The 56,512-nt window shown below is 72.8% G+C and carries 50 protein-coding genes; 28 read left to right on the forward strand and 22 right to left on the reverse strand.

Annotation, left to right across the window (positions count from 1 at the left end; translation table 11 throughout):
• Positions 1–111: 111 nt before the first annotated feature.
• Positions 112–468, reverse strand: a complete 357-nt coding sequence (locus ABT296_RS27285; protein ID WP_351931293.1) for a HesB/IscA family protein — start codon at positions 466–468, stop codon at positions 112–114.
• Positions 469–792: 324 nt separating this feature from the next.
• On the opposite strand from ABT296_RS27285, the gene nadA reads away from it, so the two are divergent.
• Positions 793–1,977, forward strand: a complete 1,185-nt coding sequence (nadA, locus tag ABT296_RS27290) for a quinolinate synthase NadA (RefSeq protein ID WP_351931294.1) — start codon at positions 793–795, stop codon at positions 1,975–1,977.
• A gap of 24 nt (positions 1,978–2,001) precedes the next feature.
• Here nadA and ABT296_RS27295 read toward each other — a convergent pair whose 3' ends face one another.
• The 6 genes from ABT296_RS27295 to ABT296_RS27320 all read right to left on the reverse strand — a co-directional run bounded on the left by ABT296_RS27295 (position 2,002) and on the right by ABT296_RS27320 (position 10,858).
• Entirely contained in the window at positions 2,002–4,212 is a 2,211-nt protein-coding gene (locus tag ABT296_RS27295; protein ID WP_351931295.1) for a protein kinase domain-containing protein, read from the reverse strand.
• Positions 4,213–4,304: 92 nt separating this feature from the next.
• Positions 4,305–7,421 (reverse strand): efflux RND transporter permease subunit, encoded by a 3,117-nt coding sequence (locus ABT296_RS27300; protein WP_351931296.1) that lies wholly within the window; start codon positions 7,419–7,421, stop codon positions 4,305–4,307.
• A gap of 165 nt (positions 7,422–7,586) precedes the next feature.
• Positions 7,587–8,270 (reverse strand): response regulator, encoded by a 684-nt coding sequence (locus tag ABT296_RS27305; RefSeq protein ID WP_351931297.1) that lies wholly within the window; start codon positions 8,268–8,270, stop codon positions 7,587–7,589.
• Entirely contained in the window at positions 8,267–9,496 is a 1,230-nt protein-coding gene (locus ABT296_RS27310) for a sensor histidine kinase (protein ID WP_351931298.1), read from the reverse strand. Before ABT296_RS27310 ends, ABT296_RS27305 begins: the two co-directional genes overlap by 4 nt.
• Before the next feature lie 290 nt (positions 9,497–9,786).
• Positions 9,787–10,065 (reverse strand): PspA-associated protein PspAA, encoded by a 279-nt coding sequence (pspAA, locus tag ABT296_RS27315; protein WP_351931299.1) that lies wholly within the window; start codon positions 10,063–10,065, stop codon positions 9,787–9,789.
• A 22-nt stretch (positions 10,066–10,087) separates the two neighbouring features.
• Positions 10,088–10,858 (reverse strand): PspA/IM30 family protein, encoded by a 771-nt coding sequence (locus ABT296_RS27320; protein ID WP_351931378.1) that lies wholly within the window; start codon positions 10,856–10,858, stop codon positions 10,088–10,090.
• Between the two features lie 275 nt (positions 10,859–11,133).
• On the opposite strand from ABT296_RS27320, the gene ABT296_RS27325 reads away from it, so the two are divergent.
• Positions 11,134–11,763 carry a DUF3043 domain-containing protein gene (locus tag ABT296_RS27325; RefSeq protein ID WP_351931379.1) on the forward strand — a complete coding sequence of 210 codons (630 nt, stop codon included), beginning with the start codon at positions 11,134–11,136 and terminating at the stop codon, positions 11,761–11,763.
• Between the two features lie 83 nt (positions 11,764–11,846).
• Entirely contained in the window at positions 11,847–12,587 is a 741-nt protein-coding gene (locus ABT296_RS27330) for a class I SAM-dependent methyltransferase (RefSeq protein WP_351931300.1), read from the forward strand.
• 95 nt (positions 12,588–12,682) lie between these two features.
• Here the strand turns inward: ABT296_RS27330 and ABT296_RS27335 are convergent, their stop codons facing one another.
• A complete protein-coding gene (locus tag ABT296_RS27335; protein WP_351931301.1) occupies positions 12,683–12,892 on the reverse strand; it encodes a hypothetical protein in 210 nt (69 codons plus the stop codon).
• A 145-nt stretch (positions 12,893–13,037) separates the two neighbouring features.
• On the opposite strand from ABT296_RS27335, the gene ABT296_RS27340 reads away from it, so the two are divergent.
• Positions 13,038–14,240, forward strand: a complete 1,203-nt coding sequence (locus ABT296_RS27340) for a bifunctional adenosylcobinamide kinase/adenosylcobinamide-phosphate guanylyltransferase (protein WP_351931302.1) — start codon at positions 13,038–13,040, stop codon at positions 14,238–14,240.
• A gap of 9 nt (positions 14,241–14,249) precedes the next feature.
• On the opposite strand, the gene ABT296_RS27345 is transcribed toward ABT296_RS27340, so the two are convergent.
• Positions 14,250–15,266, reverse strand: coding sequence for a class I SAM-dependent methyltransferase (locus ABT296_RS27345; RefSeq protein WP_351931303.1), 1,017 nt, complete (start codon positions 15,264–15,266; stop codon positions 14,250–14,252).
• A 167-nt stretch (positions 15,267–15,433) separates the two neighbouring features.
• Between ABT296_RS27345 and cobT the strand changes: the two genes are divergently transcribed.
• Positions 15,434–16,534: a nicotinate-nucleotide--dimethylbenzimidazole phosphoribosyltransferase gene (gene cobT / locus ABT296_RS27350; protein ID WP_351931304.1), complete on the forward strand. Its 1,101-nt coding sequence runs from the start codon at positions 15,434–15,436 to the stop codon at positions 16,532–16,534.
• Between the two features lie 532 nt (positions 16,535–17,066).
• Here cobT and ABT296_RS27355 read toward each other — a convergent pair.
• A complete protein-coding gene (locus ABT296_RS27355; protein WP_351931305.1) occupies positions 17,067–17,828 on the reverse strand; it encodes a hypothetical protein in 762 nt (253 codons plus the stop codon).
• A 68-nt stretch (positions 17,829–17,896) separates the two neighbouring features.
• Here ABT296_RS27355 and ABT296_RS27360 point away from each other — a divergent pair, with 68 nt between their 5' ends.
• Positions 17,897–18,682, forward strand: a complete 786-nt coding sequence (locus ABT296_RS27360; protein WP_351931306.1) for an adenosylcobinamide-GDP ribazoletransferase — start codon at positions 17,897–17,899, stop codon at positions 18,680–18,682.
• On the opposite strand, the gene ABT296_RS27365 is transcribed toward ABT296_RS27360, so the two are convergent.
• The 4 genes from ABT296_RS27365 to ABT296_RS27380 all read right to left on the reverse strand — a co-directional run bounded on the left by ABT296_RS27365 (position 18,679) and on the right by ABT296_RS27380 (position 24,500).
• Complete coding sequence (locus tag ABT296_RS27365; protein ID WP_351931307.1) at positions 18,679–19,323, reverse strand: spherulation-specific family 4 protein; 645 nt, start codon at positions 19,321–19,323, stop codon at positions 18,679–18,681. The two genes, ABT296_RS27360 and ABT296_RS27365, sit on opposite strands and share 4 nt — an antisense overlap.
• Positions 19,320–20,852: a hypothetical protein gene (locus ABT296_RS27370; protein WP_351931308.1), complete on the reverse strand. Its 1,533-nt coding sequence runs from the start codon at positions 20,850–20,852 to the stop codon at positions 19,320–19,322. Before ABT296_RS27370 ends, ABT296_RS27365 begins: the two co-directional genes overlap by 4 nt.
• The gene (pelF, locus tag ABT296_RS27375; protein ID WP_351931309.1) at positions 20,849–22,372 is read right to left on the reverse strand and encodes a GT4 family glycosyltransferase PelF; all 1,524 of its coding nucleotides are present in this window, start codon (positions 22,370–22,372) and stop codon (positions 20,849–20,851) included. Before pelF ends, ABT296_RS27370 begins: the two co-directional genes overlap by 4 nt.
• Positions 22,373–22,463: 91 nt before the next feature.
• On the reverse strand, positions 22,464–24,500 hold the full coding sequence (locus tag ABT296_RS27380; protein ID WP_351931310.1) for a hypothetical protein: 2,037 nt from the start codon (positions 24,498–24,500) through the stop codon (positions 22,464–22,466).
• 353 nt (positions 24,501–24,853) lie between these two features.
• Here ABT296_RS27380 and ABT296_RS27385 point away from each other — a divergent pair, with 353 nt between their 5' ends.
• The 8 genes from ABT296_RS27385 to ABT296_RS27420 all read left to right on the forward strand — a co-directional run bounded on the left by ABT296_RS27385 (position 24,854) and on the right by ABT296_RS27420 (position 36,837).
• On the forward strand, positions 24,854–26,365 hold the full coding sequence (locus tag ABT296_RS27385; RefSeq protein ID WP_351931311.1) for a leucyl aminopeptidase: 1,512 nt from the start codon (positions 24,854–24,856) through the stop codon (positions 26,363–26,365).
• Between the two features lie 331 nt (positions 26,366–26,696).
• Positions 26,697–28,085: a dihydrolipoyl dehydrogenase gene (gene lpdA / locus ABT296_RS27390; RefSeq protein WP_351931312.1), complete on the forward strand. Its 1,389-nt coding sequence runs from the start codon at positions 26,697–26,699 to the stop codon at positions 28,083–28,085.
• 68 nt (positions 28,086–28,153) lie between these two features.
• Positions 28,154–29,932: a 2-oxoglutarate dehydrogenase, E2 component, dihydrolipoamide succinyltransferase gene (sucB, locus tag ABT296_RS27395; RefSeq protein ID WP_351931313.1), complete on the forward strand. Its 1,779-nt coding sequence runs from the start codon at positions 28,154–28,156 to the stop codon at positions 29,930–29,932.
• Between the two features lie 117 nt (positions 29,933–30,049).
• Entirely contained in the window at positions 30,050–31,117 is a 1,068-nt protein-coding gene (locus tag ABT296_RS27400) for a hypothetical protein (protein WP_351931314.1), read from the forward strand.
• A gap of 370 nt (positions 31,118–31,487) precedes the next feature.
• Positions 31,488–32,120: a GntR family transcriptional regulator gene (locus ABT296_RS27405; RefSeq protein WP_351931315.1), complete on the forward strand. Its 633-nt coding sequence runs from the start codon at positions 31,488–31,490 to the stop codon at positions 32,118–32,120.
• Between the two features lie 291 nt (positions 32,121–32,411).
• Entirely contained in the window at positions 32,412–35,117 is a 2,706-nt protein-coding gene (gene aceE / locus ABT296_RS27410; protein ID WP_351931316.1) for a pyruvate dehydrogenase (acetyl-transferring), homodimeric type, read from the forward strand.
• Between the two features lie 86 nt (positions 35,118–35,203).
• Positions 35,204–36,262, forward strand: coding sequence for a helix-turn-helix transcriptional regulator (locus ABT296_RS27415; RefSeq protein WP_351931317.1), 1,059 nt, complete (start codon positions 35,204–35,206; stop codon positions 36,260–36,262).
• A 56-nt stretch (positions 36,263–36,318) separates the two neighbouring features.
• The gene (locus ABT296_RS27420; RefSeq protein ID WP_351931380.1) at positions 36,319–36,837 is read left to right on the forward strand and encodes a DUF4240 domain-containing protein; all 519 of its coding nucleotides are present in this window, start codon (positions 36,319–36,321) and stop codon (positions 36,835–36,837) included.
• Here the strand turns inward: ABT296_RS27420 and ABT296_RS27425 are convergent.
• Together ABT296_RS27425 and ABT296_RS27430 are read right to left on the reverse strand one after the other, a co-directional pair.
• Positions 36,804–37,007, reverse strand: a complete 204-nt coding sequence (locus ABT296_RS27425) for a hypothetical protein (protein WP_351931318.1) — start codon at positions 37,005–37,007, stop codon at positions 36,804–36,806. The genes ABT296_RS27420 and ABT296_RS27425 overlap by 34 nt on opposite strands.
• A 104-nt stretch (positions 37,008–37,111) precedes the next feature.
• Positions 37,112–37,933 carry a peptidoglycan recognition protein family protein gene (locus ABT296_RS27430; protein WP_502977338.1) on the reverse strand — a complete coding sequence of 274 codons (822 nt, stop codon included), beginning with the start codon at positions 37,931–37,933 and terminating at the stop codon, positions 37,112–37,114.
• 164 nt (positions 37,934–38,097) lie between these two features.
• Here ABT296_RS27430 and ABT296_RS27435 point away from each other — a divergent pair, with 164 nt between their 5' ends.
• On the forward strand, positions 38,098–39,282 hold the full coding sequence (locus ABT296_RS27435) for a MarP family serine protease (RefSeq protein ID WP_351931381.1): 1,185 nt from the start codon (positions 38,098–38,100) through the stop codon (positions 39,280–39,282).
• 150 nt (positions 39,283–39,432) lie between these two features.
• On the opposite strand, the gene ABT296_RS27440 is transcribed toward ABT296_RS27435, so the two are convergent.
• Positions 39,433–39,936: a GNAT family N-acetyltransferase gene (locus ABT296_RS27440; RefSeq protein WP_351931320.1), complete on the reverse strand. Its 504-nt coding sequence runs from the start codon at positions 39,934–39,936 to the stop codon at positions 39,433–39,435.
• 84 nt (positions 39,937–40,020) lie between these two features.
• Here ABT296_RS27440 and ABT296_RS27445 point away from each other — a divergent pair, with 84 nt between their 5' ends.
• The gene (locus ABT296_RS27445) at positions 40,021–40,917 is read left to right on the forward strand and encodes a TIGR01777 family oxidoreductase (protein ID WP_351931321.1); all 897 of its coding nucleotides are present in this window, start codon (positions 40,021–40,023) and stop codon (positions 40,915–40,917) included.
• 171 nt (positions 40,918–41,088) lie between these two features.
• Entirely contained in the window at positions 41,089–42,432 is a 1,344-nt protein-coding gene (locus ABT296_RS27450) for an NAD(P)/FAD-dependent oxidoreductase (protein ID WP_351931322.1), read from the forward strand.
• 87 nt (positions 42,433–42,519) lie between these two features.
• Here ABT296_RS27450 and ABT296_RS27455 read toward each other — a convergent pair whose 3' ends face one another.
• The gene (locus tag ABT296_RS27455) at positions 42,520–43,959 is read right to left on the reverse strand and encodes an NsdA family TPR-like regulatory protein (protein ID WP_351931323.1); all 1,440 of its coding nucleotides are present in this window, start codon (positions 43,957–43,959) and stop codon (positions 42,520–42,522) included.
• 233 nt (positions 43,960–44,192) lie between these two features.
• On the opposite strand from ABT296_RS27455, the gene lipB reads away from it, so the two are divergent.
• The 4 genes from lipB (at position 44,193) to ABT296_RS27475 (ending at position 47,345) form a co-directional block, all read left to right on the forward strand.
• Entirely contained in the window at positions 44,193–44,990 is a 798-nt protein-coding gene (gene lipB / locus ABT296_RS27460; protein ID WP_351931324.1) for a lipoyl(octanoyl) transferase LipB, read from the forward strand.
• A gap of 106 nt (positions 44,991–45,096) precedes the next feature.
• Entirely contained in the window at positions 45,097–46,062 is a 966-nt protein-coding gene (gene lipA, locus ABT296_RS27465; RefSeq protein ID WP_351931325.1) for a lipoyl synthase, read from the forward strand.
• Positions 46,063–46,336: 274 nt separating this feature from the next.
• The gene (locus ABT296_RS27470; protein WP_351931326.1) at positions 46,337–46,543 is read left to right on the forward strand and encodes an SCO2195 family GlnR-regulated protein; all 207 of its coding nucleotides are present in this window, start codon (positions 46,337–46,339) and stop codon (positions 46,541–46,543) included.
• A gap of 103 nt (positions 46,544–46,646) precedes the next feature.
• Positions 46,647–47,345, forward strand: a complete 699-nt coding sequence (locus tag ABT296_RS27475; protein WP_351931327.1) for a DUF4191 domain-containing protein — start codon at positions 46,647–46,649, stop codon at positions 47,343–47,345.
• A 109-nt stretch (positions 47,346–47,454) separates the two neighbouring features.
• On the opposite strand, the gene ABT296_RS27480 is transcribed toward ABT296_RS27475, so the two are convergent.
• Positions 47,455–47,922 carry an RDD family protein gene (locus ABT296_RS27480; protein WP_351931328.1) on the reverse strand — a complete coding sequence of 156 codons (468 nt, stop codon included), beginning with the start codon at positions 47,920–47,922 and terminating at the stop codon, positions 47,455–47,457.
• Positions 47,923–48,131: 209 nt separating this feature from the next.
• Here ABT296_RS27480 and glnA point away from each other — a divergent pair, with 209 nt between their 5' ends.
• The 4 genes from glnA to pspAB all read left to right on the forward strand — a co-directional run bounded on the left by glnA (position 48,132) and on the right by pspAB (position 51,650).
• Complete coding sequence (gene glnA, locus ABT296_RS27485; RefSeq protein WP_351931329.1) at positions 48,132–49,541, forward strand: type I glutamate--ammonia ligase; 1,410 nt, start codon at positions 48,132–48,134, stop codon at positions 49,539–49,541.
• Between the two features lie 237 nt (positions 49,542–49,778).
• Positions 49,779–50,042, forward strand: coding sequence for an SCO2583/SCO2584 N-terminal domain-containing protein (locus ABT296_RS27490; protein WP_351931330.1), 264 nt, complete (start codon positions 49,779–49,781; stop codon positions 50,040–50,042).
• A 100-nt stretch (positions 50,043–50,142) separates the two neighbouring features.
• Positions 50,143–51,060 carry a zinc metalloprotease HtpX gene (htpX, locus tag ABT296_RS27495; RefSeq protein ID WP_351931331.1) on the forward strand — a complete coding sequence of 306 codons (918 nt, stop codon included), beginning with the start codon at positions 50,143–50,145 and terminating at the stop codon, positions 51,058–51,060.
• Between the two features lie 2 nt (positions 51,061–51,062).
• A complete protein-coding gene (gene pspAB, locus ABT296_RS27500) occupies positions 51,063–51,650 on the forward strand; it encodes a PspA-associated protein PspAB (protein ID WP_351931332.1) in 588 nt (195 codons plus the stop codon).
• A gap of 67 nt (positions 51,651–51,717) precedes the next feature.
• Here the strand turns inward: pspAB and ABT296_RS27505 are convergent, their stop codons facing one another.
• On the reverse strand, positions 51,718–51,990 hold the full coding sequence (locus tag ABT296_RS27505; protein WP_351931333.1) for a hypothetical protein: 273 nt from the start codon (positions 51,988–51,990) through the stop codon (positions 51,718–51,720).
• 291 nt (positions 51,991–52,281) lie between these two features.
• Between ABT296_RS27505 and ABT296_RS27510 the strand changes: the two genes are divergently transcribed.
• Positions 52,282–52,785: a DUF1269 domain-containing protein gene (locus ABT296_RS27510; RefSeq protein ID WP_351931334.1), complete on the forward strand. Its 504-nt coding sequence runs from the start codon at positions 52,282–52,284 to the stop codon at positions 52,783–52,785.
• A 17-nt stretch (positions 52,786–52,802) separates the two neighbouring features.
• Here ABT296_RS27510 and ABT296_RS27515 read toward each other — a convergent pair whose 3' ends face one another.
• Together ABT296_RS27515 and ABT296_RS27520 are read right to left on the reverse strand one after the other, a co-directional pair.
• Positions 52,803–54,143: a DUF2252 domain-containing protein gene (locus ABT296_RS27515; RefSeq protein ID WP_351931335.1), complete on the reverse strand. Its 1,341-nt coding sequence runs from the start codon at positions 54,141–54,143 to the stop codon at positions 52,803–52,805.
• Between the two features lie 216 nt (positions 54,144–54,359).
• On the reverse strand, positions 54,360–54,674 hold the full coding sequence (locus ABT296_RS27520; RefSeq protein ID WP_351931336.1) for a hypothetical protein: 315 nt from the start codon (positions 54,672–54,674) through the stop codon (positions 54,360–54,362).
• A 266-nt stretch (positions 54,675–54,940) separates the two neighbouring features.
• Here ABT296_RS27520 and ABT296_RS27525 point away from each other — a divergent pair, with 266 nt between their 5' ends.
• Positions 54,941–55,303 (forward strand): ArsC/Spx/MgsR family protein, encoded by a 363-nt coding sequence (locus ABT296_RS27525; RefSeq protein ID WP_351931337.1) that lies wholly within the window; start codon positions 54,941–54,943, stop codon positions 55,301–55,303.
• A 135-nt stretch (positions 55,304–55,438) separates the two neighbouring features.
• On the forward strand, positions 55,439–56,110 hold the full coding sequence (locus tag ABT296_RS27530; RefSeq protein WP_351931338.1) for an SCO2207 family protein: 672 nt from the start codon (positions 55,439–55,441) through the stop codon (positions 56,108–56,110).
• Positions 56,111–56,512: the final 402 nt, after the last annotated feature.

Raw genomic sequence — 56,512 nt, forward strand, 5'->3', positions numbered from 1 at the left:
GGGCCGCGCTGCCGAACACCGCGGGGGCCCCCGGGGCCCCTACCCCCCCGCCGTCGGCGTGGACCCCCTCCGGGAGGGGGTCACCGCCTTCGCCGTGTCGGACCCGAGGGTTCAGCTGAAGGAGTCGCCGCAGGCGCAGGAGCCGGTGGCGTTCGGGTTGTCGATCGTGAAGCCCTGCTTCTCGATCGTGTCGACGAAGTCGATGGTGGCGCCGCCCAGGTACGGGGCGCTCATGCGGTCGGTGACGACCTTCACACCGTCGAAGTCCTTCTCCACGTCGCCGTCGAGGGAGCGCTCGTCGAAGAAGAGCTGGTAGCGCAGGCCGGAGCAGCCGCCGGGCTGGACGGCGACGCGCAGGGCGAGGTCGTCCCGGCCTTCCTGGTCGAGCAGGCCCCTGACCTTGGACGCGGCGGCGTCGGTCAGGACGATGCCGTCGATGACGGGCTTGGTCTCGTCCGATACGGACATCTACATCTCTCCCGGGTTGTACGGAGACTGCTTGCCGACGGGTCCAACCCGCGGGGCCGCGGATTCATTCCGGGCCGGGCGCTTGTCTTACCGGTTCGTGCGGTTCCTACTTCATGCTCGCACACGCGCCGGGGAGCGGAAAACGTCCCTTTCGGGAAGGAACGGCCGCCGACAGGGATTCACGTCACACAGACACTATGCCCGTCGTCAAACTGACGTGAAGCGGTTATGATAGATAGCGTCATTTCGACGAAAAGCCAGATGGTGACCCCGCCGACCGGTACACACCGGCCGGCGAGCCGCAGAACAGAAAGGGTGCGTGTCGTGACCACCGCCCAGACCCAGGAGCTCGACGTAACGCCGACGCCCCTCGCCCTGCTGCTCCTCGGCCGTGCGGCCGACCCCAAGAGCGAGCGCGGTGTGGAGTGCCCCGGCGACCTGCCCTCGCCGTCCGACCCGGACCTGGTGGAGCGCGCCCGCGCGGCCAAGGAGAAGCTCGGCGACAAGGTCTTCGTGCTCGGCCACCACTACCAGCGCGACGAGGTCATCCAGTTCGCGGACGTCACCGGGGACTCCTTCAAGCTGGCCCGGGACGCGGCCGCGCGCCCCGAGGCCGAGTACATCGTCTTCTGCGGTGTGCACTTCATGGCGGAGTCCGCGGACATCCTGACCGGCGACGACCAGAAGGTCGTCCTCCCCGACCTCGCCGCCGGCTGCTCGATGGCCGACATGGCGACGGCCGAGCAGGTCGCCGAGTGCTGGGACGTGCTGACCGAGGCCGGCATAGCCGAGCAGGTCGTGCCCGTGTCGTACATGAACTCGTCCGCGGACATCAAGGCGTTCACGGGCAGGCACGGCGGCCTGATCTGTACGTCGTCCAACGCGAAGCGGGCCCTGGACTGGGCCTTCGAGCAGGGTGAGAAGGTCCTCTTCCTGCCCGACCAGCACCTCGGCCGCAACACCGCCGTGCGGGACATGGGGATGTCGCTGGAGGACTGCGTCGTCTACAACCCGCACAAGCCCAACGGCGGCCTGACCGCCGAGGAGCTGCGGGCCGCGAAGATGATCCTGTGGCGCGGCCACTGCTCGGTGCACGGCCGGTTCTCGCTGGACTCGGTGAACGACGTGCGCGAGCGCGTCCCGGGCGTCAACGTCCTGGTGCACCCCGAGTGCAAGCACGAGGTCGTGGCCGCGGCGGACTACGTCGGTTCGACCGAGTACATCATCAAGGCGCTGGAGGCGGCCCCGGCCGGCTCCAAGTGGGCCATCGGCACCGAGCTGAACCTGGTCCGCCGGCTGGCGAACCGGTTCGCCCCCGAAGGCAAGGAGATCGTCTTCCTCGACAAGACGGTCTGCTTCTGCTCCACCATGAACCGCATCGACCTGCCCCACCTGGTGTGGACGCTGGAGTCGCTGGCCGAGGGCAAGCTCGTCAACCGCATCGAGGTCGACAAGGAGACCGAGGCGTTCGCGAAGCTGGCGCTGGAGCGGATGCTGGCCCTGCCGTAGGGCCCTTGGGTACGCGCCTCGCGCTCACCCCGGCACGGGCTTCCGGTCGGGGTGGGCGGGGTCGAGGCTGAAGACGTCGCCCTCGGGGGTGGCCGCCACCAGGGCGCCGCGGTGGAGCAGGATCTTCGGCAGGTCCCAGTTCTGGTCCGTCACCCGCTGGGCGCGCGGCAGCGTCTCCCACAGGAGCGTGCCCCTGCTCGCGTCGAGTGCGGCCACCCGGCCGCTGGCGCTGGAGAGGTAGACCACGCCCGTGCGCGGGTCGTGGGTGACGGGGCTCGGCTGCTCGAGACTGGTGCGGGTCTGCCACAGCCGCTCGCCCGTGCGGGCCGACACCGCGGTCACCTGGCCGCCGGACGCGGTGAACCACAGCGTGCCGTCCCCCAGCGTGGCCGTGCCCTCGATCTCCTCCGCCAGCTTCGTCGTACGGGCCTCGGCGGTGTCCGGGTCCACCAGCCGGACCGCGGCGTGCGGGCCCTCCTCGCCGACGGCCGTGTTGCCGTTCTTGTCCTCGGCCGGGTCCAGGAAGAGCAGCCGGCCGTCGAGTTCGCCGACCAGGACTCCGCGGTCGGGCACCGACAGGCGCTCCCCCGAGCCGCCGCCCCGGTCGAAGCGCACCAGCAGGACGTCCTCGGTGGGCGTCCGGTCCCCGGCGCACGCCAGGTAGGGCTCCCGGCCGACGCTCACGCTCCCGCAGTACAGGTCCGGCGGCAGCTGCTGCGTCCAGCGGCCGGCGCCGGTGCGCACCGAACGGGCGGTGACCGTGCCGCCGTCGCCGCCCGCGACGACCACCACGTCGCCCAGGAGGAACGGGCGGTCGACCCACCGGTTGTTCACCTCGCGCTGCCAGAGCCGTTCACCGGTCCTGATGTCGAGCGCGGCGACCGAGGTGGCGAAGCTGTCCTCGTCCTGGGCGTGGTACTGCTGCTGCACCACCATCGCGTCGTCCTCGATCCCGAGGACGGTGAAGGCGTACGAGCCGTCGATCTCGCCGGGCGGCACCACCTGGGCGCGCCAGAGGGTCCGGCCGGTCAGCCCGTCGAGGCGCACGGGCAGCACCCCGTCGCCCGCGCAGTAGACGTCGTCCTCGTGCACCCGGCACTCCGGGCCGCTGCTCTGCAGGTCGGTGCCGGAGACCGCCTTGCCCTTCTGCACGCCCCGGGCCGCGGTGGCGTACACCGTCGTCTGCCACGGCTGCCATGCGCCGGGCGGCGGCGTCCAGCGGGAGGCTGCGGCGGCCTTCGCGTCGGCGTCGCTCCGCGCCGGGGCCTGGCCGCTGAGCAGATACGCCGTCAGCCCGAGGGCCAGCGCGCCGGCCGTGGCGGTCACGGCCCACAGCCGGCGGCGTGACCCGGTACCCGGCTCCGGGCCCGTGTCCGCGGTGCCGGTGGGCTCCGGGGACAGCGCGGCCCACGGTCCGCCCGTCGGCTCCTCGGGCAGCAGCGCGGCGAACTCCCTCGCCACCTCGTCCAGTTGGGGGCGGTCCGCCGCGTCCTTGGCCAGGCAGCGCTCCAGTACCGCCCGCAGCGGCGGGCTCAGGCCGTCCAGGACCGGTTCGTGGTGGACCACCCGGTACGCCGTGAGGTAGGGGCTGTCCGTGTCGAAGGGGCCGCGGCCGGTGAGGGTGTAGACGAGCAGCGCGCCGAGGGAGAAGACGTCGGAGGCGGGGCCCACCGAGCGGGCGTCGGTGAGCTGTTCCGGCGACATGAACGGTGGGGTGCCGATCATCTGGCCGGTCTCGGTGAGGGTGTGGTTCTCCGCCGCCCGGGAGATGCCGAAGTCGATGACGCGGGGGCCGTCGTCGGCCAGCAGGACGTTGGCGGGTTTGAGGTCCCGGTGGATGACCCCCGCCCGGTGGATGTCGCGCAGCGCCTCCGTCAACCCCAGGGCGAGCCGCCTGAGTTCGTCCTCGCGCAGCGGGCCCAGGTCGCGGATGCGGGCGGCGAGCGAGCGGCCGGGCACGTACTGCGTGGCCATCCACGGCCGGGCGGCGTCCGGGTCGGCGTCCACGACCGGTGCGGTGAAGGCGCCGCTGACCTTGCGGGCGGCCTCGATCTCCTGCCGGAACCGGGTGCGGAAGACGGGGTCGGCGGCGTACTGGGCGTGCACCACCTTGACCGCGACCTCGCGTCCGGAGCGCGATCTGCCCCGGTAGACGATGCCCATGCCGCCCGCGCCCAGCCGGTCGAGCAGCCGGTAGCCGCCGACCGACCTCGGATCGTCCCCCTGCAACGGCACGTCCCGGTCCCCTCCCCCGTGCGTCGATCGGGACCAAAGAATACGGCCGGGCCCCGTACCTGTGTGTACGGGACCCGGCCGGGAGGGGGCGGTCAGACGGAGGCGGGCTCCGGCTCGTCCGACTTCGACGGGGCGGGAACCTCCGCCTTCTTCAGCCGCTTCGCCTCGCGCTTCTTCGCCCGGCGCTCCTTGCGCAGCTCCAGCATCGCGTAGAGCGTCGGGACGAGGAGCAGGGTGAGCAGCGTCGACGTGATCAGACCGCCGATCACCACCACGGCCAGCGGCTGCGCGATGAAGCCGCCCTCGCCGGTGACGCCGAGCGCCATCGGGAGCAGGGCGAAGATCGTCGCCAGGGCCGTCATGAGGATCGGGCGCAGCCGGTGCCGGCCGCCCTCGACGACGGCCTCGACGACGCCGTACCCCTGGGCGCGGTACTGGTTGATGAGGTCGATCAGCACGATCGCGTTGGTCACCACGATGCCGATCAGCATCAGCATGCCGATCATCGCGGGGACGCCCATCGGGGTGCCGGTGACGATCAGCAGGCCGATCGCACCGGTGGCCGCGAAGGGGATCGAGACCAGCAGGATCAGCGGCTGGACGAGCGAGCGGAAGGTCGCCACCAGCAGCATGAAGACGATCGCGATGGCCGCGAGCATCGCCAGGCCCAGGTTGGCGAAGGCCTCGTCCTGGTCCTCGGAGACGCCGCCGATCGAGGCCGTGGCGCCCTCGGGCAGGTCCAGGGCGTCGATCTTCGACTGGAGGTCGGCGCTGACCGCGCCGGTGTTGTCACCGGTCGGCTTGGCGGTGACGGTCGCGGCCCGCTGGCCGTCGATCCGGGTCATCGACACCGGTCCGTCGACCACCTCGACGGTCGCCACGTCGGACAGCTTCACCGGGCCGAGGCGCAGGGCCTTCAGCTCCGCGAGCGTCTCGGCGGGCTTCGCCGAGCGGATGACGATGTCGCGCTCGGTGTCGTCCAGGGTGGCGCGGCCCGCGGTGGTGCCGCGGACGGCCTGCGCGACGGCCGCGCCGAGGGTGGCGTCGTCGAATCCGGCGGCGGCCGCCTTGTCGTTGGCCCTGACCGAGATGCGGGGCACGCTCTGGGACAGGTCGCTGGTGACGTCGGTGACGTCGTCCAGCCCGGCCACCGCCTTGCGGACCTGTTCGGCGGCGTCGCGCAGGGCCGTGGCGTCGGCGGCCTTGACGACCACGCTCAGGTCCTGGCTGCCGAAGCCGTCGCCGGCCGCGATGGTGGTGGTGCCGATGCCGTCGAGCTTCGCCAGACCGGCCTCGACGCGGTCGATGACCTCGTCGGAGGAGGCCGAGTCCTCCAGCATCACGGAGTAGGACGCCTGATTGGTGTCGGTGCCGCCGCCGAAGGCCGCCATGAAACCGGAGGAGCCGATGGTGACCTGGAAGTCCTTGACGCCCTCGGTCCTGCCGAGCAGCTCCTCGACCTTCTCGGCCTGCTCGTCGGTGGCCGCCAGGCTGGTGCCGGGCTCCAGCTCCTGCTTGACGGTGAGGACTTCCTGGTCGCCCTGGTCGAAGAAGTTCGTCTTGAGCAGGGGTGCCATGCCGAAGGTGCCGAGCAGGACGACGACGGCCAGGGCCACGCTGGTCAGCCTGCGCCGGGTCGCGAAGCGCAGCACGGGGACGTAGAGGCGCTGGAGGCGGCTCTTCGCCTCCTTCTCCTCCGCCGCGCGGCGGGCCTCGTCCGCGTCCTCGGGGGTGCCCTTCGGGGCGCGCAGGAACCAGTACGACAGCACCGGCACGACCGTCAGCGAGACCAGCAGGGACGCCAGCAGCGCCGCGGTCACGGTGAGGCTGAAGGAGCCGAACAGGGCGCCGACCATGCCGCCGACCAGGCCGATCGGCAGGAACACGGCGACCGTGGTGAGCGTCGAGGAGGTCACCGCGCCCGCCACCTCGCGGACCGCCTTGAGGATGGCCTCCTCGCGCTCCTCGCCGTAACCGAGGTGGCGCTTGATGTTCTCCAGGACCACGATCGAGTCGTCGACGACCCGGCCGATGGCGATGGTCAGGGCGCCCAGGGTGAGCATGTTCAGGGAGAGGTCGCGGGTCCACAGCACGATCAGCGCGAGGACGACCGAGAGCGGGATGCTCACCGCCGTCACCAGCGTGGAGCGGACCGACCCCAGGAAGACCAGGATGATCAGGACCGCGAAGAGCAGGCCCAGCGCGCCCTCGGTGGTCAGACCGTCGATGGCCTTGGCCACCGCGGGGCCCTGGTCGCTGACGACGGTGATCTCGGCGCCCGCGCCGAGGTCGGCGCGCATCTGCGCGAGCTTGTCCTCGACCGCGTCGGAGATCGCGACGGCGCTGCCGTCCCGGTCCATGGTGACCATGACCGCGAGGCTCGGCTCGCCGTTGGTGCGGGTCAGGGAGTCGGCCGGGGCCTGCTCCTGCTCGACCGCGGCGACGTCGGCGAGGCGGACCGGCTTGCCCTCGCCCCTGATCCGCAGGTTCTCGATCTGCTCCAGCGAGGTGAGGCCCCCGCCGACCTGGACGGTGCGGTTGGCGCCGTCCTCGTCGAAGGACCCGGCCGGCACGGTCGCGCCGCCCGCCTGGAGGGCCTGGGCGAGGGACTGTCCGGTCAGCCCGGCCCTGGCCAGCTTCGCGTCGTCCGGGGTGACGGTGACCTGGAGGTCGCGGACTCCGTCGACGGTGACCTGGCCGACGCCGTCGATGCCCTTGAGCTCGGGGACGACCGTCCGGTCGAGCTCGTCGGCCAGGGCCTGCTGGTCCCGGTCGGCGGTGACGGCGAGGACGACGGTCGGCATGTCGTCGGTGGAACCGGCGACGACCTGCGGGTCGACGGCGTCCGGGAGCTGGGCCCCGGCCCGGTTGACGGCCTGCTGGACGTCGGCGACGAGCTGCTGGGTGTTGTTGCCGTACTCGAAGGACGCCATGATCAGGGCGTTGCCCTCGCTGGCGGTGGAGGTGACGCCGGTGATCCCGTCGACGCCTTCGAGGCTGTCCTCGATGGGCTCGACGACCTGCTTCTCCACCACGTCCGGGGAGGCGCCCTGGTAGGGCGCGAGCACGGACACCATGGGCAGTTCTATGGAGGGGAGCAGCTGCTGCTTGAGCTGCGGGATGGCGATCGCTCCGAAGGCGAGCGCGATGATCGACACAAGCCCGATGAGGGCTCTTTGCGCGAGGCTGAACCTGGACAGCCAGGACATGGGGATCAGGGTCTCTCTTCAGAGGAACGGCGGACGTCGGGGGGCGCGGCCGCACGGATGAGCGCCCGCCCCTACACCCTGGGCCATCCCCGACCCCCGATGTGTAGCTCCGAGGTCCCGTTCCTTATCCCGCGCATACTCCCGGCGCAGTACGACCGGAGGTACTCAGTCCACCTTCGGGCGTACCAGCCCCGACTCGTAGGCGATCACCACGAGCTGGGCCCGGTCCCGTGCGCCCAGTTTGGCCATGGCCCGGTTGACGTGGGTCTTGACGGTGAGCGGGCTGACTTCGAGGCGTTCGGCGATCTCGTCGTTGGAGAGGCCGCCCGCGACCTGCACCAGCACCTCGCGCTCGCGCACGGTGAGCGCGTCGAGGCGGTCGGCGCGGGCCGGGTCGCGGTCGTCGTCGCCGGTGCCGCCCTGGGCGAGGAAGCGGGCGATCAGGCCCTTGGTGGCGGCCGGGGAGAGCAGTGCCTCACCGCCGGCGGCGACCCGGATGGCGTTGAGGAGTTCGTCGGGCTCGGAGCCCTTGCCGAGGAAGCCGGAGGCGCCGGCCCGCAGGGACTGCACGACGTAGTCGTCGACCTCGAAGGTGGTCAGTATGACCACCCGGACCTGGGCGAGCGAAGGGTCCTCGCTGATCATGCGGGTGGCGGCGAGACCGTCGGTGCCGGGCATCCGGATGTCCATCAGCACCACGTCGGCGCGCTCCTGCCGGGCCAGCGCGACCGCCTCGGCGCCGTCGGACGCCTCGCCCACGACCTCCATGTCGGGCTCGGAGTCCACGAGGACGCGGAAGGCGCTGCGCAGCAGGGCCTGGTCGTCGGCGAGCAGGACACGGATGGTCATACGGTCTCCCCCGGCTCTCCCGCCCCGGCGGTACGGGTCTTCACGGGCAGGATCGCATGGACCCGGAAGCCGCCGCCGTAGCGGGGACCGGTGGTGAGGGTGCCGCGCAGGGCGTGGACGCGTTCGCGCATGCCGAGCAGTCCGTGGCCGCCGCCCGAGACGGGGGCGCCGTTCTCCCGGGTGCCGTCGTCGAGGACCGTGATCTCCATGTGCGGGCCAACGCGGACGATGCTGACCTCGGCCTTCGCCTCGGTGCCCGCGTGCTTCTGCACGTTGGTGAGGGCCTCCTGGACGACCCGGTACGCGGCGAGGCCGACGGCGGCGGGCAGGGTGGTGTCCTGGTCTGCGCGGGCCAGCTCGACCCGGAGCCCGGCGCTGCGGAAGGTGCCGACGAGTTCGTCGAGGCGGTCCAGGCCGGGGGCGGGTTCGGTGGGCGCCTCGGGGTCGCCGGACTGGCGGAGCAGGCCGACGGTGGCGCGCAGTTCGTTGAGCGCGGAGCGGCTGGCCTCGCGTACGTGGGCCAGGGCCTCCTTGGCCTGGTCGGGGCGCTTGTCCATGACGTGGGCGGCGACTCCGGCCTGCACGTTGACCAGCGCGATGTGGTGGGCGACCACGTCGTGCAGGTCCCGGGCGATGCGCAGCCGTTCCTCGGCTACCCGGCGCCGGGCCTCCTCCTCCCGGGTCCGCTCGGCCCGCTCTGCGCGTTCCCGGATGGCGTCGACGAAGGCGCGGCGGCTGCGCATGGCGTCGCCGGCGGTGGCGGCCATGCCGGTCCAGGCGAAGATCGCGAGGTTCTCCTGGGCGTACCAGGGCAGGGCGCCGGCGAACATCGCGGAGCCGGTCAGGACGGTCATGGTGAGCAGGCCGACGCGCCAGGTGGTGTGGCGGTCGGTGGCGGAGGCGACGGTGTACAGCGCGACGACGGCGGCCATCGCCACGGGGGCGCGGGGGTCGCTGCTGACGCTCTCGATCACGGCGAGGGCGCCGGTGACGGCGAGGACGGTCCTCGGGGCGCTGCGGCGGAAGACGAGGGCGGTGGCGCCGAGTGTGATCAGGGTGAGGCTGATGAGGTCGGGGCGGCGCAGGCTCCAGGTGACGCCGTCCTCGCCGTGCGGGTCCACGAACGAGCCGGCCACCATGCAGATCAGGACGCCGGCCGCGATGGCGGCGTCCAGTGCGAGGGGGTGCGCCTTGAGGTGGGCTCGGGCGCGGTCGAGGAGGTTCACGGCTGACTACGGTAACCGGGGTTGCTGTCCGTGCGAACCGGTGCCCGGGGCTGGGGTGGGGGGTGCGCTCGCTTGCCCGCGCTTGCGGGGTGCCGCCGCTGCGCCCACCCGTGCCGCCCCAGCGGCACGACTGCCCGCAGCCAAGTGGGAGGGCGGAAGTGGAGGCGCGGCTGCCCGCAGCTGGGTGGGAGAGAGCGGAAGCGGAGGCGCGGCCGGCCGCAGCCGGGGCGGGGCGGCACGACTGCCCGCGGCTTGGGCGGGGCGGCTGGCCGCGGGTGGGGTTTCTGGGGTCAGCCTGGGATCAGGCCGTCGTTGGTCAGGAGTTGCTGGACTTCTTCCAGGGTTGCGTCCGGGGACGGGAGGATCAGGTCCGAGGGGGCGAGGGCGTCGTCCGGGAGGGGGTCGCCCAGGTCGCGGACCTTCGCCAGGAGGGCCTGGAGGGTGTGGCGGAAGGCTGGGCCGTCGCCGTTCTCCATCTCGGCGAGCAGCTCGTCGTCCAGCTTGTTCAGCTCGGTGAGGTGGCTGTCGGCCAGCCTCACCTGCCCCTCCCCCATGATCCGTACGATCATGTCGCCCTCCTAGGCGTGGGACCTACTGCTTGTCGAAGCGCGGGGTGTCCTGGGACTGCTGCGGGGCCTGCTGGGCGCCGTTGCCGCCCTCGATGGCCTGCTGGCCGCCGGACGGGCCGCCCGCCAGCTCCGCCTTCATGCGCTGGAGCTCCAGCTCCACGTCGGTGCCGCCGGAGAGGCGGTCCAGCTCGGCCTGGATGTCGTCCTTGTGCATGCCGGTGGGGTCGTCGAGGGCGCCGGAGGCGAGCAGCTCGTCGATGGCGCCGGCGCGGGCCTGGAGCTGGGCGGTCTTGTCCTCGGCACGCTGGATCGCCAGGCCGACGTCGCCCATCTCCTCGGAGATGCCGGAGAAGGCCTCGCCGATCCGGGTCTGCGCCTGGGCGGCGGTGTAGGTGGCCTTGATGGTCTCCTTCTTCGTACGGAAGGCGTCGACCTTGGCCTGGAGCCGCTGGGCGGCGAGGGTGAGCTTCTCCTCCTCGCCCTGGAGCGTGGCGTGCTGCGTCTCCAGGTCGGTGACCTGCTGCTGGAGGGCGGCGCGGCGGGAGAGCGCCTCGCGGGCCAGGTCCTCGCGGCCCAGCGCGAGCGCCTTGCGGCCCTGGTCCTCCAGCTTGGACGACTGCGACTGCAGCTGGTTGAGCTGGAGCTCCAGGCGCTTGCGGCTGGTGGCGACGTCCGCGACGCCGCGCCGCACCTTCTGGAGCAGCTCCAGCTGCTTCTGGTACGAGTAATCGAGGGTCTCGCGCGGGTCCTCGGCCCGGTCAAGGGCCTTGTTCGCCTTCGCGCGGAAGATCATCCCCATACGCTTCATGACACCGCTCATGGGCTTCGCGCGCCCCCTTCTGACGGACCAGCTCCAGCTCCTGCGACAGAACCCACAGTACGGGCCCTGCATCCATTACCGCACTGTTCGGGGACGGATGCGCTCATCCCCAAGGACGACTGCGAGCGCTCCGGCTCCGGCGTAGGGAGTAGGTGCTTCCCGGGGTTCCCGGAATCGCGTACGACGTCCGCTCTGTCCCCTACATGACGACTGGTGTTGCCGATTCGTTCCCCACCGGGCTGGGGTCCATGCGCGGCGACCCCGTACCCTTGGGTTTTGTGTTCCGTAGCCGCGCCAAGGAAGAGAAGGCACCGGCCGCCGACAAGGCGCCGCTGACCGACTCCAAGCAGACCCGCGACCCGCAGGCCCCCAAGGGCAGGCCCACGCCCAAGCGCAGTGAGGCCCAGTCCCAGCGCCGCAGCGTCGCCCATACGCCGACCACGCGCAAGGAGGCCGCCAAGCGCTCCCGCGAGGAGCGCCGGGCCGCGCTCACGCGTCAGCGCGAGGCGCTGGCCAGCGGCGACGAGCGGTATCTGCCCGCCCGTGACAAGGGCGCGGTGCGTCGTTACGCCCGCGACTTCGTGGACTCGCGCTTCAACGTCGCCGAGTTCTTCCTGCCGATGGCCGTGATCATCCTCGTGCTGAGCATGGTGCAGGTGGGCGCGCTGCAGAGCATCGCGCTGCTGCTGTGGCTCGCGGTGATCGTGCTGATCGTGCTGGACTCGATCTTCACCGGCTTCCGGCTGAAGAAGCAGCTCCGTGAGCGGTTCCCGGACGACAACAAGCGCGGTGCCGTCGCCTACGCGCTGATGCGCTCCCTCCAGATGCGTCGGCTGCGGCTGCCGAAGCCCCAGCTCAAGCGCGGGGAGAAGCGCTGAGCACGACGCCGGTTCCCGGGGGTACGGCGGACGCCTGCCCCGACGGGCCGGGCGGACTGCGGGACACCGTCCGGCAGGAGCTGGTGGCCCGGCAGCTCGACGAGCAGATAGCCGGGCGTTTCCCGGTGGGGCGGCGGCTGCGCATCCTGGACGTCGGGATGGGCCGGGGCGCCCAGGCGCTGCGGCTCGTACGGGCCGGGCACCAGGTGACCGGCGTGGAGCGGGACGCGGCGCTGATCTCCGCGGCCCGTTCGTCGCTCGGCTGCGAACCGGACGGGATCCGTGAGCGGATGCGGATCATCGAGGGCGACGGCCGGGACACCGGGGTGCACTTCCTGCCGGGCAGTTTCGACGTGGTGCTCTGCCACGGTGTGCTCATGCACGTCGAGGAGCCCGATCCGCTGCTGGCGGGTCTGGCCCGGATGCTCGCCCCGGGCGGGCTGCTGTCGCTGCTGGTCCGCAACGGCGACGCGCTGGCGATGCGGCCGGCCCTGTCCGGCGACTGGCACGGGGCGCTGGCCGCCTTCGACACCACCGCGCGGCTCCCCCACGCCCGCACGCCGGACGCGCACGAGGGGACCCCGGTCGGACCGGTCCCCGGCGGACGGGCGGACCGGCTGGCCACCCTGACCGCGACCCTCGCCGGGATCGGCGCCCCCCTGCACTCCTGGTACGGCGTGCGGGTCTTCACCGACCTCGCCGCCGACGACACCGGGACCCCGGACGACGTGGGCACGCTGCTGGCGTGCGAGGAGCGTGCGGGCCGCACCGATCCGTACCGCGGTGTCGCGGCGCTGCTGCACCTGTGCGGGGTGCGGGGCTGAGCCCTGTGCGAGCGCCCGGCAGGTGACGACGGGCGGACGGCGAGCGGGGGCGGCCCGGTCTCCCGTGGCCGCCCCCGCCCCCGCCGGTCGCGCGCTCAGTCCTCGGCGTGCAGGCTCATCGGGCCGTAGATCTCCGTGGTGTCCTCGAACAGGCGGACCTGGTCCACGCCGCCGGCGGCCAGGTCCTTCCAGACCTCACCGATCCAGGACTCGGCGTCTCCCTGCGTGGTGAACTCCTCGGGCTCCACCGCGGGCGCGGTCTCCGCCCCGTCAGCCTTCTCGAACCGCCACGTCCATGTAGCCATGCAGGCCTCCCAGGTGAGCTGTCGTGGGCGCCAGCCTATGCGGTCCGGCGGTCCGGCCGAAGAAGATCGCCCGGTTGGTGATCCGCGGACCCCGAAGGGCGCCCCCGGCCGAGCACACCGTGACATGACCGGTGAAAATCGAGGCGTGGAACTGACTCTGCTCGGCACCGGCGCCCCCACGGGCCTGCCCCGCCCCGACTGTCCCTGCGCGGCCTGCGCGACCTCGCTCGGCGCGGACGCGCGGGCGGCCACGGCGCTGCTCGTCGACGGGGCGGTGCTGCTGGACCTGACGCCCGGCGCCGCGTTCGCCGCCGCGCGGGCGGGGCGGTCGCTGGCGGGGGTGCGGCAGGTGCTGCTGTCACATCCGCACGACGGTCCGGCGGTGGAGGTGCCCGCCGGGCTGCCCGCGCCCGGGCGGGTGCCGGACGGGCGGGAGCTGGCCCTCCTCACGGGGCATCGGGTGCGGGCGCTCGCCATGGACGCGGGCGGCACCGGGTACGCGGTGACCGGGCCGGACGGGAAGCGGCTGCTGTACCTGCCGCGCGGCAGCGCGCCGGCCGGGTTCGACAACGGGGACCTGGGGACGTTCGACACGGTCGTGGCGGACGTGGTCGCGCGGCCGGACGCGCTGGCGCGGCTGCGGGCGGTGGGGGCGATCGGGCCCGGCACGGACGTCGTCGCCGTCCATCTCGACCATGACGTGCCGCCGGGGGCCGAGCTGCGGCGGCGGCTGGCGTCCCTGGGCGCGCGGGCGGTGCCGGACGGGACGACGCTGCCGGCGGGCTCCTGGGACGAGGTGCCCGACGTGCCGCGGCGGACGCTGGTGCTGGGCGGCGCCCGCTCGGGGAAGTCGGTGGAGGCGGAACGGCGGCTGGAGGGCTTCCCGGACGTGCAGTACGTCGCCACCGGCGGGCTGCGCGGCGGAGACACGGAGTGGGTGGCCCGGGTGACGGCGCACCGGGAGCGGCGGCCGGGGTCCTGGCGCACGACGGAGACCTGCGACCTGGTGCCGCTGCTGGCCGAGGAGGGCGCGCCGCTGCTGATCGACTGTCTGTCACTGTGGCTGACGGACGCGATGGACTCCGTCGGCGCCTGGGACGACGCGGTCTGGGCGGGCGGCGGGGAGCGGGAGCTGCGGGACCGGGTGACGGAGCTGACCGGGGCCGTGCGCTCGGCGCGGCGGACGGTGGTGGCCGTGTCGAACGAGGTGGGCTCCGGCATCGTCCCGGCGACGGCCTCGGGGCGCCGGTACCGCGACGAACTGGGCCGGCTGAACGCCGCCTTCGCGGGCGAGTGCGAGCATGTGCTGCTGGTGGTGGCCGGGCAGGCGCTCGCCCTGAAGGGCTGAGACCGCCGGTCAGGCCGGTTTCTTGCGGGCGATGACCCGGTAGGTGTTGGCGAACGGCGTGCGGCGCAGCAGGGGGGCGAGCGTGCGGTCCGTGGCGGTGGCCGTGAGGACCAGGGGCCGGGTCGTGCGCAGCAGGGCCGTGCGCAGGCCGCGTTGCAGGTCCGTGGGTGCGGCCGGGTGCCAGGGCGCGTCCGGGCGGGGGGCGACGCGGGACAGGGCCAGTGCCGTCGCCCTGGTGAGGTCGGTGGGGGTGTGGGCCTCGGTGCGGCCGGCGGAGACGACCGTGCAGGACTGGGCCGTCAGTTCCGCGCGGATGTTCTCCATCGGCATCAGGTGCAGATGGCGGGGCTGGGTGTGGGCGTGCCACCAGCGGCCGAGCAGCCGGGCGAACGTGCTGTGCGGGTCGGGGAGTTGCAGCAGCAGGTGGCCGCCGGGGCGCAGGGCGGTCAGGGCGGCGCGCAGCTGCTCGCGCGGGTCGGCGGTGTGCGTCAGGTGGTGCAGGACGCTGACCACGTCGTAGCGGGCGCGCAGCCGGGCCGTCAGGTGGGGGTTGGTCAGATCGCCCGCGTACGCCTCCTCGACGTGGCCGGCCGCGCGGGCCCGTTCGACCCGGGCCGTGGGGTCGACCCCGTCGAAGGAGGTGTAGGGGAAGATCTCCTTCGCCGCCGCCGGGAAGGCCGCGTCGCCGGTGCCGACGTCCAGCCAGCTCTCCGGTTCCCCGAAGGGCAGCATGGCGCGGGCGGTGGCGAGCAGCCGGCGGCGGTCCGGGCGCGCCTCGGGGTGGGGGTCCTTGGCGTAGAAGGCGAGGCCGGCGGGGGTCAGGCCGGGGTTCTGGAAGGCGTGGGCGCAGTCGCCGCACTCGTCGAGCGTGAACCGGCCCGGCTTGTGCTGGAGCAGGTCCGGCGTGCTGAGCCGGGTGCGCAGGCGTTTCGAGCCGCACCAGGGGCAGTCCTCCCGGCGCGGTTCCTGGAACCGGTCCGTTCCCTGGGCGAGTTCGGCGAGGTAGGTGGCACGGCGGGCGGACATGGGCGGCTCCGGGCGCGAGGGACGTACGACAATCCGCGGCAAAACGGAACGTATGGGATCGCGATCTTGGGTGCAACGACGTCACGCCGGAAAGGGGGTGACGTGGCGGGGCTACCGGTGGCGATGTGGCGGCGTTCCGTTCGACCGGTGCCGGTACTGTTCGGCGAATGAGCGCGCTTAACCTCGACGACTTCACCGATCTCATCGAGCGCCCCGACGGCGGGGTGCGCCGCGACGCGGAGGCTCGCCGGGAGCGTCAGACCGTGCCGCCCGGGTCGCTGGGCCGCCTCGACGACCTGGGCGAGTGGCTGGCCGCCGCGCAGGGCACCGTGCCGGTGCGGCCGGTCGAACGGCCCCGGGTGGTGCTGTTCGCCGGCGACCACGGGATCGCCGAACTGGGCGTCTCGGCACGGCCCGCGGGCAGCGCCGGCCGGCTGGTGCGGGACGTGCTGGAGGGCGGCCGGCCGGTGTCGGTGCTCGCCCGGCGGCTGGGCGTGCCGGTGCGGGTCGTCGACATGGGCCTGGACTGCGACCCCGAGGCCCTGCCCGGCGAGGTCCTGCGGCGCCGGGTGCGGCGCGGCAGCGGGCGGATCGACGTCGAGGACGCCCTGACCCTCGACGAGGCCGAGGCCGCGTTCCGGGCCGGGGTCGCGCTGGCCGACGAGGAGGCGGACTCCGGGACCGACCTGGTGGTGCTCGGCGATGTGAGCGTGGGCGGGACCACCGTCGCGGGTGTGCTGGTCGCCGCGCTGTGCGGGACGGACGCCTCGGTGGTCACCGGGCGCGGCGGGCTCGCCATCGACGACCTGGCCTGGATGCGCAAGTGCGCGGCGATCCGGGACGCGCTGCGGCGGGCCCGGCCGGTGCTCGGCGACCAGCTCCAGCTGCTGGCCACGGTCGGCGGCGCCGACCTCGCGGCGATCACCGGGTTCCTGCTGCAGAGTGCGGTGCGCAAGATGCCGGTGATCCTCGACGGCGTCGTGGTGGCCGCCTGCGCCCTGGTGGGGCAGCGGGTCGCGTTCCGGGCGCCGGACTGGTGGCTGGCCGCGCACGACAGCGGGGAGCCCGGGCAGGCGAAGGCACTGGACCGGATGGCACTGGAGCCGCTGCTCACCCAGGGCGTGACGGTGGGCGAGGGCGCGGGCGCCCTACTGGCCCTCCCCCTGGTCCAGGCCGCGGCAGCCCTCACCGCCGAACTCCCGGAACGCCCGGCAGGCTCCCCGGAGGACCCGAAGGACGAGCCCGAGCCCGAGAACTCCCCGGAGTAGCGGAGCGAAGCCCACGGGGGCGCGGCACGGTGTCCCGCCAGCGGCGCGGCACGGTGTCCCGCCGCCGGGGCCGCACGGTTTCCCGCCGGGGCGGCGCCGATGCGCGGCCCCTGGCGACGGGGGGCGCGCCCACGGCATCCGAGAACAGCCCCGGCCGACGTGGCCCAGCCCGTGGCACCCGGAGCGGGCAGGGCGGGGGCGCGCAGGCGGGCCCTTGCAGCGGGCCCGACGGCCCGGCGCGTCAACGGTACTCGCCGGGCGGGCCCGGCCCGCCGAGAGGCCGCGCCGGGGACACTCCGGTGCGGGCCCGGCCACCGCGCGCCGCACTGGCCGTACCTTCGAAGCGGCCCGCACCGAGGAGAAGCCGCGCCGGTGGCACCCCACGCGGGCCCGTCCGACCGGCATCGTGCCCCCGGCCACCCGGGCACACCCGGCCACCCGCACCGCCTCAGCCGTACGTCCGAACCGGCCGCGGCCGGTGAGAGGCCGCGCCGAGGGGACCCCCGCGCCGAAGCGTCCGAGCACAGCCGGGTCAGCGGTGTTGGGGGAGTTGCTTCGGTTCTTCCGGGGCTCCGCCGATCCAGTCGGCGAGTTTGCGGCTGGGGCCGGACCAGCGGCGGTCGTGGTGGTAGGCGCGCAGGGTGGCGCGAGCGCGGGCGCGGGGCCGGCGAGCGTAGAAGCGGCGGGCCCACCGGGAGCCCGGGCGGGCCAGGCGGACCGCGCCGACCAGGGCGAGGACGGGCACGATCACCCCGAACACCGCCAGCCGCATCTTGCCCTTGAACAGGGCGATCAGCGAGAAGACGAAGCTCGTCGCGACCGTGGAGATGACCGTGCCGCGGTCCTGGAGCTCGTCGTCGCTGAGGTCGTTGACGCCGAACGGCGAGAAGCCGGAGAGGACCAGGCCGACCAGCGCGGCGGTGAGGACGACGGCCTCCACGCTCTTGCGGCCCTCCTCGGTCCAGTAGACGTCCTGGAGATGCAGGATCAGCGCGAACTCGTCGAGGACCAGCCCGGCACCGACGCCGAAGACCACGGCGAAGAGGGCGGCGCCCAGGCCGTGCCGGGCGCTGGCGACCGCGCCGAAGCCGCCCAGGATCGTGAGGATCACCCCGGGCACCACATGGTGGATGTGCACCCCGCCCGAGCTGATGTTGCCGAAGGGGCCCTTGCCCGCGCGGATGAGACGGGTGATCAGCCGGGTGACCAGGAAGGTGATCACGAAGGAGGTGAGGGCGAGGAGCAGCGGCAGCTTGCCCGGCTCGACGAAGTTGCGGTACAGCCATGGCCCCATGGCCCGAGTGTGACCCGGGCCGACGGGCGGTGCCGCCCGGGTTGGGCCGCCTGACGTAATCTTCCGGCGTGTTCCTCACCTCCTCCGCGCACGGACTCCGTTTCGCCTTCGGCACGCTCACCGTCCTGCCGGTACGGGTCGAGCGGTGGGACCGGGAGGCCGCCCGCGGGGGCATGCTGTGGGCGCCGCTGGTGGGGTTGGTCGTCGGCGGCTGCGCGGGGGCCGTGGGGCTCGTGGCGCTGTTCCTCGGTACGGGGGCCCAGCTCGCCGCCGTCGCCTCCGTCGCCGTACCCGCGCTGCTCACCCGCGGGCTGCATCTGGACGGGCTGGCCGACACCGCGGACGGGCTCGGCAGCGGCAAGCCCGCCGAGGACGCCCTGCGGATCATGAAGCAGTCGGACATCGGGCCGTTCGGTGTGATCACCCTGCTGTTCGCGCTGCTCGCCCAGATCGCCGCCCTGTCCCGGCTGTACGACGACTCCTGGGCCCGGGGGCTGCTCGCCGCCGTCGTCTCGGCGGTGGCCGCCCGGCTCGCGCTGACCCTCGCCGCCCGGGCCGGGGTGCCGGCGGCCCGGCCGGAGGGGCTGGGGGCGGCCGTGGCCTCGGTGGTGCCGGTGCGGTGGGCGTTCGCGGTGGCGGGCGGCACGGTCCTGGCCGCCGGGGCCGCCGGGGCGCTCCTCGGCGGCGCCGACGCCGTCCGCGGCGCGGGCGCCGTGCTCGCGGCCCTCGGGCTCGCCGCACTGCTGCTGCGCCGCTGCGTGCGCCGTTTCGGCGGGGTCACCGGCGATGTCTTCGGCGGCCTCGCGGAGACCGCCGCGACCACGGCGCTCGTGGTCCTGACGCTGGGCCTCTAGAGCCCCAGCGCGTACGGGAGCGTGCCCCAGGGGTGGGTGCCCGTGCCCGGTACCGCGCAGTGCACGGTGGCGCCGTGGGCCCGGATCGCGGTCTGAGTGTCGGCGTCGGGCGGGACGCCGTACAGGAGGTGGCACAGCCGGGTGCCGGCGGCGTCCACGGGTGGGAGCCGGGGCAGGGCGCGGTGGGCGGACCAGGGGCCCTCGAAGGTGACCAGTACGTCGGCGATGCGCGCGTAGAGGGGGTGCGGGGGCGCGCCGTGGTTGAGGACGAGCGTGCCGTGGCCGAGGGCCCAGGCGGCCGAGGCCAGGCTCCGGTAGTGCGCGAACTCCTCCGGGGCCGTGGCCACCTGGTCGAGGAAGGCGCCGTCGGTGCCGTACCAGTCGCGGTGGCGGGCGAGTTCTCCGACGACGTCGGCGTGCGGCCGGTGTCCGTAGCCGGTGTCGGTGTAGCCGAGGACCTTGACCTCCGCGGCCCGCAGGCGGGCGGCGAGTTCGGCGAAGGCCGGGTCGGGGCGGTCGCCGGGGCCGCTGGCCGGGTTGAGGACCACGCCGTACAGGCGGGGTGCGGCGGCCAGGATCGCGTCCCATTCGGCGGGGCGGACGGCGGGGTGCTCGTAGTAGGGGATCAGCAGGGTGCTCATCGGTGTGCGGTCGCCCTTCCGAGCAGGGCGCAGACCAGCGCCGACTGGGCCGCGGCGGCCACGCCGTACACCACCACGGCGACGGTGTCGGGGGCGCCGGTGTGCGTGGCGAGGGCCAGCGTCTGGGCCAGGGCGGCGGGGACGCAGACCAGGGCCGCGCCCAGGACGGCTCCGACGGACTGGAGGAGCAGGCCCGTCCAGAGCACCACCCCGAGCAGCAGCAGGCCGGTCAGCCGGACGCCGTCGACGGTGGGGGCGTGCGGCCACAGCGCCGCCGTCGCCAGGGTGAGCGCGAGCAGGGCGGCGAGGTAGGCGGCCAGGCAGGCCACGACGGTGCGGGCGGTGCCGCCGCGGAACGACCTCGGGCTGCCCGCCGTGCGCAGTCCGGCGAGGCTGCCGCTGCGGAAGCGGTGCAGCAGCCATTCGGCGGGGCCCATGCTCAGGGTGAGCGCGACCGCGGCGGGCGCCGCCACCGCCGAGTGCCCCCGGCCCGCCAGGACGTCACCCAGGGCCGTGTACACGACGAGGACGCCGCTGCCCAGGCCGAACAGGGCGTACGGCAGTGAGCCGAGGAGGCCGGGGGCGGCCGCGCGCCGGGGGGCCTCCTCGGGGCCGGCGGCCCGGCTGCCGAGTGCCCCGAACGGCAGCAGTGCCACGCAGGCCGCCGTCCAGCCCCGCTCCCCCGGCCGGCGGGTCGAGGGGGCCGCTTCGAGGAGTGCCAGCGCGGCGACAGCGGCCAGCGAGCCCAGGAGCAGCACCAGTCGTGCCCCGTCCGGCACGGGGTGCACGAGGGCCAGGACCGCGCCCGCCGCCATCGGGGTCAGCGCCACCAGCAGCGCCCGTTCACGGCCCAGCACCAGCAGGGCCGTGGCCGCGCCCAGGTAGCAGGACTGGCCCGCCGCGAAGGCGACCGCCGCCGGGGACGCCGTACCGGCGGCGGCGAGGGCGGCCAGGACGCCGAGCAGCACGCCCAGCGGTGCGCCGACCAGCAGGGCGCGCCGGGCCGCCGCCGGGTCCCCGACGCCCAGCCAGGAGTACGCCCGGTGGGCGAGCCCTTGGTTCCAGGTCCACCCGAACAGGGCGCCGGCCAGCAGCGGGACCGTGCCCGCCGGGAGGCCGAGGTCGCCCCGGGGGCCCGCGAGCAGGGGTGCGCCCAGCACGTACCCGAAGCCGGGCAGGGCGAAGACGATCCCGCGGAGCAGGCAGCCCAGCAGGCCGGTGCGCCAGGGGTCGTGGGCGGGGCCGGACGGCTCGGGGTAGCTGCGCGGGACGCGGTCGTAGAGCTCCTCGGCCAGCGCGAAGGAGTTCTTGACGCCGTAGCGCTCGCGTATCTGGTCGTCGGAGAGGCCGTCGGACTCCAGGAGGGCGGCGACCTCGTCGGGGTGGACGGCGGCGGCGACGAACTCGCCGAGCCGCTCGGCGAGTTCCTCCACCGGGTCGGGCGCGGGCCGGCCGGGTACGCGCTGACGGGGGATCGTGGGCAGGGCCTCGGCCGGGGTGCCCGGCGGGATCCTCAGACCCCCGCTCACCAGTCGGTCCCGTCGGTGGCGACCTTCTCGTACCAGGGGTCGCGCAGTTCCCGGGTCCAGTCGGCGACCGTCTCGACGGCCGGCTCGTACACCTCGGGCAGTCCGGCGAGTTCCAGGTAGATCGTCCGGAAGGCGTCCACGGAGCGGCGCAGGGTGAACCGGTCGATGACCCGCTGACGGGACAACTCCCCCAGTCTCAGGCGCCGTTCGTCGTCCTTGAGGAGGGTGAGCGCGGCGGCGGCCAGCTTCTCCGGCTCGCGCGGCGGCACCACCAGACCGGTGTCGCCGACCGCCTCGCGCACTCCGCCGACGTCGGTGGAGACCGTGGTGCGGCCGCAGGACATGGCCTCGATGATGGAGAACGGGAAGCCCTCGGAGATCGACGACAGCATGACGACATGGCCGGCCGCGTAGGCCCGCCAGACCTCGCTGACGCGGCCCTCGAAGGTCAGGCCGTCGGTGACGCCGAGTTCGGCGGCGAGCTTCTCCAGCCGGGTGGCGTAGGCCTCGCCGCCGGGCGGGACCGGGCCGAACAACCGCAGCCGGGTCTCGGGGAGTTCGGCGCGGACCATGGCGTAGGCGTGCAGCAGGGTCTCCAGGTCCTTGATGGGATCGACGCGGCCGCACCAGGTGAGGGTGGGGACGTCGGGTTCGGGCCCGGCGTGCGGGAAGGCGTGCGGGTCGACGCCGTTGTAGACCGTGCGGATCTTGCCGCCCTCGGCGCCGCCGCGCTCCTCCCAGCGGCGGTTGTACCGGTTGCAGGGGGTGATCAGGTCGGCCGCCCGGTAGCCGAGGGAGTTCAGCTCGCGGTAGAAGCCGAGCATGAACGCCTTGACGGGCCAGCGCTGTTCGGCGCTGCGGTAGCCGAGGTAGCGCTCGCGCAGGTAGATGCCGTGCTCGGTGAGGAGGAACGGCACGCCGTCCAGGCGGCGGGCGGCGAGCGCGGGCAGGGTGGCCAGGCCGCTGCTGACCGCGTGTGCCACCGAGTCCTCGGGGATGCGCACGCCGAGCGGGCGCAGGGCGTGTTCCAGCAGGTCGGTGGCGGTGAGCGCGTCGTGCACGGTGGGCCGGGCGGCGGCCGTCGGCAGATGCGGCATGGTCCAGATCCACATCAGCGCGCGCAGTGCCGGCTCGCCGCGCAGCGCCGCCGACAGGCGTCCGGCGCGGGCGAGTTCGGCCAGCTCGTACAGGGCCTCGCCGAAGTCGGCGCGGGCGTCGGGGTCCAGGACGGCGAGCAGCAGCCGTTCGTAGGCGTCGAGGAAGCGGCGGCGGGCCCGGCCCAGTACGGCGCCGGGGCGCCCCGGCCGGGGGCCCCAGGTCGGCACCGAGACGTGCCGGCGGACGTTGGGCGGCAGCTCCCAGGTCACCGGTTCACGGCCGGTGCCGGTGAGGGAGACGACGTGGAAGTCGACCTCCGGCATGCCCTTGACGAGCTGGTCGCACCAGGTGCTGACGCCGCCGTGGACGTGCGGGTAGGTGCCTTCGGTGAGCATGGTGACATGACGGCCCGATCGCCGCATCGTTGAGTTCCCCCCTGCGGAACAGGTGTCGCGTCCCGACGGCGCACCCCGGCCGGGTCGGCTCCGGGGTGCGCCGTCGGGTGGCGCCCGCTCAGGCGGACGGCAGCTTCAGCGTGAGAGCGGACTGGAGCGCGGCGGGCGTGGCCCAGGCCGAGCGTCCGCCCGCGTACGGCGTACCGAACGCGGTGGTGCCGAGCACGAGTTGCTTCTTGGTGCCCTCCGGCGCGGTCACCGGGATCTGGGTGCCGGACGGCGCGGTGACGGTGACGGTGGTGCCGATGCGGTACGCGGTGACCTTGTTGTTCGCCACCGCGGTGCGCCAGGCCGCGCGGCGCTGGAACTCGGTGCCGATGGCCTTCTGGGAGAGGTTCTCCACCGGGGCGCTGTCGGCGAACAGGGCGCGGTAGTCGGCGAGGATCCGGTCCAGCACCGGGTACAGGATGCGGTCCTCGGCGAGGTTGGACTGGTGGACGTAGTGCGGGCGCGGGTCGTTGCTGACGACGTGCCCGAGGGCGATGCGGGCCTCCTGGGGGACGATGTGGTCGTCGTAGCCGGTGGCCGTGTCGAGGGGTTCGTCGAGGCAGGTGGAGGCGGGGTTGGTGGCGCAGACGCCGCTGCCGCCGTCCTCGGCGGAGGCGTAGATCCAGTTGTACTCGTCGGCCATCTCGGCCTCGGTGCCGACGTTGTAGTACACGTTCATCGGGTGCCGGGGCACCGTCAGGGCGGATCCCACCGGGCGCTGTTCGGGCTCGCGGGAGTTGTCCGAGGCGATCCACTTGACGCCGGTGTCGGCGAGGGCGCCGGCCAGGTTCGGGTTGTCGGCGGGCTGCTGGGGCAGGGTTTTGAGGCCCGAGTGCTCCCCGGTGACCAGCTCGGTGCGGTCGACCGGGAGGCCCTTGGAGACGGCCCAGTTGTGGTTGTCGCGGATCTGCGCGGCGATCTGGGCGCGGCTCATGTACTTCACCGAGCCGTCGGTGTTCTTCGCGCAGGTCCACGGCACCGTGGAGGTGTCCTGGACGCAGCCGAGGAAGGGGTGGGTGTAGGTGTGGTTGATCCACCGGTACTGGGCCCGGTCGGTGAGTAGCCGCGAGGTCAGCGCGTCGGTGCCGCCGTGCTCGGTCTTCCACTCCTCGCCGGAACCGGCGTTGAAGACCATGTCCATGGTGAAGCCCTGGGTGCGCTGCCACTGGGCGGCGTACACGGCGTCCTCGGCGGTCATCCGGATCGGGGCGTTCTCCTCGCCGCCGCCGACGCAGTCGATGTCGCCGGGGGTGCAGTTGCGCTCGGTGTCCCAGCGGGCGTCGGGGGCGAAGACGTCGTCGACGTGGACGGCGAGGTAGTTGCGGTCCTGGCCCAGGTGGACGCCCTGGGTGAGCCAGCCGACGATGCCCCGGGCGAGGACCCGGAACTGCTGCTGGTGCTGGTTGTAGGCGAAGGTCACCACCAGCTCGCGGCGGCCGTCGTGGGCGTACTCGCCGATCAGGCTGCCGCGCCCGGAGCCCTCGGGGACGGGCAGGTCGACGTAGCTGGTGAAGCCGGCCCGGGGCCGGGCGACGTAGCCGTAGCTCTCCTGGACGGAGGGCGCGTTGTCCTCGAAGGTCAGGGCGCCGTCGAGGTAGCCGAAGTACGAGGAGCGGCCGGCGTCGGTGACGGCGGCCCGCCGGCCGTCGAGGCTGCCGGACCAGCCGCCCTCGGTGGTGTAGTCGAGGCCGACCCCGGGGTGGGCCCAGGTGTAGGCGTCGACCTGCGGGATGCCGTAGGTGCGCTCGTAGGTCTCCAGCGCGGTCTGCTCGCCGGAACCGGCGCCGAACGGTGCCTCGTTCGGCAGCACCACACCCTGGAACTTCGCCCGCGGCCGCCCGCTGACGGTGTCGCTGAGGAACGCCGGGGTCAGCGTCGGACGGCCCGGGTCGTTCAGGTCGACGGTGGTGTACGGAACGCCGGTACCGCGCAGTTGCTCGGTGATGGCCCGGACGGCGGCGCCGCCGTCGTCCACCACCAGCACCCGCAGGTCGATCCGCGGGTCGACCGCGGCCGCCGCGCCCGGGACCCCCGGGCCCAGCGACATCAGCGAGGCGGCCGTCAGGGCGGCTGCGGTGTTTCTCCAGCGGTGCGCTCGGTGCGCCATGTGTGGTTCCTCCCCCCAGAGGACCTCCCCGTCCCACGGGGGGCGCGGGGGAGGATCCTTGGACATCATGCGAAGCGGTGGCCCGACGGCTCACCGGAACGCGACGAGTGTGTCCCAGGTGACCGACGGTGAGAGCTGGGAAGTGGCCAGGACGCCACCGACAGGTGAACGCCCGCAGGAATGAGCGAACGGGTCGTACGCGCGTAGGCTCGTCCGGAGTGTCAGCCGCACCGGGGAGAAGCCCCCGCTGAGCCCGCACCCTCGCCTCGGAAATAGGGTCGGCCGTCGGGCCCGGTCGACCCACCGCATTTCGGCCAACCGCAACTTCACATCGGAAGCGAGAATTCACCACCGTGACTGCTCTGACTCTCAGCACCGCCGCGGCGCACGGCCTGCGGGCCGACGCGATCGTGATCGGTGTCGCCAAGGGCCCCGTGGTCGCCCCGGGCGCCGAAGCCCTGGACAAGGCCTACGACGGCCGGCTCGCCGCCGTCCTGGAGACCCTCGGTGCCTCCGGCGGCGAGGGCGAGGTGACCAAGCTCCCGGCCCCCTCCGGCTTCAAGGCCCCCCTCGTGGTGGCCGTCGGTCTCGGCGCCGAGCCCGACCAGGACGGCGCGTACGACGCCGAGGCGCTGCGCAGGGCCGCGGGTGTCGCCGCCCGCGCGCTGGCCGGCACCAAGAAGGCCGCCTTCGCCCTGCCCCTCACGGACGCCGCCGACGCCGGTGCCGTCGCCGAGGGCGCGCTGCTCGGCGCGTACTCCTTCGACGCCTACAAGGAGGGCGCCAAGAACGGCAAGGGCGGCAAGGCGCCGCTGGCCGAGGTCGCCCTGCTCGGCGGGAAGCCGCGGGACAAGGCGTACAAGGCCGCCGTCGAGCGGGCCACCGCCGTCGTCGAGGAGCTCAACCGCGCCCGCGACCTCATCAACACCCCGCCGAACGACCTCAACCCCGAGTCGTTCGCCGCCGTCGCCCAGACGGCGGCCAAGGAGCACGGCATCAAGGTGCAGGTGCTCGACGAGAAGGCCCTCACCAAGGGCGGCTACGGCGGCATCCTCGGCGTCGGCGCCGGTTCCGCCGCGGGCCCGCGGCTGGTGAAGCTGTCGTACACCAGCTCCAAGGCGAAGAAGCACCTCGCGTTCGTCGGCAAGGGCATCACCTACGACTCGGGCGGCATCTCGCTCAAGCCGGCCGGCCACAACGAGACGATGAAGTGCGACATGAGCGGCGCCGCCGCCGTGTTCGCCGCCGTCGTCGCCGCGGCCCGCCTCGGCCTCGAGGTCAACGTGACCGGCTGGCTGGCGCTGGCCGAGAACATGCCGTCCGGCTCCGCCACCCGCCCGGGTGACGTGCTGCGCATGTACAGCGGCAAGACCGTCGAGGTCCTCAACACCGACGCCGAGGGCCGGCTGGTGCTCGCCGACGCGCTGTGGGCGGCCTCGCAGGAGAAGCCGGACGCGATCGTGGACGTGGCGACGCTGACCGGCGCCATGGTGCTGGCGCTCGGCAACCGCACGTTCGGCGTGATGGCCAACGACGACGCGTTCCGCGCGGCGATCGTGGACGCGGCGGCGGAGGTCGGCGAGGAGTCCTGGCCGATGCCGCTGCCGGAGCACCTGCGCAAGGGCATGGACTCCCCCACCGCCGACATCGCCAACATGGGTGAGCGGATGGGCGGCGGCCTGGTCGCCGGCCTCTTCCTGCGGGAGTTCGTCGGCGAGGGCATCACCTGGGCCCACCTCGACATCGCCGGCCCGGCCTTCAACGAGCAGGGCCCGTTCGGCTACACCCCCAAGGGCGGTACGGGCTCCGCGGTGCGCACCCTGGTCCGGCTGGCGGAGCTGACCGCCGGGGGCGACCTGGGCTGATCCGGCGGACGGCCGCCGCACGGACCGCAAACGACCGCCGGCCCCACGGCGGACGGCCACCCGGACCGGCGGTGGACGACGGCTGAACGGACGGTCGACGGGGCCTCGCACGCGGGTAGCGCGAGGCCCCGTCGGCGTTCCCCGGACCCGCTTCCCGATGAGCGTGTGGTGTCTCACACGTCGGCCCCGCGTCTCGTTCCCCTCCGACAAGTGCGAAGATGGGGCACGGCAGGACAGGGCCCCATCGAAGGGCCGAAGAACGAGCGGCCGGACACCAGCCGCCGACCGGTCACTGGAGACCGGCGTGGCGCACATGCATGGAGGACGTGACGTGGCGAACGACGCCAGCACCGTTTTCGACCTAGTGATCCTCGGCGGTGGTAGTGGCGGGTACGCCGCGGCCCTGCGCGGGGCGCAGCTGGGCCTGGACGTCGCCCTGATCGAGAAGGACAAGGTCGGCGGTACCTGCCTGCACCGGGGTTGCATCCCCACCAAGGCTCTGCTGCACGCCGGTGAGGTCGCCGACCAGGCCCGCGAGAGCGAGCAGTTCGGCGTGAAGGCCACCTTCGAGGGCATCGACATCGCCGGGGTCCACAAGTACAAGGACGGCGTGATCGCCGGCCTGTACAAGGGTCTCCAGGGCCTGGTCGCCTCCCGCAAGGTGACGTACATCGAGGGCGAGGGCCGGCTGTCCTCCCCCACCTCCGTCGACGTGAACGGGCAGCGCGTCCAGGGCCGCCACGTCCTGCTGGCGACCGGCTCCGTGCCGAAGTCGCTGCCGGGCCTGGAGATCGACGGCAACCGCATCATCTCCTCCGACCACGCCCTCGTCCTGGACCGCGTGCCCAAGTCCGCGATCGTCCTGGGCGGCGGTGTCATCGGCGTCGAGTTCGCCTCGGCGTGGAAGTCCTTCGGCACGGACATCACCGTCATCGAGGGCCTCAAGCACCTCGTGCCGGTCGAGGACGAGAACTCCTCCAAGCTGCTGGAGCGCGCGTTCCGCAAGCGCGGCATCAAGTTCAACCTGGGCACCTTCTTCCAGAAGGCCGAGTACACCCAGGACGGCGTGAAGGTCACCCTCGCCGACGGCAAGGAGTTCGAGGCCGAGGTCCTGCTGGTCGCCGTCGGCCGCGGCCCGGTCTCCGCCGGTCTCGGCTACGAGGAGCAGGGCGTCGCGATGGACCGCGGCTACGTCCTGGTCGACGAGTACATGCGCACCAACGTCCCGAGCATCTCCGCCGTCGGTGACCTCGTCCCGACCCTCCAGCTCGCGCACGTCGGCTTCGCCGAGGGCATCCTGGTGGCGGAGCGTCTGGCCGGCCTGAAGACCGTCCCGATCGACTACGACGGTGTCCCCCGGGTGACCTACTGCCACCCCGAGGTCGCCTCCGTCGGCATCACCGAGGCCAAGGCCAAGGAGATCTACGGCGCGGACAAGGTCGTCGCTCTGAAGTACAACCTGGCGGGCAACGGCAAGAGCAAGATCCTCAACACCGCGGGCGAGATCAAGCTCGTCCAGGTGAAGGACGGTGCCGTGGTCGGCGTCCACATGGTCGGCGACCGCATGGGCGAGCAGGTCGGCGAGGCCCAGCTGATCTACAACTGGGAAGCGCTGCCCGCCGAGGTCGCCCAGCTCATCCACGCCCACCCGACGCAGAGCGAGGCGCTCGGCGAGGCGCACCTGGCCCTGGCCGGCAAGCCGCTTCACTCGCACGACTGACCCCTCGGTCGACACCCGTCGAAGCGACGACACAGACTTCCGCAAATCCGTTAGGAGCAACCGAAACCATGGCGGTTTCCGTAACCCTTCCGGCGCTCGGTGAGAGCGTCACCGAGGGCACTGTCACCCGCTGGCTGAAGGCCGAGGGCGAGCGCGTCGAGGCCGACGAGCCGCTGCTCGAGGTGTCGACCGACAAGGTCGACACCGAGATCCCCTCCCCCGCCGCCGGCATCCTGGCCTCCATCAAGGTCGCCGAGGACGAGACGGTCGAGGTCGGCGCCGAGCTGGCCGTCATCGACGACGGCTCCGGCGCGCCCGCCGCCGAGCCCGCCCCGGCCGCCGAGCCCGCCGCGGCTCCCGAGCCGGCTCCGGCCGCTGCCGCCCCCTCCACCGAGCAGGCCGCCCCGGCCCCGGCTCCCACCGCCGAGGCCGCCACCGGCGGCGGCTCCGCCGAGGGCACGGACGTCGTCCTGCCCGCGCTCGGCGAGTCCGTCACCGAGGGCACCGTGACCCGCTGGCTGAAGTCGGTCGGCGACAGCGTCGAGGCCGACGAGCCGCTGCTGGAGGTCTCCACCGACAAGGTCGACACCGAGATCCCTGCGCCCACCTCCGGTGTGCTCCTGGAGATCGTGGTCGGCGAGGACGAGACGGCCGAGGTCGGCGCCAAGCTCGCCGTCATCGGCGCCCCGGGCGCGGCTCCGGCCGCCGCTCCGGCTCCCGCGGCCCCGGCCCCCGCGCCGGCCGCTCCGGCTCCGGCCCCGGCGGCCCCCGCCGCTCCGGCTCCGGCTCCCGCCGCTCCGGCCCCCGCGCCCGCTCCGGTGGCCGCTCCGGCCCCGGCGCCCGCTCCGGCCGCCCCGGCTCCGGCCCCCGCTGCCGCCGCCCCGGCCGCGCCCGCTCCCGCCGCGCAGGCCACCGACGAGGGTGCCTACGTCACCCCGCTGGTGCGCAAGCTCGCCGCCGAGAACGGTGTCGACCTGGGCTCGGTCAAGGGCACCGGCGTCGGCGGCCGTATCCGCAAGCAGGACGTCCTCGCCGCCGCCGAGGCCGCGAAGGCCGCGGCCCCGGCTCCGGCCGCCGCTGCCGCCGCCCCGGCCGCCAGGAAGGCCCCGGCGCTGGAGGTCTCCCCCCTCCGCGGCCAGACCGTCAAGATGCCCCGCATCCGCAAGGTCATCGGCGACAACATGGTCAAGGCGCTGCACGAGCAGGCGCAGCTGTCGTCGGTCGTCGAGGTCGACGTCACGCGTCTGATGAAGCTGCGCGCCCGCGCCAAGGACTCGTTCGCGGCCCGTGAGGGCGTCAAGCTCTCCCCGATGCCGTTCTTCGTCAAGGCCGCGGCCCAGGCGCTGAAGGCGCACGCGCCGGTCAACGCCAGGATCAACGAGGCCGAGGGGACCATCACCTACTTCGACACCGAGAACATCGGTATCGCGGTGGACTCCGAGAAGGGCCTGATGACCCCGGTCATCAAGAACGCCGGCGACCTCAACCTCGCCGGTATCGCCAAGGCCACCGCCGACCTGGCGGGCAAGGTCCGGGCCAGCAAGATCACGCCGGACGAGCTGTCGGGCGCGACCTTCACCATCTCCAACACCGGTTCGCGCGGTGCCCTGTTCGACACGATCATCGTGCCGCCGGGCCAGGTCGCGATCCTCGGTATCGGCGCGACGGTCAAGCGTCCCGCCGTGATCGAGACGGAGGAGGGCACGGTCATCGGCGTCCGCGACATGACGTACCTGACCCTCTCCTACGACCACCGTCTGGTGGACGGCGCCGACGCGGCCCGTTACCTGACGGCCGTCAAGGCGATCCTGGAGGCGGGCGAGTTCGAGGTCGAGCTCGGCCTGTAACCAGCCGCAGTGCCTGTACGGCGCCCCCGTCCGGACTCCTCCGGGCGGGGGCGCCGCATTTCTCCCTGCCGCACCCTCGCCGAAGCCAACCCCGCCGCCTACCTCCCCGACCTCGCCATGTCCCTCAACAACCTCGCCGTCCCAGCACCGACCGAGCACACCCTGGCCGCCTGCTCCCAAGCCGAGGGCTCCCTGAGCGCCCACCCAACGGCTGCACGTCAAATCACGGTCCAGCGAGCCCAATTCCAGATCGTCCACGGAGACCCCGCATCAGGCATCCACACCCTGGTCGACCTCCTCCAGCAGGTTCCGGAGGACCTGGGGCCCGTGGTTCTCGCCGTCCGAGACGCCCTGCGCGACGTCGCTCACACCACCGAGACAGGCGCGGCGCAAGTACGCACCGAATGGCAAACCGCAACCGGCGCAGTGCCCCCGGCGTGGCTGGATCTCCCACAGGCCGCGTTCGAGCTGGCCATCATCTGGTTCCAGTGCCCCACCTGGGCAGAGTCCCGCGCCTTCTGGAATGCGCATGAGCACCAACTCCGTTCCCCGGAATTCGCGCTCGCCCTCGAAGAACTCGCCCTAGCCCACGAAGTGGCCGAGCAACACCTCCGTATCGCCCAAGCCGCCACGGCCAACAACCCTGACGCCGCCTTCCGTCCGTACATCACGGGAGAACTGCTCAGCACCTGGCTCGAATGCCCGAGTTGGGAGGAATCCCAGGCGTACCTCACCGACCACGCTGCAGAACTCCTCCACCAACAGGCAACCGAACTACTCACCGCCACCAGCGAGTCAGTCGAAGCCGCCGTCCACCACTCGCTCGTCCTCCTCGCCCGCGCCGACGGAATCCCCACCGCCTACACCTACGCAGCAAAACGCCCCGCGCTGAACGAACGCATCCAAACCCTGCTGACCACGCCCGATCCCGAGTTGCTCGAATCCTGCGCCCTGCTCGAACTCCTCGTTCACCAGGCCCAGTTCACTGGCACCGTCCACCTGGCCATGTCAGCGATCCTCGCGAACGCCCCCTACGACTCCCTCCTCCCCTTCCCCGACCCCACCCCCTCCGGCAAAAACCGCGCCCTGACCGAGATCACCACCCTCATCTCCCGCTCCCCGCAACACGCCCCAGCCCTGGGCACCCTCCTCCACAGCCTCCTGACGGCCCCCACCTCGCAATAGCCACTCCCACCGCCCCTCCGTGGGCACCGCGCACAGCATCGCCGTAGCGGCGGCGGTGCTAAAGGGCTGCCTGCCCGAGCTGCGCGCCACGCCCGGGGCGCCGGCCGGGACGGCCGTGCTCCAGAGCGCCCGGCAAGCCGCGCAGCAATGGACTCGCCGCGCGCCTGCGCAAGAAACCGCTTCCTAGCGCTCCGGATCTCCGGAGGCCAGCCGGATTCCGCCCCCTTCCGCGGGCCCCCTCACCCCCGCCCCCGTACCGGCAACCGTGTAAGTCTCGTCTCACCTGCGCGAAAGGGCCCCTGTGCGCCCCTGCGCGAAGGGCTCGCGGCCTTATTGTCTAAACGTCAAACGCGCGCCCTAAGGAGCCCTCATGACCGCGCCCGTCGTCCACTCGCTGCGCGAACAGATCCGCGAGCACATCCTGGAAGGGATCATCAGCGGACGCTGGCAGCCGGGCGAGCGGATCGTGGAGCGGCGGATCGCGACCGAGCTGGAGGTCAGCCAGACGCCCGTGCGGGAGGCGCTGCGCGAGCTGGAGTCGCTGCGGCTGATCGAGTCGGCGCCCAACAAGGGCGTGCGGGTACGGAATCTGACCGCCGCCGACCTGGAGGAGAGCTATCCGGTGCGGGCGGGGCTCGAGGCCATCGCCGCCGAGCTGGCCGCCGGGCGGCTCGCGGAGGACTGCTCGGCGCTGGAGCCGCACGTCGCCGCGCTGTACGAGGCCGACCGGCTCGCCGACGGGACCGCCCAGGTGCGGCACACCGTCGGCTTCCACCGGGAGCTGGTGCGGGCGGCCGGGAACTCCGTGCTGCTGCACACCTGGGAGGGGCTCGGCATCGAGGTGTTCACGGCGCTGTCGATCCGCTGGCTGGGGACCGTGCAGCAGTCGTACGCGGAGGAGCACGAGGAGCTGCTCGCCGCCTTCCGCCGCCGCGATCCCCGTATCGCGGACATCGTGAAGTCCCACGTACTGGGCTGCGCCCCGCGCCACGAGGACGAGTAGCCCCCAGCCCCAGCCCCGGGTTCACCCGAGCGGACCCCCGCTCAATCGGCCTCCCCACCTGCGAAAACCCCTCCCCGGAGCGTCACCGGGTGCCACCGCCGGAGGCACCCCGTGCCGACTTTCTCGTGATCAAGAGGTTTTCGACCGGAACCCTTTGATCGATCATCGATCAGCGAGTTACAGTCCTCGACGGGCTTCCACCGGAGCCCGCGCCCTGTCCTGCCAAAGACCAAGGGCACCCCCGAACCCTTACCCGTGAGGGAACCCCCTTCGACTGAGGAAGGCGGCGACATGACCGACCCCAACGCCATCCAGCCGAGCGAGCTCGACCAGCTCCACGACCGCGACCCGGAGGAGACCGCCGAATGGCAGGCCTCGCTGGACGCGGTCGCCCAGGCGGCCGGCCCGCACCGTGCGGCCTACCTGATGCGCCGCACACTGGAGCGCGCGGAGGGCAACGGCATCGCGCTGCCCAAGCTGCTCGAGACCGACTACGTCAACTCCATCCCCACCTCCTCCGAGACCGCCGTCCCGGGTGACGAGGAGATGGAGCGCCGGATCACCGCCTGGAACCGCTGGAACGCGGCCGCCATGGTGACCCGCGGCAGCAAGTACGGCGTCGGCGGCCACATCGCCACCTTCGCCTCCGCGGCCTGGCTCTACGAGACGGGCTTCAACCACTTCTTCCGGGGCAAGGAGAGCGGCGAGGCCGCCGGTTCCGGCGACCAGCTCTACATCCAGGGCCACGCCTCCCCCGGTATCTACGCCCGCGCCTTCCTCGACGGCCGGCTCGGCGAGCAGCACCTGGACAACTTCCGCCAGGAGTCCGGCGGCAACGGCCTGCCCTCGTACCCGCACCCGCGCCGGCTGCCCTGGCTGTGGGAGTTCCCGACCGTCTCCATGGGTCTGGGTCCGCTCTCCGCCATCTACCAGGCGCGCTTCAACCGGTACCTGACCAACCGCGGCATCAAGGACGTCTCCGCCTCGCACGTCTGGGCGTTCCTCGGCGACGGCGAGATGGACGAGCCCGAGTCGACGGCGGCGCTCGCGCTCGCCTCCCGCGAGGGCCTGGACAACCTGACCTTCGTCATCAACTGCAACCTGCAGCGCCTCGACGGTCCGGTCCGCGCCAACTTCAAGATCGTGCAGGAGCTGGAGGCCCAGTTCCGCGGCGCCGGCTGGAACGTCATCAAGACGCTGTGGGGCACGGCCTGGGACGAGCTGTTCCAGCTCGACACCACCGGCGCGCTGGTACGCCGGCTGCGCGAGGTACCGGACGCCCAGGTGCAGACGTACCAGACCCGCGGCGCCGCCTACATCCGCGAGGACTTCTTCGGCAAGGACCCCGAGCTGGCCAAGATGGCCCAGCTGCTGTCCGACGACAAGATCCTCGAGTGCTTCCACCTCTCCCGCGGTGGCCACGAGGCCCGCAAGGTCTACGCCGCCTACAAGGCCGCCGTCGAGTTCAAGGGCGCGCCGACCGTGATCCTGGCCCAGACGGTCAAGGGCCACACCCTGGGCGAGGGCTTCGCGTCGAAGAACGCCAACCACCAGATGAAGAAGCTCTCGGTGGACGAGTTCAAGACGATGCGCGACCTGCTGGAGCTGCCGATCTCCGACAGCGCCTTCGCCGACGGCCAGGTCCCCTACGGCCACCCGGGCGCCGACTCCGCCGAGGTGCGCTACCTCCAGGAGCGCCGCGCGGCCCTCGGCGGTCCGGCCCCGGCCCGCCGGGTCCACCCCGTCGCTCCGCTGCCCGCGCCCGCCGAGAAGGCGTTCGCCTCCTTCGACAAGGGCTCCGGCTCGCAGAACGTCGCCACCACGATGGCGTTCGTCCGGCTCGTCAAGGACCTGGTCCGCGACAAGGAGACCGGCAAGCGCTGGGTGCCGATCGTCCCCGACGAGGCGCGCACCTTCGGTATGGAGTCGCTGTTCCCGTCGCTCGGGATCTACTCCCCCAAGGGCCAGACGTACGAGCCGGTCGACCGTGACCAGCTGATGTACTACAAGGAGGCCAAGAACGGCCAGATCCTCAACGAGGGGATCACCGAGGCCGGTTCGATGGCCGACTTCATCGCCGCGTCCACCGCGTACTCCACGCACGGCGAGACGATGATCCCGTTCTACATCTTCTACTCGATGTTCGGCTGGCAGCGCACGGCCGACCAGATGTGGCAGCTCGGCGACCAGCTCGGCCGCGGCTTCCTGGTCGGCGCCACCGCCGGCCGTACGACGCTGACGGGTGAGGGTCTCCAGCACGCCGACGGCCACTCCCCGGTGATCGCGGCGACCAACCCGGCGGCACTGACGTACGACCCGGCGTTCGCCTACGAGGTCGCGGCGATCGTCAAGGAGGGTCTGCGCCGGATGTACGGCGAGGCCGCGCCGGGCGAGGACCAGGACGTCTTCTACTACCTGACCGTCTACAACGAGCCGATGCAGCAGCCCGCGAAGCCGGCCGGTGTCGACGAGGGCATCGTCAAGGGCCTGTACCGCTTCAACACCGCCGAGTCGGCCGGTCTCAGCCCGGTCGCCAACGCGCCGCGCATCCAGCTGCTGGGCTCCGGCACGGCGATCCACTGGGCGCTGAAGGCGCAGCGGATGCTCGCCGAGGAGTGGGGCGTGGCCGCGGACGTGTGGTCGGCCACCTCCTGGACCGAGCTGCGGCGCGACGCGCTGGAGGCCGACGCGGCCCTGCTGCGCGGCGAGGAGCGGGTGCCGTTCGTCCGTCAGGCGCTCCAGGGCGCCGAGGGCCCGGTGCTGGCGGTCTCCGACTACATGCGCCAGGTCCCGGACCAGATCGCGCAGTGGGTCGAGCAGGACTGGTCCTCGCTGGGCGCCGACGGCTTCGGTCTGTCGGACACCCGCGAGGCGGCCCGCCGCCACTTCGGTGTCGACGCCGAGTCCATCGTGGTCGCCGCCCTGGCCCAGCTCGCCCGGCGCGGCGAGGCCAAGGCGACGGCGGTGAAGGAAGCCCGCGAGAAGTACGGTCTGTGATCCCGGGCTGACCGGAGGTCGATCGAAGGGGGTACGGCGGCGGCCGTGCCCCCTTCGGTGTCGGTGCGGGCGGGCACGATGGGGGTATGCGTGCCGCCCGTCTGATCAAAATGGTCCTGCTGCTCCAGTCGACGCCCTCGATGACCGCCGCCGAGCTGGCGCGGGAGCTGGAGGTGTCCGAGCGGACGGTCACCCGGGACGCGCAGGCGCTGTCGGAGGCCGGGGTGCCGGTCTACGCGGACCGGGGGCGGGTCGGGGGCTACCGGCTGATCGGCGGGTACCGGACGCGGCTGACGGGGCTGGCCCGCGGTGAGGCCGAGGCGCTGTTCCTCTCCGGGGTGCCGGGGGCGCTGCGCGACATGGGGCTGCAGGACGCCGCCTCGGCCGCCGAGCTGAAGGTGTCGGCCGCGCTGCTGCCGTCGGTGCGCGACGCCTCCCGCAGCGCCGCCCGGCGGTTCCATCTGGACGCGCCCGGCTGGTTCGCGGAGCCGGAGACCCCGGCGCTGCTGCCGGCCGTCGCCGAGGCGGTGTGGGACGACCGGCGGGTCCTGGCGGTGTACCGGCGGGGCGAGGGCGAGGTGCGGCGGGAGCTGGAACCGTACGGGCTCGTGCTGAAGGCGGGCGTCTGGTACCTGTGCGCCCGGGTCGCCGGGCACGGGACCTACCGGGTGTACCGCGTCGACCGGTTCACCGGGGTCGGATCCGTCGAGGGCGGGCGGGAGCGGTTCGAGCGGGACGAGGAGTTCGATCTGCCCGGGTTCTGGGCCGAGCGGGCCGAGGAGTTCGCGCGGTCCCTGCTGCGCGTCGAGACCGTGGTACGGCTGTCCCCGGCCGGGGCGCGCCGGCTGGGGCACCTCGTCGATCCGCGGGCGGCCGGGGAGGCGCTGGCGCGGGCGGGCGAGCCGGACGGGGACGGGTGGGTGACCGTGACGCTGCCGGTGGAGTCGGAGGAGGTGGCGCACAGCCAGTTCGCCTCGCTGGGGCCCGAGATCGAGGTGCTGGCCCCGGCGGGCCTGCGGGCACGGTTCGCGGCCGACGCGCGCCGACTGGCGGTGCTGTACGGCTCCGGGGGCGCCGTCGACGGCTCGCCGGACGCTCCGTCCGGCTCCGGGGGCGCCGTCGACGGCTCGCCGGACGCCCGATAACAATCCGCCGCACTCCGCGTGCGCCCCACCCGTGCAGGGCCGATGCTGGACCCGTGATGGACGAGACGGAGTTCTGGGAGCTGGTGGACGCCGCCCGCGAGGGCGCCGAGGGGGACCCCGAGGAGCAGGCCGACCTGCTCGTGGACCGGCTCCTGACGCTGGACCCGGAGATGGTCCTGGACTTCGCCCGCCACTTCGAGGCCCGCTACAACCGCGCGTACACCTGGGGTCTGTGGGGTGCCGCCTGGGTGCTGCTGGACGGCGCCAGCGACGACGCCTTCGACTTCTTCCGGTGCTGGCTGATCGGCCAGGGCCGGGACGTGTACGAGGGCGGGGTGCACGATCCGGACTCCCTCGCCGAGCTGCTGGACGAGTTCGACGAGGAGTTCGACGGCGACGGCGAGGAGCTGGGCTACGCGGCCGACGAGGCCTACGAACAGCTCACCGGGACCGTCGCGCCCGACCTAGGCATCCCGCCCGCCGCCGCGGAGCCGGAGGGCGCCCCTGTCGACCTGGAGAACGAGGGTGCCCTCGCGGACCGCTACCCGAGGCTCTGGGAGCGGTTCCGGGACTGAGCCGGGCGCGCGGTCTCCGCGGGCTGTCCGGCCTTCACCGCTTGGTGCGGCGGGGCCGCGTTGGCCCGGTCGAGGGCGGACGCCGTCACGGCGGCCGGTCCGAGGACGACGGTCGCGACCGCGCAGACCACCGCCCAGACCCCGCTGCCGCTCACGCTCGCACTGTTCATGATCCCCACCTCCGGTCGGCCTGTGCTCACGACGGTAGGGCGGTGGGATCTGAGTGCCCTGCGGGTGGGCTGTGGCGCTCCTGTGGACCCGCAGGAGCGTGGGCTCAGTCGCGGCCCTGGAAGCGGGCGGCCCGGTCGCGGATCTCGGGGAGGCGGGCGGCGAGGGCGGCGCCGGGGCAGCTGGTCATGTAGCCGTCCTGGTGGCCGGCGATCGTGGGCAGGGTGGCCGAGACGCCCTTGGGGTAGCGGCTGTAGTTGTTGCTGGAGACCAGGCGCACCCGTGCGCGGGGGTCGGTGTCGGACAGGCCGAGCTTCCAGGCTGCGAGCGCGGCTATGGAGTCGGTCATCGCCCTGGGCACCTCGGCGCCGGCCGTGAAGGTGCCGAGGGCGGCGATGCCGGCGGTCCGGTGGTTGAAGCCCTGGGTGTGGGCGCCGGTGACCGGGCGGGCGATGCCGCCGGCGCGGCCCTCGTAGATGGTGCCGCAGCGGTCGACGAGGAAGTTGTAGCCGATGTCGTCCCAGTCCCGGGAGCCCGTCTGGCCCGCGTACAGGTGGCGGATGATGCGCGGGGCGTCGGCGCAGTCGTAGCCGTTGGGCGAGTCGGTGTGGTGGACGAAGACGGCGACGACCCGGTCGTCGTAGCGGGGCGGGGGCTGTTCGCGCCGGGTGTCGGCGTCGAGCCACTGGGAGCGCGGTACGACGGCCGGGCGGGCCGCCGTGTGGCCGGCGGCGTGGCGGGCCGCCTGGGGCCGGGCGGCGGCCGGGTCGGGGCGTTCCACGCCGCTCGCGCACAGGAGCAGCGCCGTCACGGCGGCCAGCCCCGGCAGGCAGCCGAGTGCGACGGCGGCGGGGGTGCCGGGTATCCGCTCGACGCATCGTCGCCGCACTCCACGTGCTCTTCGCAAGGCCGGTCGCAGGACACGCATGGGCCCACTGTCCGACGGATCCGCTCCGCCCGCGATGTGTGCTCTGCCACCCGGTGGAACCATCGTCCCGCTCTGCGGCGTTTCCCGAGGTGCACGCACGCGCGTGCGGCTGATCACCGGACCCGTTCCGTGCGTACTGGATGGTCCGAGAGAAAGGCGGCTCCGTGGACCTGCTCGACATCGTGCTGTTGCTCGCCGTCCTGGCCTACGCGGCCTCCGGCTACCGGCGCGGGCTGCTCGCCGGGTGCCTCTCGCTCGCCGGGTTCGTGGGCGGCGCGGTCGTGGGCGTGTGGCTGCTGCCCTGGGTGATGGACCCGGTGGCACCGGGGACGACGACGGCGACGGTGACCGCGGTGGTGACGGTGCTGCTGCCGGCCGGGGTGGGGCACGAGCTGGCGGGGCGGCTGGCGCTGCGGCTGCGCCGGGAGCTGCCCGAGGGGCCGCTGCGGGTGGCCGACGGGGTCGGCGGGGCCGTGGCGAACTCGGTCGCGGTGCTGATCGTGGCCTGGGTCGCGGCGAGCGTGCTGGCCGCGTCCTCGTCGCCGCTGCTGACGTCGGCGATCCGGGACTCCCGGCTGCTGGGGACGGTGCAGGACGCGATGCCGGACACCACGCCCGGCTGGTTCGCGCGGGCCACCTCCGCGCTCACCGAGGCGGGCTTCCCGCAGGTGTTCAACCCCTTCGAGAACGAGTCGACGGCCGAGGTGGCGCGGCCCACCGGCGACAGCGTCACCGCGGCGGCCACGGGCGCGGCGAAGCGCAGCACGGTCAAGGTCGAGGGGGTCTCGGGCACCCAGGGCCGCGAGGGCAGCGGTTTCGTGTACGCGCCGCGGCATGTGATGACCAACGCCCATGTGGTGGCCGGACTCGACGAGCCGACCGTGCGGGTCGGCGGGGTGGGGCGGGCGTACGCCTCACGGGTGGTGCTCTTCGACCCGCAGAAGGACGTGGCGGTGCTGTACGTGCCGGATCTGCGGGCGCCGGTGCTGCGGTTCGTCGACGACGCGGAGCGCGGCGACTCGGCGGTCGTGGCCGGCTATCCGAACGACGGCGACCTGGACCTCCAGGCGGCCACGGTGGCGAACCGGGTGCGGGCGACGGGGCAGAACATCTACAGCGACGGGACGGTGACCCGGGAGATCTACTCGATCCGCTCCACCGTCCGCCCCGGCAACTCCGGCGGCCCGCTGCTGACCACCGGGGGCCGGGTGTACGGGGTGGTCTTCGCCCGCTCCACCTCCGACGACGAGACCGGCTACGTCCTGACCGCTGCGGAGGTGGCCGAGGACGCCGAGCGGGCGGCGAAGGCGACGGCGCCGGTGGACACGGGCGACCTGATCACCTCGTAGGGCGGTCCGCTCCCCGATGATGAAGGACCGGTCGGCCTCACCCCTCGGAGACTGTCGTGACCGTGTTCTTCCTGATCTCCCTGCTGCTGGCGGGGGCCGCGCTGGCGCTGGCGGTGCGCCGGCGGCGGTCCGCCGCGGCGGCCGACCGGTTCACAGACGGAGCCCCATGACGACGTCGTCGACGTAGGTGCCGTCCAGGCGGAACTCCTCGGGGTGGACGCCCTCCACGGTGAAGCCCTCGGAGGCGTAGAGCGCCCGCGCCGGGGCGTTGTGGCCGAGGACGCGCAGGGTGAGGCGGCGGGCGCCGCGGCCGCGGGCCTCGGCGACGGCCGCCCGGATCAGGGCGCGTCCGACGCCGTGCCCGCGCGCCTCCTCCAGGACGGCCAGGCCCTGGATCTGGCGGACGTGCGCGTGAGAGGCGAGCCGAGTGGGGCAGACGATCCTGATGTAGCCGACGACCAGGCCGGCGAGTTCGGCGACGAGGTAGTCCTCGGGCTGGTGGCGTTCGTCGAAGAAGGGGCCCGTCGGGTCCTGCGGGCGGGGCGTGACCGCGTGCAGCGTCGACCAGGTGTCATGGTCGAGGCGGGCCAGCGCCTTCTCGTCGTCGGGCTGCGCGGTGCGTATGTGCGGCGGCTGTCGGCGTGTTGCGGGCATGGGGGTCACCCTACGACCGGAAGCGGCCGGGCTGACCAGGCGTTTGTGCCTGGTGTTCGAGAACCTCGGGCAGAGGATGGGGACATGGAACATTCGAGGATCGCGGTGGCGGGTGCCTCCGGGCTGATCGGCGGCGCGCTGGTGCGGTCGCTGACGGGCGACGGGCACGAGGTGGTGCGTCTGGTGCGGCGGGCGCCGCGGGGACCGGACGAGGTCCGCTGGGACCCCGAGGCCCGGTCCGTGGACGCGGCCGGGCTCGCCGGGTGCGACGCGGTGGTCAACCTGGCCGGGGCCGGGGTGGGTTCGCGGCGCTGGACGGATGCGTACAAGAAGCGGATCAGGGACAGCCGGGTGCTGGGCACGGCGGCGCTCGCCGAGACGATGGCGGCGCTGGACGAGCCGCCGCGGGTGTTCGTGTCCGGGAGCGCGATCGGCTACTACGGGGAGACCGGCGACCGGATCGTCGACGAGGACGCGCCGCCCGGTGAGGGGTTCCTGCCGGAGCTGTGCGTGGAGTGGGAGGGTGCCGCGGATCCGGCGCGGCAGGCGGGGGTGCGGACGGTGTTCGTGCGCACCGGACTCGTGGTGTCCCGGGACGGCGGCGCCTGGCAGCGGCTGATCCCGCTGTTCAAGGCGGGGCTCGGGGGGCGGATGGGCGACGGGCGGCAGTACTGGTCGTACGTCTCGCTGCACGACGAGGTGACCGCGATCAGGTATCTGCTGGCGACCGAGGGGCTGTCGGGGCCGTTCAACGTGACCGCTCCGCAGCCGCTGACCAACCGGGAGATCACGGCGGCGATGGGGCGGGTGCTGGGCCGGCCGACGCCGTTCCCGGTGCCGTCGGCGGCGCTGAAGGCGGTGCTCGGGGAGATGGCCCAGGATGTGCTCGGCAGTCAACGGGTGGTGCCCAGGCGGCTGTCGGAGTCGGGGTTCACGTTCGAGTTCCCGGACATCGAGGGGGCGCTGCGCGCCGCGCTGTGAGTCGGCCGGCCCGTGCGCGTGTCCGTATGCGACCGCCGTGCGACCGTGCCCTGTCGATGCGCGACTTCCGCTGACCGGTCTCCGCCCTAACCTCGACGCGAACTCGGGTATCCCCGGAGCCGGTTGGGGGCATGACGTCTCCACCGGCCGCGCAACCTCGAGGAGGGGCACGTGCTTGAGCCCGCGTACCAGGCGGACGTCGTCGTGGTGGGAGCCGGGATCGCCGGCCTCGCGGCGGCGCAACGGCTGACCAGCGCAGGAATGACGACCGCAGTCCTGGAGGCCGCCCATGACGTGGGCGGCCGCATGGCGACCGAGAAGGTCGACGGCTTCCGGCTCGACCGCATCGGGCAGTTGATGTCCACGTCGTATCCCGAGCTACGGCTGACGCCGGGACTCGACGCGCTCGCCCTGAGCGCTTTCGCCCCAGGGGTTCTGCTGCACAGCGACGGGCGCCGGCACCGGGTGGGCGCCCCGGCGGCCCAGGGTGGCGCAAGGGGCGCACTCCACGCGGTGCGCGCCCTGGCGAGCGCCCCCCGGCCGGTGTCGGCGCCGCGCACACCGCTGGGGACCGCGGTCGACCAGGCCCGGCTCGCCGCCGCGCTGGCCCGGATCGCGGGTACGCCCGCGGGCCGGCTGCTGGCCCGTCCGGACGCTCCGGCCGGCCGGGCGCTGGCGGCCCGCGGGCTGTCCGCCCGTACCGTCGACGGTTTTCTGCGGCCGCTGCTCGCGGCCCTGCTGTGCGATCCGGAGCTGACGGTGTCCGGCCGGTGCGCGGATCTGGCGCTGCACTCCTTCGCGAGCGGGCGGCTGTGCGTGCCGGAGGGGGGCGCGGAGGTGCTGCCGCAGTTGCTCGCGCGGTCGCTGCCGGCCGGGACCGTGCACACCGGGGTGCGGGTCACCTCGGTCTCCACCACCTCGGTGACCACGGCCGAGCACGGCGTCTTCCGGTGCCGGGCGGTCCTGCTGGCCACCGGCGCGCGCTCCGCGGCGGAGCTGCTGCCGGGGCTGCGGGTGCCGGACGGGCTCCCGGTGACGGTGGTCCACCACACGACCGACGAGGCGCCGGCGACCGGCGGGGCGCTGCTGCTCGACGCCGACCGGGGCGGACCGGTGGCGCACACGGCGGTGCTGAGCGCGGTGGACCCGACCCGGGCGCCGGCGGGCCGGGCCCTGGTGTCGTCGACGGTCCTCGGGCCCCCGCCCGCGGACCTCGACGCCGCGGTCCGCACCCATCTGGCCCGGCTGTACGGCATGTCCACGGCCCGCTGGGAGACCCTCGCGGTCCATCACACGCCCGAGGCGGTCCCCGTCCTGCGGCCCCCGCACGACCCGCACCGGCCGGTGCGCCTGCTGGCGGGGCTGTACGTCTGCGGCGACCACCGCGACACCGGCACGGTCCAGGGCGCCCTGCACTCGGCGAGCCGCGCGGCCCGTGCCCTGGTGGCGGACCTGGGCGCGGCGGGCTCCCTGCACCGGGCCGACCCGCTGCCCTCGGTGCCGAGAGCGGCGTGACGCCGTTCACCGCCCTCCCGCGAGGACGGTGAACGGGGGGTGCGCGGGTACCGCCGGTGCCGGGGGCCGGCGGTGCCCGGCGTGCCGTCAGACCAGGGCCGCCACCTTGTCCCGGTAGCCGCGCACCGGTGCCGCGTCCTTGTAGGGCTCCAGCCTGCGCTCGAAGTCCCTGATGTACTCCACCGCCCGGACCGACCGCATCTCCGCGGCCTGGCCCGCCGCCTCCGCGCCCAGGTTGCACGCCTGGTCGAGTTCGCCGAGGCCCAGCCGGGCGGAGGCGAGGACGATCCGGCAGAACAGGCGGCTGCGGGCGAAGGCCGGGGCGCGCAGCTGGAGCGAGCGTTCGGCGTGCTGGGCCGCGGCCCGGAACTGCTGGAGGTCCCGGTGGCAGTGCCCGAACTCGTCCGCCAGCTGGGCCTCGTCGAAGAAGCGCGCCCAGTGCGGCACGTCGTCACCGGGCCGGACCGCCTCCAGCGCGCGCTCGGCCCGCACCAGCGAGGCCGTGCACGCCCGCACCTCCCCCAGCACCCCGTGCCCGCGCGCCTCGGCCGAGTGCAGCAGCGCCTGGACGGTGGGCGGGGCGTTGGTGCCGACGCCCTGCTGGGCGACCCGCGCCAGCTGCACCGCCTCCCGGCCGTGCCCGAGATAGACGGCCTGGCGGCTCATGGTCACCAGGACGTAGGAGCCGTACGCCCGGTCCCCGGCCGCCTGCGCCAGCCGGAGCGACTGCACGTAGTACCGCTGGGCGAGGCCGTGCGCGGCGATGTCGTACGAGGTCCAGCCGGCCAGCCGGGTCAGGTCCGCGGCGGCGGCGAAGAGCCGGCGGCCGGTCTGCTCGCCGTAGGTGCCGCGCAGCATGGGCTCGCACTCGTGCTCCAGGTAGCGGACCAGGGCCTGCCGGGCGTGGCCGCCGCCGTACATGTTGTCGAGGGTGCGGAAGAGTTCGCCGACCGAGCGCAGCGCGCTGATGTCGCCGCCGGTGACCCGCTGGCCGGGGCCGCGTTCGGCCTGGCCGCGCTGGCGGGGCACGGCCGGCCGGCCGGGCTGAACGGGCACCCTGACGACCGTCTCGCCGTGCGCGACCCGGTCGTCGGCCCGGCCGATCAGCCAGTCCCGGCTCGGCACCACGAGCCCGGCCGGGGTGAAGGCGATCTTGCGCAGCTCGGCGTGGCTGCCGGAGTCCTTGCGCCACAGGCCGCTGACGATGTCGACGGCCTCCTCGGGAGTGGCGGCGAACTCCAGGCCGGCGTAGACGGGGGCGCAGGCGTCCAGGCCGAGGTCCTGGGCGGTGAGCCGGCGTCCGAGGCGGCGGGTGAAGACCTCGGCGATGAGGGCGGGGGTGGTGCCGCGCGGCTGCTGTCCGCGCAGCCACCGGGTCACGGATGTCTTGTCGTATCTCAGGTCCAGCCCGTGTTCGAGTCCGAGCTGATCCACACGTCGGGCGAGACCCGCGTTGGAGAACCCCGCTTCGGCGATGAGCGCGGCGAGCTGTCGGTTGGGAGTGCGCTGCGCGGGTCGTTCCGTCATCTGCGGTGCGGTCTCCTGCCTTCCGGGCTCTGACTTGCCCGGATTGCCTGTGAGCAGCCCTTATGGCCTCTGCGAACGGCGTGAATGTAGCGGAGAGTGAGCAGGCGGTCGCACACTTCCCCACCCGTTCATCCGATCGTGTGAGGATTAGCCCCGGAGCTGACGCCCGAAGGGCAGTCGTACAGTGGCGTAGGCACCGTTCGTGCCTTACGTCGTCCAGGGAGGCGCTTGCCGTGAGTGAGCTGCGGTTCGTCCGTATGGGGTTCGGCCCCGACGCCGTCGACTACCAGGAGGCCTGGGACGAGCAGCGCCGGGTGCACGCGGCGCGGTTCGCCGACGAGGCCCCCGACACCGTGCTGCTGCTCGAACACCCGCCGGTCTACACGGCGGGCCGGCGCACGGCGGACAACGAGCGGCCGCTGGACGGCACCCCGGTGATCGACGTGGACCGCGGCGGCAAGATCACCTGGCACGGACCGGGCCAGCTGGTCGGCTACCCGATCCAGAAGCTCCCGCGTCCGGTGGACGTGGTGGCGCACGTACGGCGGCTGGAGGAGGCCCTGATCCTCACCTGCGCGGAGTTCGGCCTGGAGACCAGCCGGGTCGAGGGCCGCAGCGGCGTGTGGGTGCTGGGCGACCCGGTCGAGTCGCGGCCGGCCCTCGGCGGGCTGTCCCTGGACTTCGACCCCCGGCTCCACGACGACGAGTTCGACCCCCGGCTCAACGGCCCCGAGTACGCCCCCTCCAACGCGGGCCAGCGCCGCGAGGACCGCAAGATCGCGGCGATCGGCATCCGGGTCGCCAAGGGCGTCACCATGCACGGCTTCGCGCTGAACGTGAACCCCGACAACAAGTGGTTCGACCGGATCATCCCGTGCGGCATCCGGGACGCCGGCGTCGCCTCCCTCGCCGCCGAGCTGGGCCGGGACGTGACCATGGACGAGGTCCTGCCGGTCGTGGAGCGCCACCTGACGGACATCCTCGGCGGCGCGGACCTCAAGCCGCGGGAGATCGAGCGGACGGCCGTCTGAGCGCGGGAATCAGACCTGCGGCCATGAGGTTGGCCTCACAGCGGGGCCGAGCAAACACGGGCGTACCCTGGTGTACGCCGAAGAATCGAAGTTACAGGGAGCCGATGTGTCCGCAGTCACACCCGACGGACGCAAGATGCTGCGCCTGGAGGTCCGGAACGCCCAGACCCCCATCGAGCGCAAGCCCGAGTGGATCAAGACCCGGGCGAAAATGGGTCCCGAGTACACCGCCATGCAGAAACTCGTGAAGAGCGAGGGCCTGCACACGGTCTGCCAGGAAGCCGGCTGCCCCAACATCTACGAATGCTGGGAGGACCGCGAGGCCACCTTCCTCATCGGCGGCGACCAGTGCACCCGCCGCTGCGACTTCTGCCAGATCGACACCGGCAAGCCCGAGGCCCTCGACCGCGACGAACCCCGCCGCGTCGGCGAGTCCGTCGTCACCATGGACCTCAACTACGCCACCATCACCGGCGTCGCCCGCGACGACCTCGACGACGGCGGCGCCTGGCTCTACGCCGAGACCGTCCGCCAGATCCACCAGCAGACCGCCTCCCGCGAAACCGGCCCCACCAAGGTCGAACTCCTCGCCCCCGACTTCAACGCCGTCCCCGAACTCCTCCAGCAGGTCTTCGCATCCCGCCCCGAGGTCTTCGCCCACAACGTCGAGACCGTCCCGCGGATCTTCAAGCGCATCCGCCCCGGCTTCCGCTACGACCGCTCCCTCAGGGTCATCACCGAAGCCCGCGACTTCGGCCTGGTCACCAAGTCCAACCTCATCCTCGGCATGGGCGAGACCCGCGAAGAGGTCAGCGAGGCCCTGCGCCAGCTCCACGACGCCGGCTGCGAACTCATCACCATCACCCAGTACCTGCGCCCCTCCGTCCGGCACCACCCCGTCGAGCGCTGGGTCAAGCCCCAGGAATTCGTCGAGCTCAAGGACGAGGCCGAGCAGATCGGCTTCTCCGGCGTCATGTCCGGCCCCCTCGTCCGCTCCTCCTACCGCGCCGGACGCCTGTATCAGATGGCCGTGGAGAAGCGCGGCGCCTACATCGCCTCCCAGGCGGTCTGACGCACCATCACTCTCCTTGCCCAGCACGGAGAGTGCGCGCGTGTGAAGTCACGCACAAGCAACTACCGGTCGGTAACGGCCGATTCGGTGCGGTCCCGACCATTTTCCCAGTTGAGGGCACATGGCGGGGCCGCGCCGGTGTTTCCGAGACACCTCACAGGGCTTCATTGCCGTTTGACCGGTCAGTCACGCCCTGGTAACACCAGTCTGTGAACCTGGCTTCACGCCACGCGCACTCCATCTCCGGGAACCGCTTCGAGGGGGGACCTCCACCATGCAGGCCGCGCCGGTCCGTGCCACCGCCATTCCGTCCTTCTCCACCGCACTGCGCGCCGTCGAGTCGCTGCTGATGAGCGGCGGCCAGCGCACCGCCCGCCAGAACGCCTGGACCTCCGTCCTGGAGGACCGCCGCCGCGCCAAGGACCGGGTCGAGGCGCAGCGCGTACTGGACCAGACGCTCTCCGCCCGTACCCGCCCCTGATCCACGCGCCCCTCCCCACGGGGCCTCCCCCCGCCTTCCCTCCCGGCCTCCCCGCCGGGCACTGCCGTCGTCGCCGCTCCTGGGGCCACGTAGACTTCACGGCATGGCGAGGAAGGAAACCGCAGCGGACGCTGCGAACCCCGGGCGACTGAAGCAGATCGCTCTGACCTACAAGATGACCCGCAAGGCCGACAAGCTGATCGGTCTTGTACTCGCGGCTGTCGGAATTGTCACCTTCGGTGTCTTCCTCGCGATCGGCTTCTTGATCGGGCACCCCATCTATCTCGGCATCCTGGGCCTGCTCCTCGCCTTCCTCGCGACGGCGATCGTGTTCGGGCGCCGGGCCGAGCGGGCGGCCTTCGGGCAGATGGAGGGACAGCCGGGCGCCGCCGCGGCCGTCCTGGACAACATCGGCCGAGGCTGGACGACCACCCCCGCGGTGGCGATGAACCGCAGCCAGGACGTGGTGCACCGGGCCGTCGGCAAGGCCGGCATCGTCCTGGTCGCCGAGGGCAACCCGAACCGGGTCAAGAGCCTGCTGGCCGCCGAGAAGAAGAAGATGAACCGCATCGTCGCGGACGTGCCCGTGCACGACCTGATCGTCGGCACCGGCGAGGAGCAGGTCCCGCTGAAGAAGCTGCGCACGACGATGCTGAAGCTGCCGCGCGTGCTCTCCGGCCCCCAGGTGACCGCGACCAACGACCGGCTGCGGGCCATGGGCGACCTGATGAGCAACATGCCGCTGCCCAAGGGGCCGATGCCCAAGGGCATGAAGCTCCCCAAGGGTGGAAAGGCCCGCTGACCGTCCCTCCTCGACTACACGACACGGAGGGGGCGCCCGGATTCACCGGGCGCCCCCTCCGTTCTGCGTGTGCGCGTGCCGGACGACCTCCGCGCGTGCCGGGTGCGGGTCAGATGCGGACCTGCACCGTGCGGGCCAGGCGGTCGTGCAGGCCCCGGCCGTCGCGGTCCCAGACCAGGGCCGGTACGGCGAGGCAGAGCAGCACGCTGCGCAGCGCGGCCCGCAGCGGGTTGACCCGGCCGGTCTCCAGGGCGACGACCCTGAGCCCGAAGAGCCGCTTACCCGGAGTGAAGCCGACGGTGCCGACCGTCAGGGCGCTCATCAGGAAGAGCAGCAGCAACGCCCAGTTCCCGGTCACCGAGTCATAGCCCTGGGTGATCAGGCCGTATGCGATCAAGAGGCACAGGCCCCAGTCCACGGCCAGGGCCCCGAGCCGGCGGCCGGGGCGGGCGACGGAGCCCGGCCCGTGCTCCGGCAGACCGAGCTGCTCGCCCCGGTAGCCCAAGTCGACACCGGCCTCTTCCATGGCCGCGCGGGGGCCGGAGAGCCACGATCCGATTGCTTGCCTGTTGTCCACCCGTCCAAGGTACTGCGCCCGTATATGACCCAGGACAGCCGGGGTGCGTCGGGCTACGGTGGAACAGGGACCGGTTAACTTGTGCGAAACAATTGGGTCACGCACGAGAAATCACGCATCCCTAGGGTCGAGGTCAGACTGTGCCACCGCACTGGCCGCACGAACGAACTACCACCCCGGCACGGACGGTCGGGAGTAGGAGGAGCTGGATGTTCCAGAACGCCGACGAGGCCAAGAAGTTCATCGCGGACGAGGACGTCAAGTTCGTCGACGTCAGGTTCTGCGACCTGCCGGGCGTCATGCAGCACTTCACGGTGCCCGTCGAGGCGTTCGACCCGGACGAGGAGCTCGCCTTCGACGGATCGTCGATCCGCGGCTTCCAGGCCATCCACGAGTCCGACATGGCGCTGCGCGCGGACCTGTCGACCGCCCGGGTCGACCCCTTCCGCCGCGACAAGACGCTCAACGTCAACTTCTTCATCCACGACCCGATCACGGGCGAGCAGTACTCCCGTGACCCGCGCAACGTGGCGAAGAAGGCGGAGGCGTACCTCGCCTCGACCGGTATCGCGGACACCGCGTACTTCGGTCCGGAGGCCGAGTTCTACGTCTTCGACTCGGTCCGCTTCTCCACGAGCGCGAACGAGTCCTTCTACCACATCGACTCCGAGGCGGGCGCCTGGAACACCGGCGCCGTCGAGAACAACCGTGGTTACAAGGTCCGCTACAAGGGCGGCTACTTCCCGGTCCCGCCGGTCGACCACTTCGCCGACCTGCGCGCCGAGATCTCCCTGGAGCTGGACCGCCAGGGCCTGAAGGTCGAGCGCCAGCACCACGAGGTGGGCACCGCCGGCCAGGCCGAGATCAACTACAAGTTCAACACGCTGCTCGCCGCCGCGGACGACCTCCAGCTCTTCAAGTACATCGTGAAGAACGTGGCCTGGCGCAACGGCAAGACCGCGACCTTCATGCCGAAGCCGATCTTCGGCGACAACGGCTCGGGCATGCACGTGCACCAGTCGCTGTGGACCAACGGCGACCCGCTGTTCTACGACGAGGCCGGCTACGCGGGCCTGTCGGACACCGCCCGCTACTACATCGGCGGCATCCTCAAGCACGCCCCGTCGCTGCTGGCGTTCACCAACCCGACGGTGAACTCCTACCACCGCCTGGTGCCGGGCTTCGAGGCGCCGATCAACCTGGTGTACTCGCAGCGCAACCGCTCCGCGGCCATGCGCATCCCGATCACGGGCTCCAACCCGAAGGCCAAGCGCGTCGAGTTCCGCGCGCCCGACTCCTCCGGCAACCCGTACCTGGCCTTCTCGGCCCTGCTGCTGGCGGGTCTGGACGGCATCAAGAACAAGATCGAGCCGGCCGAGCCGATCGACAAGGACCTCTACGAGCTGGCTCCCGAGGAGCACGCGAACGTGGCCCAGGTCCCGACCTCGCTCCCGGCCGTCCTCGACTCGCTGGAGCGCGACCACGAGTTCCTCCTCCAGGGCGACGTCTTCACGCCGGACCTGATCGAGACGTGGATCGACCTCAAGCGCACCACGGAGATCGCCCCGCTCCAGCTGCGCCCGCACCCGCACGAGTTCGAGCTGTACTTCGACGTGTGACATCACCCCAGGTCAGCGCGGTTTTCCGCGCCGCCTGGGCCGTCTTGGGCCATCGGCCGTGTCCTCCCCTCGCCGGGAGGACACGGCCGATGGTCGTTTCCGGGCGGCGGTCCCGCCCGGTTCCGCACCGTCTCGGGCCCGGCCGGCGGATGTGCGGAGTCTTACCCGAACTGAACAGACGGGCAGGAGTGCTCGGCGTATCGTGGAGGGCACTGATGTTCGAGAAGGGTCACGGGGATGTCCGAACAGGGTGATGGCGAGCGGGAGTTCGACATCAAGTGGGCCGATGACGCCGAGCACAAGGAACCCTCGGCGCGGGCCCGGATGCTGGCCGCGCGCTGGAAGGCGAACCCGCCCGGACCGGTGCCCTTCCGCGGTGACCCCGATCCGGTGCGCCGGGGCCGGCACCGGTCGTGGATCTCCACCGTCGTGGTGCTGGGCTGTGTCGCGGCGGTCATCGTGCTGCTCGGGTACGTGAATCTGCGGGGCTCCTCCTACTGAGAGAGCCTTTGCCGGCCCGGGGCACGTTCCGGGCCGACCCTTGAACGTGCGGCGATGCACACTGGCAGTGGGACGAGTGCCTGACTGCGGGGTGATGCGGATGCGGAGTCGCTTTGCGAGCGACCGGCGGCTGACCGCCCGGATGGGGATCACGCTGTTCCTGCTCGGTCTGCTGTACGTGGCCTTCGTGGCCGCGCTGATCGTGCTGCTGAAGTCGTGGGTGCTGGTCGTGGTGGTCGCCGCGGGGTTCCTCGGGGCTCAGTACTGGTTCTCCGACCGGATGGCGCTGTTCGCGATGCGCGGGCGGGTCGTGGAGCGCGAGGAGTATCCCGAGCTGCACGGGGTGGTGGACCGGCTGAGCGCGCTGGCCGGCATGCCGAAGCCCGCCGTGGCCGTGTCCGATATGGACATGCCGAACGCGTTCGCCACCGGCCGCAACCCCGATCACGCCGTGGTCTGCGTGACCACCGGGCTGCTGCGCAGGCTGGAGCCCGAGGAGCTGGAGGGCGTGCTGGCGCACGAGCTGTCGCACGTCGCGCACAAGGACGTCGCCGTGATCACGATCGCCTCGTTCCTCGGCGTCGTCGCCGGGCTGATCGTGCGGTTCGCCTTCTACAGCCAGCTGTTCGGCGGCGGACGCCGGGACCAGAACACCGCGGCCGCCCTCGCCGCCGTACTGGGTGTGTCGGCCGCCGTGTACGCGATCAGCTTTCTGCTGATCAGAGCCCTGTCGCGATACCGGGAGCTGGCGGCGGACCGGGCGGCGGCGCTGCTCACCGGGCGGCCCTCGGCGCTGGCGGCGGCGCTCACCAAGGTCAGCGGGGACATCGCCCGGATCCCGACGAAGGACCTGCGCACGGCGCAGGCGTTCAACGCCTTCTACTTCACCCCGGCGCTGGGCCGGGACCCCGGCCTCGCCCGAATGTTCTCCACCCACCCGAGCCTGGAGCAGCGGCTCGAACAGCTGGGGCGGATCTCCGCCGAGCTGGGTGACGCGGCGGCTCCCGGAGGGGCCTGACCATGGGACTGCTGGACATTCTGCTCGGCCGTACGAAGCCGGTCGCGCCCGATCTGGACCGCCTGTTCGGGCTGCCCTCGGCCGCGGTGACGCTGGAGGCGGCCACCGGTCTGGTGCCGACCGGGAGCGGGGCGGTGTGCTTCGCCACCGTCGAGGGCGCCGCCTTCGAACAGACGCACCGCGAGGTCCAGGCGCTGCTGGACGCGGACGCGGACCGCGACGGCCCTCCGGTACGGCTGACCAGGGACGGCTACGGCTACTCCTGGCTGGTCTCCGAGCGCTCCCCCGACGGGCTGCCGGAGCTGGTGAACGATCTGCACGCGGTGAACAGCGCGATGGAGGTCAACGGATTCGGCCCCCAGCTGCTCTGCTCGCTCGCGGGCTTCCGCGCCCCGGCCGGGGACGGCGCGCTGGCGCTGGTCTACCTCTACAAGCGCGGCACCTTCTACCCCTTCGCGCCGCTGCCCGGCGAGGGACAGCGGCGCGACAACGCGCTCGAACTCAGGGTGCGGGCAGTGCTCGGCGACGACCTGCGGATGGAGGAGGACCTCGGCCGCTGGTTCCCGGTGTGGGGTGCCCCCGGGTTGTGAACGGCTGTGCGACCGGCTGTGCGACCGGTTGCGTGGCCGGTTGCGTGGCCGGTTGTGCGACCGGACCTCAGCGGCCCGGGCCGCGCTCCTGACGGCGGGCCTCCAGGGGGCGCTCACGACGGTAGCGGCGCTCCCATTTGGCCTGCTTGTCCCGCCGGTCGCGGTAGGCGCGGTAGTCCGACGGCACCGCGCCGGAACCGCCCGGCCGGGTGGCCGGCGAGGCGTCCCGCCCGTGCCGCACGTACAGGAAGAGCACGGCGACCGCGGCGAGCCAGTAGAGGGGGTTTCCGAACCCCAGGACGACCAGGACGACGGTCCCGGAAATGACGATGGTGCCCATCACGGGCCTCCGTGGGCATGAGTGGGTGATGACTGGGCGGTACTGGACGCGACGGGGCGGGGTGGACGCCGGGGGCGGGGCGTCCGGCCGTCGGTGCGTAGAGAGTAGCCCCGAGTCAGCCGGGTGACGCCGGTCCTGCGGGAACCGGATGAAAGGGGCTCCGCTGCGCGTATCCAGCGTAGGAAGGCGGTCACTCGGCGTGCATCCCGTTTTCCGCCGCCCTAGAGTCGGAACGATTGCGCAAAAGCCGCAATACGTTCAATTCCGTACGGGAACCAGGGGTGTCTCACGATGAGCGATCTCTTCGTCATCGCCTACAACGACGTCGCCACGGCGAACCAGGTGCGCGAGAAGCTGTTCGAGCTGTCCAAGCAGCATCTGGTGGAGCTGGAGGACGCGGTGGTCGTCGAGCGCCGCCAGGACGGGAAGATCAAGCTGCACCAGGCGGTCAGCCACACGGCCGTCGGCGCGGCCGGGGGCGCGCTGTGGGGCGGTGTGATCGGGCTGCTGTTCCTGGCCCCACTGCTCGGCGCGGCGGTGGGCGCGGCGGCCGGCGCGGCCGGCGGGGCGGTCACCGACACCGGTATCGACGACAACTTCATGAAGGACCTCAGCGCGAATCTGCGCCCGGGCGCGGGCGCGCTGTTCGTGCTGGTGAAGAAGGCCGCCGACGACAAGGTGATCCCGCAACTGACCCCTTACGGGGGCGAGTTGGTGCAGACCTCGCTGAGCAAGGCCGACGAGGACCATCTGCGCGAGGCCATCGAGGCGGCGATGAAGCAGCCGTCGGCCTGACCCGGCCGGCCCCGGGGTCACACGTCCGGGGCCGCCCGCAGCACACCCGCCGCCACCGCCGCGCGCAGAGCCGCGTGGTCGGTGGCGGTCTGGTCGGCGTAGCTCATCGCGAAGTCGGCGACGGCCCGCTCGAAGGTGCCGGAGCCGCCGAGGTAGGAGGCCACGGCGATCCGGTCGCCCGAGCGGGCGTGCGCCCTGGCCAGGGCGGTGCCGCACAGCCGGGCGTACCGGCGCAGTTCGCCCGGGCCCATGGCGGCGACCTCCACCGAGCCCTTCATGTCGCGCAGTTGGCGCCAGTAGTAGGCGCGGCCCTGCGGTCCGGTCATCCAGCCGAGGAAGATGTCGCCGGCCGCCTGCATCAGCCGCTGCCCGGCCACGACCCGGCGGCCGGGGTGGACGTACGGCCCGGCCGGCAGGTGCTCCTCCAGTACGGACCTGCGGGCCTCCTTGATCTGGAGGAACAGGGGGTCGTCGGCGTCGCGCCCGGCGAGCAGGACGATGAAGCAGCGGGTGCCGACGCTGCCGACGCCGACGGCCTTGCGGGCGGCGTCGGTGAACCGGTAGCGGTCGAGCAGTTGTCGGCGCTCCTCGGAGAGGGTGGAGCGGTAGTCGCTGAATATCTTGCGCAGCGCGGCGGTGTCGGAGGCGCCGGCCGCCTCCAGCAGGGGCGGGTCGAGGATGATGCGGCGGCGGCCGTCGACAGTCTCGGTGAGTTTGCCGAGCGCCTGGAGGCTGGTGCGGCGGCGGGCGCGGGTGAGGGTGGCGCCGACCCGGCGGCGGCCCCGGGCGCCACGGGCGAAGGCGAGCAGGCTGTCGGCGTCGATGTGCTCGTACCAGACGTCGAGTTCACCGAGGCCGGCCAGGCGTCGTATCCCGGTGCGGTACGCGGCGCCGGCGGCGAGCGCCGAACGGTGCACGTCCGTCTCGCTGTGGCCGTTCTCGCGGGCGGCGACGGCGACGCTGACGGCGAGACGCTTGACGTCCCACTCGAAGGGGCCGGGGAAGGTCTGGTCGAAGTCGTTGAGGTCGAACAGCAGCCGGCGCTCCGGGGAGGCGTAGAGGCCGAAGTTGAGCAGGTGCGCGTCGCCGCAGAGCTGGACGGTGAGTCCGGTGTGCGGGGACGCGGCCAGGTCGGCGGCGAGGACGGCGGCGGCGCCGCGCAGGAAGGCGAAGGGTGAGGCGGACATCCTCCCGTACCGGACCGGGAGCAGTTCCGGGAGCCGGTCGCGGCCCTGGCGCTCCAGTACGCCGACGGGGTCGGGCCGGTCGACGGAGGGCAGCCACAGGGCGTGCGCGGAGCGGGGCACCCGCTTGCGGGCGTCCTTGCCGCGCCGGGCGCGGTCGACGGGCGTGCTCATGGCCGGGCCGGGACTGTGGGTACCCGCAGCCGCTGCATCGGACCTCCCCGTCACCCGCTCGCCACCTCTTGATGGCAGTGAAGAACGGCACCGCGGCGGGCGCATGCCGCGTAGGGCGAACGGGTGACGGGGGTGCAGTGCCGGTGCCGGGTGCCCACGCCGAGCGGGCACCCGGCACGCCGGGTCATCCGGTCACCGCGTCACCGCGTCACCGGCTCAGCGGCTGTAGCGCATCAGTGCGCGGACCATGTGGCAGGTGGTGTCCGACGGCGGGTGTACGCCGATCAGCTCCGCGGTGTCGCGGATCGTCTCGTTGTGGGCCTGGTTCGGGACGAGGACGCCCGAGTCGAGCAGGGCTATGGCCAGGCGCAGGGCCTTGAGCCGGCGGTTGTGGGTGACGTACCACTCCCGCGGGCGGCCCGGCGGGAGGGCGCTCTTGACCAGCGGGGCGTACGGCAGGTCCAGCAGGACCGGTCGCTTCGCGGTGGACTGGGTCGGCAACGGCTTCGGCTTCAGTGCGGCAGCGGGCACGGGCATCCTCCTGTCGCGGTCGGGGTGCCGTCCGTCCGGACGCTCCGGCGACACCCTCGAACACTGCTTCCATTCTACTGCCCGCCACTGACAATCAGCAGACCGCGAGATCCATAAAAAGCGCAGGTGGGAGCGGGATTCAAGAATCCGTCACAGCAGCTCGGCAAGTGACTCCTGGGGCGATGATAATTCGAACAGAGCCACCCTCGCCGGGGACCGTCCACAGCACGGACCGTCCACCGCGGGGACCGTCTACGGTGGGCGGCATGGAGATCTGGATCAACCCCGCCTGTTCCAAGTGCCGCAGCGCCCTGACCGTCCTCGACGCCGAGGGCGCCGACTACACCGTCCGGCGCTATCTGGAGGACGTGCCCGAGGAGGGGGAGATCAGGGAGGTGCTGGAGCGGCTCGGGCTGGAGCCGTGGGACATCACCCGCACCCAGGAGGCGGCGGCGAAGGAACTGGGGCTGAAGGAGTGGGCCCGCGACGCGGCCGGCCGCGAGCGGTGGATCGCGGCGCTGGCCGCCCACCCCGAGCTGATCCAGCGGCCCATCATCACCGCGGACGACGGCACGGCGGTCGTGGCCCGCACCGAGGACGCGGTGCGCGACGCGCTGTCCCGGAAGTGATCCGGGGCCGATCGTGAGCGCGGCTCAACTTCCTTGTGACGCAGGTTACTTGAAGTCTTTCGCGTGACCTCTGAGTAACTTCGTTCGGGATCTCGTACATAGCGGCGTACTCTCCCCCGAGGCCAGGAGGCGCGCATGTCGCGTAGGAGAACGCTCAGCACGAAGAAGAAGGTGGCCCTGCTGGTGACCGCCGCCGCGGTCGCGGGAGGCGGCGCCTTCGTCATGGCGGCCACCTCGAACGCGGCGCAGTCCGCGGCGGACTCGACCGTCTGCCAGGGGCTGGCCACCGCGCTCGGCAACAACGAGCGGTTCATCGCGGACCAGAAGGCCAGCCCCGACGCCCAGTCGCAGGCCCGTATCGCCAACCGCGAGGCGGTCATCGCGCAGATCAAGGTCCAGCAGGAGGCGTCCGGGTGCGTCGTCGGGGAGTCGGCTCAGGGCTCCCAGGCAGCACCGCCCGCCGCGCCGCCCGCCCAGTCGCAGGAGGCGGCCCAGCCCGCGCAGCCGGCCCAGCCCTCACAGCCGGCCGAGGCGGCGCAGCCCGCGCAGCCCGGTTCCGGGCAGCAGGTCTGCAACGGCTCCACCGTCACCCTCTCCGGTGAGGGCGGCGCCCCGGCCGCGTCCAGCAACCAGTTCCCGGTCGGGACCAAGCTGAAGGTCACCAACCTGGACAACAACAAGTCCACGACGGTGGAGGTCACCTCGGTCTCCGGCTCCTGTGCGCTGCTGAACAACGCGGCCTTCGAGCAGGTGCGCGAGCCCGGCAAGTTCCTGATCCGCCGGGCCGTGATCGAGAAGGTGGGGTGAGGCCGGGGCCGCCGAGGACGAGCTGAGGCGGCAGGCCGGGCCGGGGGGTTCCCGACGTGCCCGCCTCGCTCCCCGTACGTGTCAGTGTCCTGCCGCTCCGGCCGGGAGCGGCAGGACAGGCATGTCCGGGTCGTTCCGGCCTTCCGGCGCTTCGGCGCTCCGGCGCTCCGGCGTTTTCGGGCACGCCGCCTTGTACCCGGTCCGGGCCCGGGCTCGTACGGGCCGTGGTCCGGATTCCGGTCCGAGTACAGGAGGAACAGGCGGCGCGCCCGGGCACGCTCGCGCGGTGAGGCGTCGGCGTTCCGTCGCCGTCGTCGTACTCCCATCGCATACGAGGCTCCCGCCCGGGACGGCGCTCCCCGCCCGCGCGGCCCTCTGCGGCCCCTCACAACGTGAGTCGCG

This window comes from Streptomyces sp. NPDC000983 (assembly GCF_040299205.1).
Classification (GTDB): Bacteria; Actinomycetota; Actinomycetes; order Streptomycetales; family Streptomycetaceae; genus Streptomyces.

Coding starts and splice junctions, on each gene's coding strand:
- ABT296_RS27490 (WP_351931330.1), top strand. CDS start 49,779: ATGTCCGAACAGGGTGATGGCGAGCGGGAGTTCGACATCAAGTGGGCC.
- ABT296_RS27365 (WP_351931307.1), bottom strand. CDS start 19,323: ATGAGCACCCTGCTGATCCCCTACTACGAGCACCCCGCCGTCCGCCCC.
- ABT296_RS27415 (WP_351931317.1), top strand. CDS start 35,204: ATGCGTGCCGCCCGTCTGATCAAAATGGTCCTGCTGCTCCAGTCGACG.
- aceE (WP_351931316.1), top strand. CDS start 32,412: ATGACCGACCCCAACGCCATCCAGCCGAGCGAGCTCGACCAGCTCCAC.
- sucB (WP_351931313.1), top strand. CDS start 28,154: ATGGCGGTTTCCGTAACCCTTCCGGCGCTCGGTGAGAGCGTCACCGAG.
- ABT296_RS27345 (WP_351931303.1), bottom strand. CDS start 15,266: ATGTCCGCCCGCCGTGCCACCTACCTCGCCGAACTCGCCCAGGGAACG.
- cobT (WP_351931304.1), top strand. CDS start 15,434: ATGAGCGCGCTTAACCTCGACGACTTCACCGATCTCATCGAGCGCCCC.
- ABT296_RS27505 (WP_351931333.1), bottom strand. CDS start 51,990: ATGGGCACCATCGTCATTTCCGGGACCGTCGTCCTGGTCGTCCTGGGG.
- ABT296_RS27510 (WP_351931334.1), top strand. CDS start 52,282: ATGAGCGATCTCTTCGTCATCGCCTACAACGACGTCGCCACGGCGAAC.
- ABT296_RS27455 (WP_351931323.1), bottom strand. CDS start 43,959: ATGACGGAACGACCCGCGCAGCGCACTCCCAACCGACAGCTCGCCGCG.
- pspAA (WP_351931299.1), bottom strand. CDS start 10,065: ATGATCGTACGGATCATGGGGGAGGGGCAGGTGAGGCTGGCCGACAGC.
- ABT296_RS27530 (WP_351931338.1), top strand. CDS start 55,439: ATGTCGCGTAGGAGAACGCTCAGCACGAAGAAGAAGGTGGCCCTGCTG.
- pspAB (WP_351931332.1), top strand. CDS start 51,063: ATGGGACTGCTGGACATTCTGCTCGGCCGTACGAAGCCGGTCGCGCCC.
- ABT296_RS27470 (WP_351931326.1), top strand. CDS start 46,337: ATGCAGGCCGCGCCGGTCCGTGCCACCGCCATTCCGTCCTTCTCCACC.
- ABT296_RS27440 (WP_351931320.1), bottom strand. CDS start 39,936: ATGCCCGCAACACGCCGACAGCCGCCGCACATACGCACCGCGCAGCCC.
- ABT296_RS27430 (WP_502977338.1), bottom strand. CDS start 37,933: ATGCGTGTCCTGCGACCGGCCTTGCGAAGAGCACGTGGAGTGCGGCGA.
- ABT296_RS27300 (WP_351931296.1), bottom strand. CDS start 7,421: ATGTCCTGGCTGTCCAGGTTCAGCCTCGCGCAAAGAGCCCTCATCGGG.
- ABT296_RS27305 (WP_351931297.1), bottom strand. CDS start 8,270: ATGACCATCCGTGTCCTGCTCGCCGACGACCAGGCCCTGCTGCGCAGC.
- ABT296_RS27285 (WP_351931293.1), bottom strand. CDS start 468: ATGTCCGTATCGGACGAGACCAAGCCCGTCATCGACGGCATCGTCCTG.
- ABT296_RS27515 (WP_351931335.1), bottom strand. CDS start 54,143: ATGAGCACGCCCGTCGACCGCGCCCGGCGCGGCAAGGACGCCCGCAAG.
- ABT296_RS27420 (WP_351931380.1), top strand. CDS start 36,319: ATGGACGAGACGGAGTTCTGGGAGCTGGTGGACGCCGCCCGCGAGGGC.
- ABT296_RS27445 (WP_351931321.1), top strand. CDS start 40,021: ATGGAACATTCGAGGATCGCGGTGGCGGGTGCCTCCGGGCTGATCGGC.
- ABT296_RS27525 (WP_351931337.1), top strand. CDS start 54,941: ATGGAGATCTGGATCAACCCCGCCTGTTCCAAGTGCCGCAGCGCCCTG.
- ABT296_RS27405 (WP_351931315.1), top strand. CDS start 31,488: ATGACCGCGCCCGTCGTCCACTCGCTGCGCGAACAGATCCGCGAGCAC.
- ABT296_RS27320 (WP_351931378.1), bottom strand. CDS start 10,858: ATGATCTTCCGCGCGAAGGCGAACAAGGCCCTTGACCGGGCCGAGGAC.
- ABT296_RS27325 (WP_351931379.1), top strand. CDS start 11,134: ATGCGCGGCGACCCCGTACCCTTGGGTTTTGTGTTCCGTAGCCGCGCC.
- pelF (WP_351931309.1), bottom strand. CDS start 22,372: ATGCGGCGATCGGGCCGTCATGTCACCATGCTCACCGAAGGCACCTAC.
- htpX (WP_351931331.1), top strand. CDS start 50,143: ATGCGGAGTCGCTTTGCGAGCGACCGGCGGCTGACCGCCCGGATGGGG.
- ABT296_RS27475 (WP_351931327.1), top strand. CDS start 46,647: ATGGCGAGGAAGGAAACCGCAGCGGACGCTGCGAACCCCGGGCGACTG.
- ABT296_RS27335 (WP_351931301.1), bottom strand. CDS start 12,892: ATGGCTACATGGACGTGGCGGTTCGAGAAGGCTGACGGGGCGGAGACC.
- ABT296_RS27355 (WP_351931305.1), bottom strand. CDS start 17,828: ATGGGGCCATGGCTGTACCGCAACTTCGTCGAGCCGGGCAAGCTGCCG.
- ABT296_RS27400 (WP_351931314.1), top strand. CDS start 30,050: ATGTCCCTCAACAACCTCGCCGTCCCAGCACCGACCGAGCACACCCTG.
- ABT296_RS27425 (WP_351931318.1), bottom strand. CDS start 37,007: ATGAACAGTGCGAGCGTGAGCGGCAGCGGGGTCTGGGCGGTGGTCTGC.
- glnA (WP_351931329.1), top strand. CDS start 48,132: ATGTTCCAGAACGCCGACGAGGCCAAGAAGTTCATCGCGGACGAGGAC.
- ABT296_RS27380 (WP_351931310.1), bottom strand. CDS start 24,500: ATGGCGCACCGAGCGCACCGCTGGAGAAACACCGCAGCCGCCCTGACG.